56 protein-coding genes, 9 tRNA genes, 1 other RNA gene, 1 pseudogene and 2 riboswitches (2 of these 69 only partly in view) are annotated in these 57,671 nt (G+C 36.8%); of the genes and pseudogenes, 52 read left to right on the forward strand and 15 right to left on the reverse strand.

The genetic code is table 11. From position 1 onward, the window contains the following. From IGJ46_RS04020 to IGJ46_RS04060, 9 genes are all read left to right on the forward strand, one after another. Positions 1–34 (forward strand) — tRNA-Val (locus IGJ46_RS04020); it begins 39 nt to the left of the window's first position. A 10-nt stretch (positions 35–44) separates the two neighbouring features. Further along, positions 45–120 (forward strand) — tRNA-Asp (locus IGJ46_RS04025). A 45-nt stretch (positions 121–165) separates the two neighbouring features. Further along, positions 166–238, forward strand: a tRNA-Phe gene (locus IGJ46_RS04030). A gap of 5 nt (positions 239–243) precedes the next feature. Next, a tRNA-Tyr gene (locus IGJ46_RS04035) sits at positions 244–324 on the forward strand. 4 nt (positions 325–328) lie between these two features. Next, positions 329–402 (forward strand) — tRNA-Trp (locus IGJ46_RS04040). 36 nt (positions 403–438) lie between these two features. Continuing rightward, positions 439–511, forward strand: a tRNA-His gene (locus tag IGJ46_RS04045). 14 nt (positions 512–525) lie between these two features. Beyond that, positions 526–597, forward strand: a tRNA-Gln gene (locus tag IGJ46_RS04050). A 25-nt stretch (positions 598–622) separates the two neighbouring features. Then, positions 623–693, forward strand: a tRNA-Cys gene (locus IGJ46_RS04055). A 13-nt stretch (positions 694–706) separates the two neighbouring features. Beyond that, positions 707–790 (forward strand) — tRNA-Leu (locus IGJ46_RS04060). Between the two features lie 17 nt (positions 791–807). On the opposite strand, the gene IGJ46_RS04065 is transcribed toward IGJ46_RS04060, so the two are convergent. The 3 genes from IGJ46_RS04065 to IGJ46_RS04075 all read right to left on the reverse strand — a co-directional run bounded on the left by IGJ46_RS04065 (position 808) and on the right by IGJ46_RS04075 (position 4,003). Then, on the reverse strand, positions 808–1,068 hold the full coding sequence (locus IGJ46_RS04065) for a hypothetical protein (RefSeq protein WP_002363651.1): 261 nt from the start codon (positions 1,066–1,068) through the stop codon (positions 808–810). Between the two features lie 64 nt (positions 1,069–1,132). Further along, a riboswitch (M-box (ykoK) riboswitch) is annotated at positions 1,133–1,300 on the reverse strand. A gap of 62 nt (positions 1,301–1,362) precedes the next feature. Next, entirely contained in the window at positions 1,363–2,142 is a 780-nt protein-coding gene (locus tag IGJ46_RS04070; protein WP_002360638.1) for an ABC transporter ATP-binding protein, read from the reverse strand. Between the two features lie 88 nt (positions 2,143–2,230). Further along, the gene (locus IGJ46_RS04075; RefSeq protein ID WP_002384764.1) at positions 2,231–4,003 is read right to left on the reverse strand and encodes an ABC transporter permease subunit; all 1,773 of its coding nucleotides are present in this window, start codon (positions 4,001–4,003) and stop codon (positions 2,231–2,233) included. A 44-nt stretch (positions 4,004–4,047) separates the two neighbouring features. Beyond that, a riboswitch (M-box (ykoK) riboswitch) is annotated at positions 4,048–4,215 on the reverse strand. A 240-nt stretch (positions 4,216–4,455) separates the two neighbouring features. On the opposite strand from IGJ46_RS04075, the gene IGJ46_RS04080 reads away from it, so the two are divergent. From IGJ46_RS04080 to IGJ46_RS04095, 4 genes are all read left to right on the forward strand, one after another. Continuing rightward, positions 4,456–5,025 carry an adenylyl-sulfate kinase gene (locus tag IGJ46_RS04080; protein ID WP_002394772.1) on the forward strand — a complete coding sequence of 190 codons (570 nt, stop codon included), beginning with the start codon at positions 4,456–4,458 and terminating at the stop codon, positions 5,023–5,025. A 46-nt stretch (positions 5,026–5,071) separates the two neighbouring features. Next, the gene (locus IGJ46_RS04085; RefSeq protein WP_033918208.1) at positions 5,072–5,587 is read left to right on the forward strand and encodes an AAA family ATPase; all 516 of its coding nucleotides are present in this window, start codon (positions 5,072–5,074) and stop codon (positions 5,585–5,587) included. A 268-nt stretch (positions 5,588–5,855) separates the two neighbouring features. After that, on the forward strand, positions 5,856–7,454 hold the full coding sequence (locus IGJ46_RS04090; protein WP_002382010.1) for an Nramp family divalent metal transporter: 1,599 nt from the start codon (positions 5,856–5,858) through the stop codon (positions 7,452–7,454). Next, a complete protein-coding gene (locus IGJ46_RS04095; RefSeq protein ID WP_002358161.1) occupies positions 7,454–7,879 on the forward strand; it encodes a universal stress protein in 426 nt (141 codons plus the stop codon). Before IGJ46_RS04090 ends, IGJ46_RS04095 begins: the two co-directional genes overlap by 1 nt. Before the next feature lie 54 nt (positions 7,880–7,933). Here the strand turns inward: IGJ46_RS04095 and IGJ46_RS04100 are convergent, their stop codons facing one another. Further along, on the reverse strand, positions 7,934–9,604 hold the full coding sequence (locus IGJ46_RS04100) for a PucR family transcriptional regulator (protein ID WP_002358159.1): 1,671 nt from the start codon (positions 9,602–9,604) through the stop codon (positions 7,934–7,936). 380 nt (positions 9,605–9,984) lie between these two features. On the opposite strand from IGJ46_RS04100, the gene IGJ46_RS04105 reads away from it, so the two are divergent. The 5 genes from IGJ46_RS04105 (at position 9,985) to IGJ46_RS04125 (ending at position 15,323) form a co-directional block, all read left to right on the forward strand. Further along, positions 9,985–11,646, forward strand: coding sequence for a peptide ABC transporter substrate-binding protein (locus IGJ46_RS04105; protein ID WP_002406993.1), 1,662 nt, complete (start codon positions 9,985–9,987; stop codon positions 11,644–11,646). Further along, positions 11,647–12,897 carry an amidohydrolase family protein gene (locus tag IGJ46_RS04110; protein ID WP_016619086.1) on the forward strand — a complete coding sequence of 417 codons (1,251 nt, stop codon included), beginning with the start codon at positions 11,647–11,649 and terminating at the stop codon, positions 12,895–12,897. Next, the gene (locus IGJ46_RS04115; protein WP_002394769.1) at positions 12,894–14,111 is read left to right on the forward strand and encodes an amidohydrolase; all 1,218 of its coding nucleotides are present in this window, start codon (positions 12,894–12,896) and stop codon (positions 14,109–14,111) included. The genes IGJ46_RS04110 and IGJ46_RS04115 overlap by 4 nt, the downstream gene beginning before the upstream one ends. Positions 14,112–14,345: 234 nt before the next feature. Further along, entirely contained in the window at positions 14,346–14,825 is a 480-nt protein-coding gene (locus IGJ46_RS04120; protein ID WP_002365470.1) for a GAF domain-containing protein, read from the forward strand. Positions 14,826–14,891: 66 nt separating this feature from the next. Continuing rightward, a complete protein-coding gene (locus tag IGJ46_RS04125) occupies positions 14,892–15,323 on the forward strand; it encodes a VOC family protein (RefSeq protein ID WP_002382065.1) in 432 nt (143 codons plus the stop codon). Between the two features lie 45 nt (positions 15,324–15,368). Here IGJ46_RS04125 and IGJ46_RS04130 read toward each other — a convergent pair whose 3' ends face one another. The 3 genes from IGJ46_RS04130 to galM form a co-directional block, all read right to left on the reverse strand. Then, on the reverse strand, positions 15,369–16,007 hold the full coding sequence (locus IGJ46_RS04130; RefSeq protein ID WP_002365472.1) for a sugar O-acetyltransferase: 639 nt from the start codon (positions 16,005–16,007) through the stop codon (positions 15,369–15,371). A 120-nt stretch (positions 16,008–16,127) separates the two neighbouring features. Then, positions 16,128–16,274: a hypothetical protein gene (locus tag IGJ46_RS04135; RefSeq protein ID WP_002384758.1), complete on the reverse strand. Its 147-nt coding sequence runs from the start codon at positions 16,272–16,274 to the stop codon at positions 16,128–16,130. 130 nt (positions 16,275–16,404) lie between these two features. Continuing rightward, the gene (gene galM / locus IGJ46_RS04140) at positions 16,405–17,409 is read right to left on the reverse strand and encodes a galactose-1-epimerase (RefSeq protein ID WP_002386026.1); all 1,005 of its coding nucleotides are present in this window, start codon (positions 17,407–17,409) and stop codon (positions 16,405–16,407) included. A gap of 252 nt (positions 17,410–17,661) precedes the next feature. Here galM and IGJ46_RS04145 point away from each other — a divergent pair, with 252 nt between their 5' ends. The 19 genes from IGJ46_RS04145 to IGJ46_RS04235 all read left to right on the forward strand — a co-directional run bounded on the left by IGJ46_RS04145 (position 17,662) and on the right by IGJ46_RS04235 (position 31,813). Further along, a complete protein-coding gene (locus IGJ46_RS04145; RefSeq protein ID WP_002382009.1) occupies positions 17,662–18,825 on the forward strand; it encodes a galactokinase in 1,164 nt (387 codons plus the stop codon). Between the two features lie 15 nt (positions 18,826–18,840). Continuing rightward, positions 18,841–19,830 carry a UDP-glucose 4-epimerase GalE gene (gene galE / locus IGJ46_RS04150; RefSeq protein WP_002361578.1) on the forward strand — a complete coding sequence of 330 codons (990 nt, stop codon included), beginning with the start codon at positions 18,841–18,843 and terminating at the stop codon, positions 19,828–19,830. A gap of 14 nt (positions 19,831–19,844) precedes the next feature. Next, complete coding sequence (gene galT / locus IGJ46_RS04155) at positions 19,845–21,335, forward strand: UDP-glucose--hexose-1-phosphate uridylyltransferase (protein WP_375343125.1); 1,491 nt, start codon at positions 19,845–19,847, stop codon at positions 21,333–21,335. Positions 21,336–21,341: 6 nt separating this feature from the next. Beyond that, positions 21,342–22,346, forward strand: coding sequence for a LacI family DNA-binding transcriptional regulator (locus tag IGJ46_RS04160; protein WP_002358146.1), 1,005 nt, complete (start codon positions 21,342–21,344; stop codon positions 22,344–22,346). Between the two features lie 9 nt (positions 22,347–22,355). After that, the gene (locus tag IGJ46_RS04165) at positions 22,356–22,922 is read left to right on the forward strand and encodes a kinase (protein ID WP_002386021.1); all 567 of its coding nucleotides are present in this window, start codon (positions 22,356–22,358) and stop codon (positions 22,920–22,922) included. Positions 22,923–22,949: 27 nt separating this feature from the next. Further along, on the forward strand, positions 22,950–23,249 hold the full coding sequence (locus tag IGJ46_RS04170; RefSeq protein WP_002384750.1) for a hypothetical protein: 300 nt from the start codon (positions 22,950–22,952) through the stop codon (positions 23,247–23,249). Positions 23,250–23,315: 66 nt separating this feature from the next. After that, on the forward strand, positions 23,316–23,828 hold the full coding sequence (locus IGJ46_RS04175; protein WP_002393494.1) for a GNAT family N-acetyltransferase: 513 nt from the start codon (positions 23,316–23,318) through the stop codon (positions 23,826–23,828). A 30-nt stretch (positions 23,829–23,858) separates the two neighbouring features. After that, a complete protein-coding gene (locus tag IGJ46_RS04180) occupies positions 23,859–24,617 on the forward strand; it encodes an aminoglycoside adenylyltransferase domain-containing protein (RefSeq protein ID WP_002386017.1) in 759 nt (252 codons plus the stop codon). Positions 24,618–24,640: 23 nt separating this feature from the next. Further along, positions 24,641–25,081 carry a GNAT family N-acetyltransferase gene (locus IGJ46_RS04185; protein WP_002378167.1) on the forward strand — a complete coding sequence of 147 codons (441 nt, stop codon included), beginning with the start codon at positions 24,641–24,643 and terminating at the stop codon, positions 25,079–25,081. A gap of 192 nt (positions 25,082–25,273) precedes the next feature. Beyond that, entirely contained in the window at positions 25,274–26,428 is a 1,155-nt protein-coding gene (gene emeA / locus IGJ46_RS04190; RefSeq protein WP_002358140.1) for a multidrug efflux MFS transporter EmeA, read from the forward strand. Positions 26,429–26,572: 144 nt separating this feature from the next. Continuing rightward, a complete protein-coding gene (locus IGJ46_RS04195; protein ID WP_002386016.1) occupies positions 26,573–27,895 on the forward strand; it encodes a Y-family DNA polymerase in 1,323 nt (440 codons plus the stop codon). Between the two features lie 4 nt (positions 27,896–27,899). After that, complete coding sequence (locus tag IGJ46_RS04200; RefSeq protein WP_002358138.1) at positions 27,900–28,289, forward strand: hypothetical protein; 390 nt, start codon at positions 27,900–27,902, stop codon at positions 28,287–28,289. Positions 28,290–28,360: 71 nt separating this feature from the next. Continuing rightward, positions 28,361–28,558 carry a hypothetical protein gene (locus IGJ46_RS04205; RefSeq protein WP_002360617.1) on the forward strand — a complete coding sequence of 66 codons (198 nt, stop codon included), beginning with the start codon at positions 28,361–28,363 and terminating at the stop codon, positions 28,556–28,558. Between the two features lie 17 nt (positions 28,559–28,575). Next, on the forward strand, positions 28,576–28,881 hold the full coding sequence (locus tag IGJ46_RS04210) for a hypothetical protein (RefSeq protein ID WP_002358136.1): 306 nt from the start codon (positions 28,576–28,578) through the stop codon (positions 28,879–28,881). Between the two features lie 52 nt (positions 28,882–28,933). Then, entirely contained in the window at positions 28,934–29,365 is a 432-nt protein-coding gene (locus IGJ46_RS04215; RefSeq protein ID WP_010706572.1) for a universal stress protein, read from the forward strand. 70 nt (positions 29,366–29,435) lie between these two features. Next, positions 29,436–29,678, forward strand: a complete 243-nt coding sequence (locus IGJ46_RS04220) for a hypothetical protein (protein WP_002358134.1) — start codon at positions 29,436–29,438, stop codon at positions 29,676–29,678. 369 nt (positions 29,679–30,047) lie between these two features. Continuing rightward, positions 30,048–30,494 (forward strand): GNAT family N-acetyltransferase, encoded by a 447-nt coding sequence (locus IGJ46_RS04225; RefSeq protein ID WP_002396414.1) that lies wholly within the window; start codon positions 30,048–30,050, stop codon positions 30,492–30,494. A 139-nt stretch (positions 30,495–30,633) separates the two neighbouring features. Continuing rightward, positions 30,634–31,347, forward strand: a complete 714-nt coding sequence (locus IGJ46_RS04230; RefSeq protein WP_002369662.1) for a DsbA family oxidoreductase — start codon at positions 30,634–30,636, stop codon at positions 31,345–31,347. A 70-nt stretch (positions 31,348–31,417) separates the two neighbouring features. Beyond that, a complete protein-coding gene (locus IGJ46_RS04235; protein ID WP_002358131.1) occupies positions 31,418–31,813 on the forward strand; it encodes a DUF805 domain-containing protein in 396 nt (131 codons plus the stop codon). A gap of 185 nt (positions 31,814–31,998) precedes the next feature. On the opposite strand, the gene IGJ46_RS04240 is transcribed toward IGJ46_RS04235, so the two are convergent. Further along, positions 31,999–33,420: a helix-turn-helix domain-containing protein gene (locus IGJ46_RS04240; RefSeq protein WP_002382000.1), complete on the reverse strand. Its 1,422-nt coding sequence runs from the start codon at positions 33,418–33,420 to the stop codon at positions 31,999–32,001. Between the two features lie 174 nt (positions 33,421–33,594). Between IGJ46_RS04240 and ebpA the strand changes: the two genes are divergently transcribed. From ebpA to srtC, 4 genes are all read left to right on the forward strand, one after another. Further along, positions 33,595–37,059, forward strand: a complete 3,465-nt coding sequence (gene ebpA, locus IGJ46_RS04245) for an endocarditis and biofilm-associated pilus tip protein EbpA (protein ID WP_218391571.1) — start codon at positions 33,595–33,597, stop codon at positions 37,057–37,059. A gap of 3 nt (positions 37,060–37,062) precedes the next feature. Further along, a complete protein-coding gene (ebpB, locus tag IGJ46_RS04250; RefSeq protein WP_218391483.1) occupies positions 37,063–38,493 on the forward strand; it encodes an endocarditis and biofilm-associated pilus minor subunit EbpB in 1,431 nt (476 codons plus the stop codon). Beyond that, complete coding sequence (gene ebpC, locus IGJ46_RS04255; protein WP_002358127.1) at positions 38,490–40,373, forward strand: endocarditis and biofilm-associated pilus major subunit EbpC; 1,884 nt, start codon at positions 38,490–38,492, stop codon at positions 40,371–40,373. Before ebpB ends, ebpC begins: the two co-directional genes overlap by 4 nt. 93 nt (positions 40,374–40,466) lie before the next feature. Next, positions 40,467–41,321 (forward strand): Ebp pilus assembly class C sortase, encoded by an 855-nt coding sequence (gene srtC, locus IGJ46_RS04260; protein WP_002379311.1) that lies wholly within the window; start codon positions 40,467–40,469, stop codon positions 41,319–41,321. Positions 41,322–41,388: 67 nt separating this feature from the next. Here the strand turns inward: srtC and IGJ46_RS04265 are convergent. Continuing rightward, positions 41,389–41,683, reverse strand: a pseudogene (locus tag IGJ46_RS04265) (hypothetical protein). Between the two features lie 195 nt (positions 41,684–41,878). Here IGJ46_RS04265 and IGJ46_RS04270 point away from each other — a divergent pair. The 3 genes from IGJ46_RS04270 to IGJ46_RS04280 all read left to right on the forward strand — a co-directional run bounded on the left by IGJ46_RS04270 (position 41,879) and on the right by IGJ46_RS04280 (position 43,123). Then, positions 41,879–42,082 carry a DUF378 domain-containing protein gene (locus IGJ46_RS04270; RefSeq protein WP_002381996.1) on the forward strand — a complete coding sequence of 68 codons (204 nt, stop codon included), beginning with the start codon at positions 41,879–41,881 and terminating at the stop codon, positions 42,080–42,082. Positions 42,083–42,440: 358 nt separating this feature from the next. Continuing rightward, complete coding sequence (entV, locus tag IGJ46_RS04275) at positions 42,441–42,938, forward strand: enterococcin EntV (RefSeq protein WP_218391484.1); 498 nt, start codon at positions 42,441–42,443, stop codon at positions 42,936–42,938. Then, positions 42,938–43,123, forward strand: coding sequence for a hypothetical protein (locus IGJ46_RS04280; protein ID WP_002384733.1), 186 nt, complete (start codon positions 42,938–42,940; stop codon positions 43,121–43,123). Before entV ends, IGJ46_RS04280 begins: the two co-directional genes overlap by 1 nt. Before the next feature lie 134 nt (positions 43,124–43,257). Here IGJ46_RS04280 and ssrA read toward each other — a convergent pair. Next, positions 43,258–43,624, reverse strand: a transfer-messenger RNA (tmRNA) gene (ssrA, locus tag IGJ46_RS04285). 138 nt (positions 43,625–43,762) lie between these two features. After that, positions 43,763–44,068, reverse strand: coding sequence for a DUF898 family protein (locus tag IGJ46_RS04290; RefSeq protein ID WP_002360604.1), 306 nt, complete (start codon positions 44,066–44,068; stop codon positions 43,763–43,765). A 334-nt stretch (positions 44,069–44,402) separates the two neighbouring features. Between IGJ46_RS04290 and ace the strand changes: the two genes are divergently transcribed. The 3 genes from ace (at position 44,403) to IGJ46_RS04305 (ending at position 48,948) form a co-directional block, all read left to right on the forward strand. Beyond that, positions 44,403–46,424 (forward strand): collagen-binding MSCRAMM adhesin Ace, encoded by a 2,022-nt coding sequence (gene ace / locus IGJ46_RS04295; RefSeq protein WP_218391485.1) that lies wholly within the window; start codon positions 44,403–44,405, stop codon positions 46,422–46,424. 124 nt (positions 46,425–46,548) lie between these two features. Continuing rightward, positions 46,549–48,144: an ATP-binding cassette domain-containing protein gene (locus IGJ46_RS04300; RefSeq protein WP_010820744.1), complete on the forward strand. Its 1,596-nt coding sequence runs from the start codon at positions 46,549–46,551 to the stop codon at positions 48,142–48,144. 69 nt (positions 48,145–48,213) lie between these two features. Further along, complete coding sequence (locus IGJ46_RS04305; protein WP_116593048.1) at positions 48,214–48,948, forward strand: class I SAM-dependent methyltransferase; 735 nt, start codon at positions 48,214–48,216, stop codon at positions 48,946–48,948. Here the strand turns inward: IGJ46_RS04305 and IGJ46_RS04310 are convergent. The 4 genes from IGJ46_RS04310 to IGJ46_RS04325 all read right to left on the reverse strand — a co-directional run bounded on the left by IGJ46_RS04310 (position 48,945) and on the right by IGJ46_RS04325 (position 51,633). After that, on the reverse strand, positions 48,945–49,346 hold the full coding sequence (locus tag IGJ46_RS04310; protein WP_002358048.1) for a YxeA family protein: 402 nt from the start codon (positions 49,344–49,346) through the stop codon (positions 48,945–48,947). The genes IGJ46_RS04305 and IGJ46_RS04310 overlap by 4 nt on opposite strands. A 110-nt stretch (positions 49,347–49,456) precedes the next feature. Continuing rightward, positions 49,457–50,809 carry an amino acid permease gene (locus IGJ46_RS04315; RefSeq protein ID WP_002390076.1) on the reverse strand — a complete coding sequence of 451 codons (1,353 nt, stop codon included), beginning with the start codon at positions 50,807–50,809 and terminating at the stop codon, positions 49,457–49,459. A gap of 170 nt (positions 50,810–50,979) precedes the next feature. After that, a complete protein-coding gene (locus tag IGJ46_RS04320; protein WP_002358046.1) occupies positions 50,980–51,165 on the reverse strand; it encodes a hypothetical protein in 186 nt (61 codons plus the stop codon). 180 nt (positions 51,166–51,345) lie between these two features. Further along, positions 51,346–51,633, reverse strand: a complete 288-nt coding sequence (locus IGJ46_RS04325; protein ID WP_002390077.1) for a hypothetical protein — start codon at positions 51,631–51,633, stop codon at positions 51,346–51,348. A 369-nt stretch (positions 51,634–52,002) separates the two neighbouring features. Here IGJ46_RS04325 and IGJ46_RS04330 point away from each other — a divergent pair, with 369 nt between their 5' ends. The 5 genes from IGJ46_RS04330 to IGJ46_RS04350 form a co-directional block, all read left to right on the forward strand. After that, a complete protein-coding gene (locus tag IGJ46_RS04330; RefSeq protein WP_002365495.1) occupies positions 52,003–52,764 on the forward strand; it encodes a (Fe-S)-binding protein in 762 nt (253 codons plus the stop codon). Positions 52,765–52,776: 12 nt separating this feature from the next. Then, entirely contained in the window at positions 52,777–54,249 is a 1,473-nt protein-coding gene (locus IGJ46_RS04335; protein WP_002358041.1) for a LutB/LldF family L-lactate oxidation iron-sulfur protein, read from the forward strand. Next, a complete protein-coding gene (locus IGJ46_RS04340; RefSeq protein WP_010817166.1) occupies positions 54,242–54,961 on the forward strand; it encodes a LutC/YkgG family protein in 720 nt (239 codons plus the stop codon). Before IGJ46_RS04335 ends, IGJ46_RS04340 begins: the two co-directional genes overlap by 8 nt. A 220-nt stretch (positions 54,962–55,181) precedes the next feature. Next, positions 55,182–55,730, forward strand: coding sequence for a signal peptidase I (gene lepB, locus IGJ46_RS04345; RefSeq protein WP_002358039.1), 549 nt, complete (start codon positions 55,182–55,184; stop codon positions 55,728–55,730). Between the two features lie 110 nt (positions 55,731–55,840). Beyond that, positions 55,841–57,671 carry the 5' portion of a PD-(D/E)XK nuclease family protein gene (locus IGJ46_RS04350; RefSeq protein ID WP_002371333.1) on the forward strand. Its footprint extends 1,760 nt past the window's final position, so the window shows 1,831 of its 3,591 coding nt (coding positions 1–1,831); it begins with the start codon at positions 55,841–55,843; the stop codon falls past the right edge of the window.

Raw genomic sequence — 57,671 nt, forward strand, 5'->3', positions numbered from 1 at the left:
CAGGGGGTCAGCGGTTCGATCCCGTTAACCTCCATTACTCGGTTGGTTCCGTGGTGTAGGGGTTAACATGCCTGCCTGTCACGCAGGAGATCGCGGGTTCAAATCCCGTCGGAACCGCCATTTAATGTTGTTACTTGAAAATTATTTGAACAAGCTTTTGTTTTAGGCGTGGTAGCTCAGTTGGTAGAGCAACGGATTGAAGCTCCGTGTGTCGGCAGTTCGACTCTGTCTCACGCCATTTATGGAGGAATAGCGAAGTGGCTAAACGCGACGGACTGTAAATCCGTTCCTTAGGGTTCAGTGGTTCGAATCCACTTTCCTCCATTTTAGGGGCATAGTTTAAAGGTAGAACAACGGTCTCCAAAACCGTTGGTGTGGGTTCAATTCCTGCTGCCCCTGCCATTTAATTATTTAATAGATACACTTTTTAAGATTACGGCGATCGTGGTGAAGTGGTTAACACACCAGATTGTGGCTCTGGCATTCGTGGGTTCGATTCCCATCGGTCGCCCTTTGTAATTTTATTGGGGTATAGCCAAGCGGTAAGGCAACGGACTTTGACTCCGTCATGCGTTGGTTCGAATCCAGCTACCCCAGTTTTTTTGTAACAAAAATGGAATATGGCGGTATAGCCAAGTGGTAAGGCAGAGGTCTGCAAAACCTTCATCACCGGTTCAAATCCGGTTACCGCCTTCCAAAATATCTTGCCGGCGTGGCGGAATTGGCAGACGCGCTGGACTCAAAATCCAGTTCCTTCACGGGAGTGCCGGTTCGACCCCGGCCGCCGGTATACTAAAGACTGTTAAATCATTGATTTAACAGTCTTTTTTGTTTATTATTTTCTAGAATACATAAAAAAACCATCTCAAAAAAATGAGATGGAAAGTTAAGTGAGAGAGTGATAAGTATAGTGCGAATAAATACAAGGGTTACAGAAGAATGTGGGGGTTCTGCATCATCGTCATTAAATGTTCCTGCAGTAGGAATATGAATTTCTGTCATATTATATTCAATAACTTGAACTGTGATGATTGCAACAGTTCCAATGATTGCTAACATAGTAGTCATACTTTCACTCCTCTCTTAATTTTAAATAAAAGTACTTAACTGATTAACTAGAGACTAAAAAGATACATCAACATGAACGTTGAGCTTTAGCACTATACAACGTAAAGATCACTCTTAGCTATTTTGAGAAAAGCCTTCTCCTCGACCAGTCTTGTTCTACTCATTGGTGTCTCTCGACATTTCTGAGCAATAGCCTATGTTTGTATAGGAGCCTCACCTAACTTATTACAAAGAAATAATAGTCTTTTAAGTAACTCTTTGTCAAGACATCAGCAGAAGTCAAAACAGTTCTATTTACAAATGAATGCGACGAACCATTTCTTCTGTTATTTGTTCTACAATATCAATGGTTGTTTTTGGCGAACGTTGATTTCTGGGGATATCGATTGAGTAAATTTTGGCAATACGACCAGGATTTGCATCCATTAATACAACCCGATCAGAAAGTTGAACTGCTTGTTGAACATCATGCGTGATCATCACAATTGATTTAGTCGCAATTTGATTGTTTAGCCAAATTTCTAATAAATCGTTAGATAATTGGCTGGCTGTAATGATATCTAAAGCTGAAAAAGGTTCGTCTAAGAGCAATAAGCTAGGTTCGATGGCTAAAGCACGAGCAAAGCCTACACGCTGTTTCATTCCACCAGATAACTCTCTGGGATAAGCTTTTTCAAAACCAGTTAAACCAATCATTTCAATGAGATTACTGACTCTTTTATTTATTTGTTCGCGAGAAATTTCTTTACGGTTTTCTAAGCCAAAGCTGATATTTTTTTCAACTGTCAACCAAGGAAAAAGGGCAAAATGTTGAAAAACCATGCCGATATTGGCATCAGGCTCATTAATGATTTTATCTTCAAAAGTAATTTCACCTCTAGTTGTACGAAGAAGTCCAGCAATACTTCTGAGCAACGTTGATTTTCCTGTTCCTGATTGTCCGATAATACTTAAAAATTCATTCGTTTTAACTGTTAAATCAATATTTTCAAGGACTTTTAAATGTTCTGAATGTCCTTCAATTTCAAATTCTTTATATACTGATTTTATGCTTAATAATTCTTTATTTTCCATCGTCTTATTAGATAGGTCAAGGGAAATCACCTATCGTTCTCCTCTCTAGTTTATCTTAAAAATTTAGTCGAGTTGAGTCGTCCAGCTATTAATAGTGAAATTTTTGTTTTGCTGCTCGATATAAAGGTTGCCAAACAAAGGCGATACATAAACCAACAACGAAACACATCGCTAAGGTTCCTAAGGCAGATTTATCTTTTACGCCATCGTTTGCCGCAATATATTGTCCTAGGCCAGTAACATCTATTGATTTTTTGCCCCATTGAATGCTTTCTGCTGCGATATCAGCGTTCCAAGCAGCACCAGCAGCGTTAATAATTGCTGTAATGAGGTAAGGTAAAATAGAAGGGATCAAAAATTTTGTCCACCATTGCCATTTAGATAATTTAAAAAGTTTGGTTACGTCACGAATATCATCAGGGATGGCTAAGTAGCCAGCAATTACATTAAAGAAAAAATACCATTGGCAACCAACCATGATGAGTGGTAAAATCCACCATTCTAATTTGTTGAAGCCCATACTAATAATCAACACAATGAATGGAGTATAAACATTTGACGGAATGGAGCCTAAAATTTGTCCAATCGGTTGAACGATACTTAAGCGCCGATTATCATTCGCAACCCAAATTGCTAAGGGAGTAAAGATAATGCCAGCAACGACCATGGCCAAGGTAACCCGTAGTGTAGTATAAAGGGTTAATCTAGGAATCATGCTGAAATCTTGATGGGGCAAGAAATGATAGAGCTTAATAGAACAATAAACCCCAATAATGGTTAAGCTGACATACCATAATGTTTTGAAGAAATGGCGTAATTTTGCTAGTAATCGATAGAGATAGTCTAGCTTGAAAAAGTACCAAACTTTTGGTAAATCGTAAATCCAAAAATGACTGAATTTCACAAAAGCTTTTGAAAAGTATTTCGTTAAAGTTGCTTTTTTTAATAAATGATAAATGATGGATTTAGGTGGCGTCGTACTTTCGACATCTGTTTCATATTTAAAATAATAAGTGGCTCGAACTAAAGGTTGAAAAACTAAAAAGTTTAAAATCACCACATTGATTAATAAGGCAAAAACAGCCCATAAACAGGATTTAAAGTCGGCTCGATTTAATGCTACTTGGATATAAGAACCAATTCCTGGTAAATAAAGGTTGGTTTCTTTAGGAAAGGCAACAGAAGCTTGCTCGCTGGCCACCAAGGCAAACCAAGCCGCAGTTTGAGAAATAATGACGTTCCAAAGTAAGCCAGGAATTGAGTAAACAAATTCAAGCCGCCAAAATTTTTCCCAAGCATTGTACTTGAACTGATCGGTCACATTGACTAGATCTGAAGGAATAACTTCCATTATTTGATAAAGAGTCAACATGATGTTCCAAGCTTGACCTGTGAAGATGGCAAAAATAGCAACCGCTTCTGCGCCCATCACATTTCCTGGAAATAAACCAAGTAACCAAGCAGTTGTAAAGGTCAAAAAACCTAGCAATGGAACGGATTCAAGGAAATTAACTAATGGTAAAATGACTCTTCTTGCCGTTTTATATTTTACGGCTAAAATACCAAAAACAAAGGAAAACAGGAAGGACCAAGCCATACCCACAATCATTCGAAACATGGTTCGAATTGAAAAGTAAAAAAGATTTGATGGAGATAAGAAATCATCTGTTTTACTTGGTGTTGCTAGGAATTCTTCTGAGGGAAGGGTGTGGAGAGGGCGATTCATTTTTAGCCAAGAGAAGACGATGATAAAAATGAAAATGCCTAAAATGATGAGCAAGGTAAGATTCCCGATACTTTTAGCAAGTAGGGTATTTTTCTTAGATGATGCAGTGACAGCTTTCAATTTAAAAACCTCCAATTAATCATATTAAAGAGGTCGCCGAATAAAAGAAGAAGATTATAGGGTAATCACAATAATTGAGCTTTGGCTTTCTGAGACGTAAGAAAAAAATTCTAGTTATCTTAGGAAAGCCTTAATTCGACAATCCCTGCTTTACTCGTTACTGTCTCTCGACATTTCCGAGCGATAACCTGTGTTCTTCAGAGTAACCTCACCTAATATGATTCTATTTGATTTACATGCTTATCATACTCGTGACTAAAAATAAAACAATTTCTAGCTGGTTATACCTGAATTACTGTTTGTTGTTATTCTATTCAATGATTCTTAAAAAGATTGCCCACATTCTGTTTTTTTAGGGAGAAATTATCAGATGAGTATGTTATGTAACCCGAGGTTAATAGCGTAGGATGTTGTATTTTTAGTTTGTCTCGTTTACTGTTAAAGATGTAAGTAGTAACTATACGTGAATGGCTAAAATTTTGGGAGGTAGTGTATTGAAAACAAAAGTGATAGTAATTAGCGGTGTGACAGCAAGTGGAAAAACGACACTCATTAATGCTTTATCTGATACTGTTGAAAATGCTTATGTACTTTCATTCGATGATTATAGTATTGATGCTTTGCCATCGGCACCATCCCATGCTTTTTTATTAAAAAATTTCAACGTTGCAGTCAATTTATTCGATATTACCCAGTTAATGAAAGACTTTTTTTCTGTGAATGCTCAAGGCAAATTTAATTATATTTTTATAGACTTTCCATTTGGCTATTTACACGATGATTTGAAGCCTTTTATTGATATTGTGATCTACCTGAAAACGCCATTAGATGTTTGTTTTGCTCGCCAAGTGATTAGAGATTATTCTTATTCTCAAGGAGAAAGTATTATTAAGTGGGCCCATAACTATTTAAATAATGTTAGACCGCTATTTATAGAACATGAAAAAAATGTATCAGCAAGTTCAGACTATCTTTTAGATGGCACACATAGCGTAGATGAACAAATACAAAAGCTAAAAAAATTAAAAGTAATCTAGCACCTAAATTAAACAACAAAGAAATTTGTTCAGAAGAAAGGAAATTATGATGATTATTTGGTTAAACGGTGCGTTTGGAGCCGGAAAAACGACCATTGCACATGAGTTACAACAAAAACTTCCCAATGCAATCATTTATGATCCAGAAATTATTGGTAGTGCATTGATGGAGTTAGTTCCCGAAGAAATGAAAGAAAATGATTTTCAAGAGTATCAGGAATGGCGTTGCTGGAATGCTCATTTATTAAAACGAATGTCCAAAGAGTCTGGACGGCCGATTATTGTTCCAATGACCCTTTATAAAAATGAATATGAAGAAGAGCTGATTGGATATCTGAGACGAGCAGGCATTGACGTTTATCATTTTTTGTTAGCGGTCGAGAAAGAAGAAATTTTACAGAGATTATTGAAAAGAAATGATGGAACTTTTGAATGGGGGAAAAATAAGTTGCCCGAAGTACTTGAAGGTTTTCGTCAGATTAAGTTTACCGAGATTTTTAGAAATCATTCAGCTGACACGACAGAAATTGTAGCATCCATTCTTAATAGAATAACCGAATAAAAATAAAATAAGGGACCTAAGCCGAAATGACTTAGGTCCCTTATTTTCTACTTCTTAAGATAATCAACTACCAGCTACCCTGATTTCTTCAAACTTTAAGATCGCACATTTACGACAATCTATTTTTACACTGTCAAAATTTTCTTTCAAGTCTTGCATTTTGTTATTTTTAGCAGTATATTTTAGGTGTACCTAAAATATATTAGAGGTTAACCTTCTAACGGGAAGGGCCTTTTAAAATTATTGCAAAACGAAAGAAGGAATTGAATTGAAAAATTCAGAAGAACATGAACCAAAGCAAAGACATCATTTGATTGAATATGCAAATGGTCCTTCGCTTGAAGAAATTAATGGCACCATCGACGTGCCTAAAAATATGAGTTTTTGGAAAACGTTATTTGCTTACTCAGGTCCAGGAGCATTGGTAGCAGTGGGGTATATGGATCCAGGAAACTGGTCTACTTCAATTACTGGGGGACAAAATTTTCAATATTTATTGATGTCGATTATTTTAATTTCCAGTTTGATTGCAATGTTGCTCCAATATATGGCTGCTAAATTAGGCATTGTTTCACAGATGGATTTAGCACAAGCGATTCGTGCTAGAACTAGTAAGACGTTAGGTATTGTATTATGGATTTTAACAGAGTTAGCAATTATGGCTACAGATATCGCTGAAGTTATCGGGGGCGCAATTGCCTTATATTTATTATTTCATATTCCTTTAGGTCTGGCTGTCTTCATTACGGTATTTGATGTTTTACTTTTGTTGTTATTGACAAAAATTGGTTTTAGAAAAATTGAAGCTATTGTTGTTGCTTTAATTGTTGTTATTTTTGTGATTTTTGCTTATCAAGTGGCATTGTCAAATCCAGTATGGGGAGATGTAATTAAAGGGCTGGTTCCTAGCGCAGAAGCTTTTTCTACATCACATGCGGTGAATGGGCAAACGCCACTGACAGGTGCATTGGGGATTATTGGTGCAACAGTGATGCCTCATAATTTGTATTTACATTCTTCTGTTGTGCAAAGTCGTAAAATTGATCGTAAAGATAAAACCGATATTCAACGCGCTTTACGCTTTTCAACTTGGGATTCTAATATTCAATTAACGATGGCATTTTTTGTTAACTCTTTATTATTGATTATGGGTGTGGCCGTTTTTAAATCCGGCAGTGTCAAAGATCCTTCATTCTTTGGTTTGTTTGATGCTTTATCAAATCCAGCGGTTATGAGTAATTCTATTTTAGCGCATATTGCAGGTTCTGGAATTTTATCAATTTTATTTGCGGTAGCCTTATTGGCATCAGGACAAAATTCAACAATTACAGGAACCTTAACTGGTCAAATTATTATGGAAGGGTTTATTCATATGCGCGTACCAATTTGGTTACGTCGGATGGTCACACGTTTGTTATCTGTTATTCCTGTCTTAATTTGTGTTTTAATGACCAGCGGAAAAAGTACAGTGGAGGAGCATATTGCGATTAATAATTTAATGAACAATTCACAAGTTTTTCTAGCATTTGCTTTGCCATTTTCGATGTTGCCTTTACTGATGTTTACAGATAGCCGTGTTGAAATGGGTGAACATTTTAAAAACTCGTGGTTAATTAAATTGTTAGGCTGGGTTTCTGTCATTGGCTTAATTTACCTCAATATGAAAGGCTTACCTGATCAAATTGAAGGATTCTTCGGTGATAATCCGACAGCGAGTCAAATTACGTTAGCCGATAATATCGCCTATGTCATCATAGCACTCGTCATCCTCTTGTTAGTTTGGACGGTTGTGGAATTATATAAAGGCGATAAACGATATGCACAGCAGCTTGCAGCTATGGAGCAACAAGTAGAGGAGGTTAAATAATGAAATTTTCAAAAATTATGGTTGGTGTTGAAGAGTCGCCAGATGCGTTAAAAGCATTTCATTATGCTATCCAAAAAGCAAAAGAAGAACAAGCTGAATTGGTTATTGTTTCGATTTTAGAAGAGAAAGAGATTAATGTTTACCAATCGTTAGATAAAAATTATTGGCAAGAACAGTTGGCGAAATTAGAGAAACAAACGGAAAAATATCAACAAGAAGCGTTAGCGAATGGCATCGATAAAGTAAGTGTAATTGTCAATGAAGGGAACCCAGGAGAATTAATTATTAATAAGCTTATTCCTTTGAATAAACCAGATTTGTTAATTATTGGCTCCAAGTCAACTAGCAAATTAAAAAGCTTTTTTGGTAGCCAAGCAGCTTATATGGCTCGATATGCCCCAATTTCTGTAATGATTATTCGCTAACAAAATTGAAACAGTTAAAAAAGCCGCCACGATTTACTATTCGTGGTGGCCTTTTTATAGTAATTTTTGTTTATATAAATAAACAGCCAAACTTAGTTGTAGCGAACTATCAGGAAATTCTAAAGTTAAGTGAAGAATCTCTTCTATTTTTTTTAAGCGGTAAATAATTGTATTACGATGTACATACATATTTGTGGCAGTCAACGAAATATTTTTATTCGATTGAAAGTAGGTGTTGATGGTTTCTAGTAGGGAACTTTCATGTTTTTGATCTTCTTTTTCTAATGGTTCAATCAATCGTTGATATATTTTTTGTTTGGCTTGTTTGGTCAGGGTTTCGATCATTAAACGATAAAAAAAGAGGTCGTCATAATTCAAAATAGTTCGTTGTTGTAATTCTTGACTTGCTTGTGCTAAGTGGAATGTTTCTTGTGCTAATTTATAAGAATCACACAGATTGGTGATTTTTTTGACAGTTGGCCCAATCGCTAATTTAAATGATAATTTTGGATTCAGTTTCATTAGTTGCTCTAGTAAATTCTTGGCAAGATGAGTGGTTTGTGCAAGGTAGGTGGCTTCCTCTTGTGCTGGATTTTCTAGTAATAAAATAAAGCCAGTTTGTGTAGGAAACGCAGTAATTTTTTGTCGATATCCTTCTAAAATATGATTCAATTGATGGCCAATGCTATTCATTTGAATAGTCGGATTAAACAGTTGTTCCAATTGTTCAATGGCTACAAGCAAGAGACTAAATGTGTCTTTTTCATTTAATTGCAGATAATTACTAAATTCTTGCCAAGCTTGAGGATTGGTATTTTTTTCTTGGATAAGGTCTTGAAACAGCGCCCCGATCTTTTGCCTCGTTGTTAAATTTTCCGAAGATTCTAATTGAAGTTGTGGTAAAAGGTAGTGAGCACAGACCTCTACAGATAATAAATCAATCGTCTGTAATTTTTTGGTAGTTTGCCAAATCACTAAGTAAGATAAGCTGAGATTTTTCTTTTTGATGGGTAAAATTCGCAAAGATAACTGATGGTTCGCTAAGGAAAATTCAACAGTCAATGGTTCTTTATAAAATAATAGGAGCTCATTGTTCTGGGCTTTTAAAGCTGTCTCAAACTGTTTTTTGAGAGTCGCGTTGTTTAAAATACTGGTGATTCTTGTTGGCGCATCAGGTAAATCAAAATGATTCATAATCTGAAAACGCTCGTCTAAAAGCATTACAGGCGCTTGAATCGCGGCACTTAATACTTCCAGTAATTGGGTACTTTTTCCGCCAGCTTTGATAATTGTATAAAATTTATTATGCATATGAACAGAATGTTGGCTAATCGTTTCGTCAGGTTGATTGACTCGGCGATTGACCAATGAAATAATTTGAGAAAAGTTGTAATTATAAGGGATTGAGAGAATTGGTAATCCGACGTCATTCGCTAATTGGATCATCTCTTGTGGAACTTCATTGAAATAACGTTGGACTTTAAAGCCTAGAGCAGCGCAGTTCATATTTGCTAGTTCTTGAATAAGACGTTTTTGCAAGCAAGGCTGATCTTTGAAAATATAGCCGGTAGTTAATAAAATTTCTCCTGGCGTTAACCAGTCAAAAGCATCAGGATTTTCTAAAATATTAGCTTGTAGAATTGGCGCATCTAAATTGGTCTCGTGCGTCAATAAGGTTAAACCAGGTAGTTCTTCTGCATGGAGTAGATCATTGACCGTCATCATTAGCAAGGCCTCCTTTTGTATGAATTATCTAAAAATTAAGTGTATTTATTGTAAGATGTTACAAAACTATTTTAGGGAAAATAAGGTATCCTTATACTAATAGAAAAAAGTTCCAAGTCATCACGTGATTGGTAGTCACAAATGACCAAATAAGAACAATCAGCGCTTACAACCTATAGAAACGCATCGTTTAAAGATATAGCAATAGTATACTTAATTTTTAATGCTTTTACTATTGTTTCAGCTACTTTAAATTTCTCAAGTATTTCTATAATCTGTAAGTTTTTTGAGACTCTTATCAGATATGCTTCTTTTTCTATATTTTATCAGAAAATTCTGGTAACTTGGAAGGTTATAGTTTGTAAAATGGAGGGATCGGTATGAAGAAATTAAAAATGTTAGGATGCGTCGGTTTGCTTTTAGCTTTAACGGCTTGTCAGGCGGGAACGGGAAACTCGGCTGATAGTAACAAAGCAGCGGAACAAAAAATTGCAATTAGTTCTGAAGCGGCTATTTCGACAATGGAACCACACACAGCGGGGGATACGACCTCGACTTTAGTCATGAATCAAGTTTATGAAGGACTCTATGTTTTAGGTAAAGAAGACGAGTTAGAGTTGGGGGTCGCTGCCGAAGAACCAGCGATTTCTGAAGATGAAACCGTTTATACATTTAAGATTAGAGAAGATGCCAAATGGTCGAATGATGATCCAGTAACAGCAAATGACTTTGTTTATGCATGGCAACAAGTTGCTTCCCCTAAATCAGGGTCGATTCATCAAGCGTTATTTTTTGATGTCATTAAAAATGCTAAGGAAATTGCTTTAGAAGGCGCAGATGTGAATACTCTTGGGGTTAAGGCGCTAGATGATAAAACGTTAGAAATAACTTTAGAACGGCCCACCCCTTATTTGAAATCTTTGCTTTCGTTTCCTGTTTTGTTTCCGCAAAATGAAAAATATATCAAAGAACAAGGGGATAAATATGCCACTGATGCAGAACATTTGATTTATAATGGTCCTTTTAAATTGAAAGAATGGGATAATGCCTCTTCCGATGACTGGACCTACGAAAAAAATGATACGTATTGGGATGCTGAAAAAGTTAAATTAACAGAAGCGAAAGTTTCAGTAATTAAGAGCCCAACGACAGCGGTGAATTTGTTTGACTCGAATGAATTGGATGTAGTGAATAAGCTAAGTGGTGAATTTATTCCTGGTTATGTTGATAATCCAGCCTTTCTTTCAATTCCTCAATTCGTCACATACTTTTTAAAAATGAACAGTGTTCGTGATGGAAAAGAAAATCCGGCTTTAGCGAACAACAATATTCGTAAAGCGTTGGCACAAGCTTTTGATAAAGAAAGTTTTGTAAAAGAAGTCTTGCAAGATCAATCCACGGCTACAGATCAAGTAATTCCGCCGGGACAAACGATTGCGCCAGATGGAACAGATTTCACAAAACTAGCTGCTAAGAAAAATAGCTACTTAACCTACGATACAGCGAAAGCAAAAGAATTCTGGGAAAAAGGGAAAAAAGAAATTGGGCTGGATAAAATCAAATTAGAATTTTTAACAGATGATACAGACAGCGCCAAAAAAGCTGCTGAGTTTTTCCAATTTCAATTGGAAGAAAATCTAGATGGATTAGAAGTGAATGTTACTCAAGTTCCTTTTACTATTCGTGTTGATCGTGATCAAACGAGAGACTATGATTTAGAATTATCTGGTTGGGGAACCGATTATCGTGATCCATTAACAGTTATGCGCATCTTTACTTCGGATAGTACCTTGGGCGGCGTAACGTTCAAGAGTGATACGTATGATCAATTAATCCAAGAGACTAGAACAACACATGCGGCTGATCAAGAGGCTCGTTTAAATGACTTTGCTCAAGCACAAGATATTTTGGTGAATCAGGAAACGGTTTTAGCACCAATCTACAATCGAAGCATTTCTGTATTAGCTAATCAAAAAATCAAGGATCTGTATTGGCATTCATTTGGACCTACGTACAGTTTAAAATGGGCTTATGTTAACTAATTGAATGAAGGTAGGAAGGGGTTTGTCATGCTTTTAAAAAACTGTAAATTAGAAACAGGATTTTCTACTGTGAATCAGCGAATTGTTGCGACAGAGACAGCTAGCTATGATATTCGAATTGAAAACGAGATCTGTACTGCGGTCGCACCGCAGTTAAGGCCTTTAGAGAACGAAACAGTTATCGATGTGAATCAGCAACTCGTTTTACCTGCTCTAAGAGAAATGCATATTCATATTGATAAAACGTATTTTGGGGGACCTTGGAAGGCCTGTCGTCCACTAACGAAAGGAATTTTAACACGTATTGAAGAAGAAACTTGGCTGTTACCTGAACAATTACCAACTAGTTTAGAACGTGCTTGCCAAGTTATTGAGCAGTATATTCAACAAGGCCATTATCATATTCGCAGTCATTGTAATGTAGATCCATCTATTGGAACGAAACATATTGAAATCACTAAAGAAGCATTTAGTCGATATGAACAATACATTACTCATGAAATTGTGGCTTTTCCTCAACACGGATTACTCCGCTCACAAGTCGAACCTTTGATGCGCGAAGCCTTACGCATGGGGGCAACTCATGTCGGTGGCGTTGATCCAGCCCTTGTGGATCGTCATGTGGATCATTCAATCGCAAAAATATTTGAATTAGCTACCACATTTAATAAAAAAATTGATGTTCATTTACACGCCCGTGATACTTTGGGACTTTATGAATTTAATAAATTTGTTGATTATACAGAACAAGCAAAGATGTTTGGCAAAGTCACTTTAAGTCATGCTTTAGCCTTAGGGAGCTTAGAAGAAGCAGCAATTAGAGACATTGCGCAAAAATTCATCGAAACAGGTATTGATTTGACTTCGACTGTACCAATTGGAATGCCCACCATGCCGATTCCAACCTTGGTTGAACAAGGTGTTAAGATCTCCGTGGCTCATGACAGTTTGACGGATCATTGGTCGCCTTTTGGCAGTGGCAATACAATAGAAAAATTAAATACAGCCGCTCAAAGATTTAAAATTAGCGATGAGTATCGCTTGAATCGTTTATGGGGCTTAGCGAGTAATTTTGTAACGCCTCTTGATCCTAACGGGCAGCGAGTTTGGCCTAACGTCGGCGATTCTGCAGATTTCCTACTATTTAATGCTGAGAGCACTGCTCACGTGATTGCACGCCAACAGCCAATCCAACAACTGATACTAAAAGGACAACTGGTTGAAGCCGTTCAAAAGGGGGAAAAAGAATGACAGCATCCATTGTTTATTTGAATAATGTTCGTTTAGAAACTGGTTTTGCTAAAGACCACCACGAATTAACGTATACTAAAACCGCACGCTATACTTTAGCGATTCAAGAAGGCAAAATCCAAGCGATTATTCCGCAAAATCAAGTCACTGAAAAGCAACAAGGCACTGATTTAAACGGACAACTGGCTATTCCCGCTTTTCAAGAGAGCCATAATCACTTAGATAAAACCTACCTTTCATTAGGCTGGCGTGCTAGCCAACCTGTTAAGAATTTAAAAGAGCGTTTAGCAGACGAAGCCAGTGAACTTAAATTGTTAGCTCCGTCAACAGAACAACGAGCGACGGCCATGATTGAAAAATTGATTGGGTATGGAGCCTCTTATATTCGGACACATGTCAACATTGATCCTTATGTAGAACTAGAAAACTTCTGGGGCGTCAAAAGAGCCTTAGAAAAATATGCGCATGTGATTGATTATGATATTGTTGTCTTTCCACAGCATGGATTATTAAAAAATCCCCACACGGTTTTACTCATGAGAGAAGCCCTAAAAAATGGTGGAACAATGGTTGGCGGTTTAGATCCTGCAGGCATTGATTATGCAATTGAAGAATCTTTAGAAACTATTTTCGATCTGGCAGAAGAATTTCAAGTAGGAATCGATATCCACTTGCATGATACGGGGGAAGTTGGCGTTTATACAATTGATAAATTTTTAGACATTTTGGAAGAACGAAAATTTACTCAGCGAACCGCTATCAGTCACGCCTTTGCGCTGCTAGATGTACGACCAGCAGAAAAAGAAAAACTATACCAACGCTTGGCAACGCATCAAACGGCGATTATGTCTACAATTCCCTATGATCCTCGTTATTTATTGCCACCAATTGATGTGTTACGCCAAGCTGGTGTATCGGTTCATTTAGGTAGTGATGGCTTTTTTGACTCTTGGAGTTCTAATGTTTCAGGTGACTTATTTGAAAAATTACGTAATTTTTGTGAAATGACAGGAAAGATTACAGAAGAGCAACTTACTCAAGCTTACGTCCATGGCTGTGGCAAAGTAGCACCTTTTTCATTTGAAGAAGAACGCCTTTGGTTTACAGAAGGCGACGAAGCAAACTTTATCTTTACAGAAGCAGCTTCTACAGCAGAAGTGATTGCTAGAAAACCGCAGAAACGCAAGATTATGTTGAAAGGACAATGGGTTTAACTTGCTTTAAAATTAGGTAGAAATAGAATGCTAAAAAGCCAAACAGAGGAAACAGGGTTCAGCTCTGAGAAACGCATAGTGTCAGTCCAGCGGTTACTCGTCACAGTTTAATCCTTATAAAGTGCTTCTGCTCACAACGTGGATCAGCTTTTCAAGTTTGTTTGACTCACTTTAACATAGCACTTTTGCGTATCTTCCTTTATAATAAGACAAAATGAAGGAGATGAACCAAGCATGACTGAACAAACGAGAGAAAACAAAAAAGCAGCCTACGAATTGTGCTTACAACAATTGAGCGGTTTGTTAGAAATAGAAACGGATGCTATTGCAAATTTAGCAAACTCGTCTGCGTTACTTGCGCAAACGTTACCAGACACTGTTTTTGCTGGGTATTATTTATATAAAAATGAAGAATTAGTTTTGGGTCCTTTTCAAGGGAAAGTCTCTTGTACCAGAATTAAAATGGGCAAAGGTGTCTGTGGTGAGTCCGCGGAAAAACAAGCTACATTGATTGTTGATAACGTGAAGACACACGCCAATTATATTTCTTGTGACTCAGCTGCGATGTCTGAAATCGTTGTACCGATGGTAAAAAATCATCAATTGGTCGGTGTTTTAGATATTGATAGTGGTGTAACAAATAGCTATGATGCGGTTGACCAACTGTATTTGGAAAAATTTGTTACCTTGTTACTAGAAAAATCAGATTTTTAAGCAGACTATTTTTGCTTTCTGACAAATCATGAGAAAATAAAGTATAAAATTTGATCATGAAAGAAGGTGAGTCATTTGTTAGAGCTGTATATAAATTTTAAAGGTGAAGCAAAAGAAGCAATTGCGTTCTATGAAGATGTTTTTGATACAAAATGTCAAAATTTAATGACTTTTGGCGAAGCACCTGAGGATCCTGAGCATCCTATAAACGACGAGATAAAGGATTTAGTGATGAACGCAAGTATCATTATTGAAGGAACCTATGTAATGATTTCAGATGTTCCTGATATGTTTGGTTTTGAAGTTACGGAAGGAAATAACCTTTCGCTCGTGGTTAGCACAGATGATGATGAAAAAATTGATCGCTTATTTAAACGATTATCTGAAGGTGGCACTGTTACAATGCCATTATCTGAAACTTTTTGGTCCAAAAAGTATGGTTCCCTAAAAGATCAGTTTGGCATCCATTGGATGTTTAATTATTATGAAGAAGATTAAAATAAAAAATCCCCAATCCGTTATTTTCATTGGATTGGGGATTTTTTATTCATGAAAGAATTGCTTCTTAGCGATTTGATACTGCCGTTGCTTTTCTGTCCAAAATTGCTGATCGTTTTCATCAATTTTGCGAATGACTTTTGCTGGATTACCCCCAACAATCGTGTTGGCAGGAACGTCTTTTGTAACCACAGCACCAGCAGCGACAATAGCATTTTTTCCAATTGTAACGCCAGGTAAAATGGTGGCACTTCCGCCAATCCACACGTTATCTTCAACAATAATTGGCGTACCGAATTCTAATTCTGCAGTTCGAATCGTTGGATCAATTGGATGGCCGGCAGTATAAAAACTAGCACGAGGGCCAACCATGACATTATCACCGAAGATGATTTTGTTTACATCTAAAAAAATGCAATCCATATTTGCATAAAAATTTTCTCCTACCTCAATATGGCGACCGTAATCTACATAGAGGGGTGGGGTGATATATAACTCATTGCCAGTTTTTCCTAATAATTCTTTTTCTAGGGCCACAATTTCTTTCACGTTATCGATAGGAAGTTGATTGATTTTTTGAGCTAACACCTTGCCTTTTGTTGATTTATTTTCGGGTAAAATGGTGGGGGCGTAATATAATTCACCTTTTAACATTTGCATATAATCAAAGTCATTTTGTTTCATGTAAGCGCTCCTTTAGGCTTTTTCTCTATTGTATCAAATCAACACAATAAGTCGAGGAATATGTAAAATAAAAAAGGATAGATAGCAAAATAGCCTTGCTTATCTATCCTTTACCTAAGGTTATCCAATTTTTTTAACTCTCCCGCCAATTTTATCTGCTAATTTTTGTGCTTCTTTTTCAGAGTGGTAAACTAAACAACCTGATTTATCTCGCGTACGTTTACCATCTGCAGTTAAATAGCCATGAAAAAATTTGATTGCATACATAGACATCACCGCCTTTCTAATTGAAAATAGTGTAAATGGAGCGATTAAAAATGTCAAATAATAGAAGTGCTCTTAACCATTCTTATCTTTTTTAGTTCGAAGATAAGCTTGGTTAAGAGCACCATTTCACTTAATAAATTAGTTTGAAACGGGTCGTTGAGTGAAATTCCTGTTCAGGTGAGAGGGTGATAGAACCGAACAACGGAAATCTTTCAGCACCAGGACAGACTTGGGTTTCAAATGTGAGCGCTCCGTGATTGACTAATTTTTGCCCTTGAATATCGGGACCGTTATCAGCAAAATTTGCTGAAAAAATAACAACTGAAGGTTGATCAGTGAACATCTCTAAGGTGATATCTTTAGTAGGACTTTTTAAGATAACATCTGGGTTAATTAAATCATGATTGGTTAAGATGAAAGGGTGATCGAAGCCGTTCATCTTTTGAATTTGTTCATCGGTACTTGAAAAAACCTCAGCTAATTTTTTAGGTTTTTGTAAATCAAAAGCTGTCTGGTCGACGGAAGCTAATTCTCCAAGCGGTAAAACTCTTTCATCAAGCGGGACAAACTTTTGGGCATTTATTTGTAACTCATGTGCATCAATGGGGATTGTAGGATTTCCAGTTAAATTAAAGTAGACATGATTGGTTGGATTAAAAAGTGTTTGTTCATCTGTAGTTGCCTGATACTCAATTTGCCATTCATTTTCTTCAGTCAATGTATACGTGACTGAAACAGTGAGATTTCCAGGAAAACCATTTTCACCAGCAGGACTCTCTAGCCAAAATTTCACAGAAGGATTCGCTTGTGCCTCTTGGATTTCGCTGTGCCATTTTTTACTTTCAAACCCAGGTGTGCCACCGTGAAGTGTTGTTTGAGTAGGAGTATTAATCATCGTTTGATACTTTTTACCCGCTAGTTCAAAGGAGCCATCGGCAATTCGGCCAGCTGTTCGACCAATTGTTGCACCAAAATATAAGTCTTTAGACAAATATTCATCTGCTGAGGGAAAGCCTAGCACGAGTGATCGGGATTCATTTTTTGTAAGAGGAACGTCGAGCGCAACAATTCGCGCACCAAAATCTGTTGCTTTTAAAGTCACACCATTTTTATTCGTCAGTGTGTAAAGAAGCATTCCTTGTCCAAATGATTCAGTTGAAATAGTCAAAATAATCAATCCTTCCTTTAAGTAAATATTTAGTAAATTTAATTTTGTTTTTTAGATTATTTAAATAGTCGAAAAGAAACACTAAGAAAATAAATCTTTATTTAATTGTATTGTACACGTTTTCAACCGAAATGACAATTAAGGAAATGTTAAGTAAATATTTGCAAAAGTTTAGTAAATATTATACAATTTGTTTACTAGTGAAAGGAGCGATTAGTGATGGAAGAACTGTTAATGAATCGATTTGTAGAAATATTTGGTGAGAAAGGGACAGCCTGTTATTTTGCCCCTGGAAGAATTAATTTGATTGGTGAACATACAGATTACAATGGCGGTCATGTTTTCCCAGCGGCTATTACGTTAGGGACATTTGGTGTGGCAAGAAAAAGAGACGACCAAAAAATTCGGATGTTTTCTGATAATTTTAAAGAGGTTGGTCTCATCGAATTTTCATTAGAAGATTTAACCTATTCAGATTCAGATGATTGGGCAAATTATCCTAAAGGCGTTTTAAATTACTTGATTGAAAGCGGACACAATATTGATTCTGGCATAGATGTGCTCTTCTACGGTACGATTCCTAATGGTGCTGGCTTGTCTTCTTCTGCTTCTATTGAACTTTTAATGGGAACGATCTGTAATGATTTATATGCTTTACACTGTCCAATGCTTGAATTGGTGCAAATCGGTAAAAAAGTGGAGAATGAATTTATTGGCGTTAATTCAGGAATTATGGACCAATTTGCCGTAGGGATGGGAGAAAAAGATCAAGCTATTCTACTAGATACCAATAATATGCACTATGAAATGGTTCCCGCCAAATTAGGTGAGTATACGATTGTTATTATGAATACTAACAAACGTCGCGAATTAGCAGATTCAAAATATAATGAACGCCGTGCAGAATGCGAAGAAGCCGTTCGTTTGCTTCAAAAAGAGTTATCTATTGAATTTTTAGGTGAATTAGACAGCGAGACATTTGAACAATATCAAGCATTGATTGGAGATCCAACGTTGATTAAACGAGCGCGTCATGCCGTCACAGAAAATGAACGAACTTTATTGGCAAAACAAGCGCTAACTGAAGGGGATTTGGAAGAATTTGGCTTATTATTAAATGCCTCACATCGTTCGCTAAAAGAAGATTACGAAGTAACTGGCATTGAGTTAGATACCTTAGTGGCTTGTGCGCAAGAACAACCAGGCGTTTTGGGCGCACGGATGACTGGTGCAGGGTTTGGCGGTTGTAGTATTGCTTTGGTACCAAAGCAAAATATAGATGCATTTATTGAAGCTGTTGGCCAGAGTTATCAAGATAAAATTGGCTATGCTGCTGATTTTTATCCTGCATCAATTGATGATGGTGCCAGAAAGTTATTTTAGAAAGGAAGGCTTTAAATGTCTATTTTAGTATTAGGTGGCGCAGGCTACATTGGCTCACATGCCGTCGATCAATTAATTTCAAAAGGCTATGCCGTTGTGGTTGTTGATAATTTATTAACGGGGCATCGTTCAGCAGTTCATGAACAAGCGACTTTCTATGAAGGCGATATTCGTGATAAAGCTTTTTTACGTAGCGTCTTTGAAAAAGAATCAATTGAAGGGGTGTTGCACTTTGCGGCCAATTCTTTAGTAGGAGAATCCGTGGAGAAACCGTTAATGTATTTCAATAACAATGTTCACGGCACTCAAATTGCCTTGGAAGTCATGCAAGAATTCGGAGTGAAACATATTGTTTTTTCTTCCACAGCGGCCACTTATGGCGAACCAAAAGCAATGCCTATTACAGAAGAAACCCCAACGAATCCTAAAAATCCGTATGGGGAAAGTAAATTAATGATGGAAAAAATCATGAAATGGTGCGACAACGCTTATGGAATGAAATATGTTGCTTTGCGTTATTTTAATGTTGCAGGAGCAAAAAAAGATGCCTCAATTGGTGAGGATCACACGCCAGAAACGCATATTGTGCCAATTATTTTACAAGTGGCATTGGGCCAACGAGCAGAGCTAAGTATTTTTGGGGATGATTATGATACACCAGATGGCACGTGCATTCGAGATTATGTTTATATTGAAGACTTGATTGCAGCACATATTTTGGCTTTAGAATATTTGAAAAATGGCGGCGAAAGTGACGTCTTTAACCTGGGTAGCAACAACGGCTATTCTGTTAAAGAAATGTTAGATGCTGCTCGCGAAGTGACAGGTCAAGAAATTCCTGCGACAATCGCGCCACGCCGAGCAGGGGATCCTAGTACGTTAATTGCTTCTAGTGAAAAAGCCAAACGAGTTTTAGGCTGGCAACCAGAAGTAACTGAGGTCAAGGATATTATCGCCACCGCTTGGCAATGGCATGTGAAACATCCTCAAGGCTATAATGAATAGGAGAACATCAGATGATGAAAGAAAGTAGTAAATGGATTGCTGCATTTGTAGAGATAATCATAGAAAATGGCGATTGGACGGAAACAGACCGTTATTATTTGACGAATCGGATTGCCAAACTAGTTGGCTGTGATTTTTTTGAACAACCAGAAGCGGTTGCTTGTGAGCAAGAACCGTTGCGTGTGGTGGAACATCTTTTAAACATTGCACAAGCCAATCACCAAATCGATGACTCAATTACGAAAGCAGAACAACTAGAAGCGGAGTTAATGGATTTTATTACGCCGACCCCAACCACTATTAATCAGAAGTTTATGGACTATTATCAAGAGTCTCCACGAAAAGCAACGGATTATTTTTATCAGTTATGTAAAACGAATAACTACATTAAAACGAAAGCAATCGCCAAAAATATTATTTTCCCAATGGACTCACCCTATGGTAAACTAGAAATTACCATTAACTTATCGAAGCCAGAAAAGGATGCTCGAAAAATTTTGGCTGAAAAGAAAATGAGTCAAAAAAAATATCCAGCGTGTATGTTATGTATGGAGAATGAAGGCTATTATGGCCGTGTAAATTATCCAGCACGGACAAACCATCGGATTATCCGACTAAATTTAGAGGACGAAGCTTGGGGCTTTCAATATTCGCCATATGCTTACTATAATGAGCATGCGATTTTCTTGGACCAACAACATCGAGAAATGAAAATCGAGAAAAAAACGTTCCAGCGGCTCCTTAAAATTACGGAGTTATTCCCTGAATATTTTGTGGGCTCTAATGCAGATTTGCCAATTGTTGGTGGTTCTATTTTATCTCATGATCATTACCAAGCAGGACGTCATACATTTCCAATGGATTTAGCACCAATGGAAAAAAGATTTTCTTTGAAAAAATATCCTGAGATAACTGCGGGTATTTTAAAATGGCCGATGTCTGTGATTCGTCTTCAAAGTGATCGTCAAGAGGAACTAGTTGAGGCGGCCGAATTAATTTTGACCAAATGGCGCAATTATTCTGATGAACGTGTCTCAGTTCGGGCCTATTCAGAAGATGGCACACCGCATCATACGATTACGCCAATTGCCCGACGCAAAGGGTCATTATTTGAATTGGATTTAGTTTTACGAGATAATAATGTTTCGGAGGAATTTCCAGATGGCATTTTTCATCCACATCCAGAAGTACAACATATTAAGCAAGAAAATATTGGCTTAATTGAAGTAATGGGACTAGCTATTTTGCCACCAAGGCTGGCACAAGAATTAAGAGAAGTCGAAAAGTATTTATTAAAGCAACCCAATCAAATTGCTGAAAGTCATCGAGCTTGGGCGGATGAACTCAGTCAGCAAACCATCACTGAAGCCAATGTCAAAGAAGTGATCCAACAAGGAATTGGGACAATTTTTGTTCAAATTTTAACAGATGCCGGCGTCTTTAAACGTGATGAAGAAGGCCGTCGTGCTTTTGAACGATTTATTCAATGTATTGAAAATGATTAATTTGAGGTGAGGAACATCGTAACCATTAAAGATATAGCAGAGCAAGTCGGTGTTTCTTCAGCGACAGTTTCGAGAGTTTTGAACTATGATGAAACATTATCAGTTAGTGATGAAACGAAGAAGAAAATATTTGAAACAGCAGAAACGTTAAATTATAAAAAGCGAGCCAGAAAAAAACAAGCAGGCAAAAAGAAAATTCGGTTTGTCCAATGGTTCAGCGATCCAGAAGAACTGGATGATATTTACTATTTATCGATTCGTTTAGGTGTTGAAAAGCGGGCAGAGGAATTGGGTTTTCTTTTAGTCAAAGAATCTCTGACAAACCTGTCTCAAAAAAGATTTGATGGGACAATTGCCCTAGGAAAATTTGATGAAAAGCAAGTGGCGGCCTTAGCCGCCTTAGGCGCACCTCTTCTATTTGTAGACTTTGATGCAATGGCTTTTGGCCAAAACTCCATTGTTGTTGATTTTGCTGGAAGTGTTAAAACAATTGTGCAAGAATTTTTGGCGCAAGGGCATCAGAAAATCGGTATGCTTTCTGGGCAAGAATATACGAAAGAGTCCCACGTGGCATTGGTTGATCCACGTTTTGTCGCTTTTAAAGAAACCTTAAAAGATCTGGACCTTTATCATCAAGAATGGGTTGTCGAAGCAGCTTTTTCTGTTGAAGAAGGCTATCAAGCGATGAAAGACTTTATTGAAGAAGCGGACACTCGTCCAACCGCTTTTTTCGCTGCAAGTGATACATTGGCGATTGGTGCAATGCGGGCGTTACAAGAAGCAGCCATTCGTGTGCCAGAAGATATTTCTATCATTGGTTTTAATGATATTAGTGTCGCAAAATATGTTTCACCAACATTAACAACAGTTAAAGTTCATACTGAATGGATGGGTGAGCTAGCCGTTGAGACAATGAAAGAGTTATGCTTGAATACCCCCCCAGTTCCTAGAAAAATTATTGTCGGAACGGAATTCATTCAGCGAGATTCAACGAAACATTCATCAAAATAACAGCAAAACTTGGAGAGTTTTTTCCAAGTTTTTTGCTCTTTTCTGCTGGTTTTCAACAATCAAGAAAATGGAGGGAAACAGATGCAACCGAAATTAATTATTTTACGTGGTAATTCTGGTAGTGGTAAAACAACGATAGCTAACGCGCTTCATCAGTGTCTTAAAGAACAATCGTTATTGATTTCTCAAGATGTGGTGCGCAGAGAAATGCTTCGTGTTAAAGATGAAACAGGTAATCTAAGTATTGCTTTGTTAAAACAGTTGGTAGCTTTTGGGTATCAAGAATGCCAGTATGTGATTGTTGAAGGGATTTTTCAAAAAGCCATTTATCATTCCTTTTTTCAGGAAATAATTCATCTCTTTGAAGGAAACGTTCAGGTTTATTATTTTGATATTTCTTTTGAAGAAACGCTGAAAAGACATAGCCAGAGAAACAAGAATCAAGAATTTGGTGTCGTGGAAATGAAACGTTGGTGGCTACCAGAAGATTATTTAGGGCTTGCGGGAGAACAGCGGTTATCTGAACAACTGTCTGAAAAGCAGATTATCAGGCAAATTTTAGCAGATATTCAGTAGTAAGTGCTGCGCTTTTTAGAGAAATGGATGTTGTGGTATGATAAAAAAGAAGGAGTGGTTTCAATGGATTACCAAGAACGATTAAAAAATTTACCACCTGAAGTCATGACAGCTTTTTCAGAATCATTTATTTTTTTAATCAGTAACGATAAAGTTCAACATTTTCCTGCACGAGACTTAACGCAAGCTGAAATGATTCAACGAGTGAAAGAGAAATTAGGTGAAGCGGTGACGTGGTCCTTATGGCAAGGGTTCGTTATTGCTGTTAATTCAGAAAAAACATGTGTTGCTGTTTTGCCCAAATATCATCAACTCGATGGTTTTTGAAAATGAATAAGGGAGCGAAGAAGTATTCGCTTCGTTTTATAAAATGAAAACGCTTTTCGGGAGGGAATGCTAATGTCTGAGCTAGTGGTTATTAGAGAAATGCAAGAGAAAGATATCTTAGCGCTGGATACTCAATTTGTCCAACAAGGTTGGCCAAGTCGCCAAGAGATTGTAATGAACTATTTAGAAGAACAATTAGTCAAGCAACGAACGGTTTTTGTAGCGGAGAAAAAGGCAACGCTGTTAGGTTATGTGACGTTACTGCCATTAGCTAAGGAAGGACCTTTTAAAAATTTATATCCTGAAATAGCTGATTTCAATGTATTCTTGCCATTTCAAAAACAAGGAGTGGGGCGGTTATTATTAAATCGTGCAGAAAATGTTGCCAAAAGTTATGCAGATACTGTTTCCTTGGGAGTAGGCCTGCATCCTGGTTATGGTGCAGCGCAAAGATTATATATCAAACAAGGATATGTGCCAGATGGTTCAGGAGTTTGGTTTCAAAATAAGCAGCTGAAACCAAACGATCGGTGTGTTAATGATGATGCGTTAGTTCTTTATTTATCGAAAAAACTATAGCAATTGTCAATCAATAATGGAGGAATAATCGTGGTTCATCAATTATTAGCTCAAATGGAAAATGGATATATGAAAATAATAAAAGAAAATTTAGTTGGAATATATCTTCATGGTTCTTATGCTTTTGGAACCTATTGTCATTCAGTAAGTGATTTGGATGTACTGATTGTGGTTTATGAAAAGCTTACTATTGATGAGAAGAAACAATTATTAGATTATACAATTAATATTTTAGATAAGTGGGCACCAAAAAAAGGGATAGAATTCCATGTGCTACAATTAAAAGATACAATAAATTTGAGTTATCCGATTCCCTTCGATTTACATTTTTCTCCGATACATCGTTCCAGATATCTGACTAATAAAAATAAATATATTGAAGATATGATGGGATACGATGAGGATCTAGTGGCACATCTTATGATTACAAAATTATATGGAAAAGTACTCGTAGGAAAACCGATTGATTCCGTTTTTGGCTGGATAGATCAAAAGAAATATTTTGAAAGCATTGTAGCTGATGTGAAAGAGGCAAAAAAAGAAATTGTTCAACAACCTATGTACGTTATTTTAAATCTGTGTAGAGTAATGGCGTTTAAGCAAGAGAATAAAATTTTATCAAAAAGGGCTGGCGGGGAATGGGGCCTAGTACATTTTCCTACTAATTATCATTCGCTGATACAACTAGCTTTAAAAGAGTATCGAGGCGAAACAGTTTTGTTAGAGCAATACAATGATTCAGAATTAAATGATTTTGCGGATATTACGCTTTCGTTATTATTTAAGTAAGAATGTAAAGGAGGGTGTTACCCTTGATTAGAAAAATGAAGCCAACAGATGCAGCGGCGTTAACTATCATTAATAAAGAACAATTGGGCTATGAAGTTCCCGTTGACGTGACCTGTAAACAGATTGAGAAATTACTACTAGCCAGTGACAGAGAGTTTTTATATGTTTATGAAGAAACGAAGACAGGCAAGATTTTAGGCTATGTGCATGCGCAACTGTATGAAACAATTTATTCCCAAACGTTATTGAACGTTCTGGGGTTAGCAGTGGCAAAAGAAGCAGAAGGCCGTGGAATTGGCAAACAATTAATGACGAAACTAGAAACGGAAGCTAAAAAGTATAACTTGTCTGCGATTCGCTTAAATTCAGGGGAACAGCGTACAGCAGCACATCAATTTTATGAACACATTGGCTATGTTTCTGATAAAAAACAAAAGCGATTCATTAAATACTTGGATACTTAAGTTATGTCTTTAAAAAATAACAATTTCCTTTAAAAAAATAAGTAAAAACTAGTGAAATTTTCAGTGAATTAGTGTAAAATGTATCTCAATGACTCAACGAGTGTTTCAGCCGAAACACTGTCAAAGAAAGTACATACAAAGAAACAGAAATAGCCATTTTTGATGGCTGTTTTTTTATGGAGGAGGCAAATTATGACGAAAAAAAATAGTATGATGTACTTAGCAATTTCTAACTTATTTCTTGTTTTTCTAGGCGTAGGCCTAGTCATTCCCGTAATTCCCCAATTAAAAGAAGAAATGCATTTTTCTGGTACCACAATGGGAATGATGATTTCTATTTTTGCGATTGCCCAATTAATCACATCGCCAATCGCAGGTGTCCTTTCGGATAAAATTGGTCGGAAAAAAATGATTGCGACGGGCATGTTGGTGTTTTCAATTTCTGAGTTATTATTTGGTTTAGCCCAAGCGAAAAGCGGTTTTTATATTTCTCGTGGTTTAGGTGGGATTGCCGCCGCGTTATTAATGCCGTCAGTGACAGCCTTTGTGGCAGATATGACCACGATTTCTGAACGTCCGAAAGCGATGGGGCTTGTGTCAGCTGCAATTAGTGGTGGTTTTATTATCGGACCAGGAGTTGGTGGTTTTATTGCTTATTTAGGCATTCGCGCTCCATTTTTTGCGGCCGCATTTTTAGCGTTTATTGGTTTTATTTTGACATTAACTGTTTTGAAGGAGCCAGAGAAACGAATTTTAGCCGCTGTTGAAGCGAAAAAAGGTTCATTTATGGATATTTTAAGAAATCCAATGTTTACCTCATTATTTGTGATTATCTTAATTTCCTCTTTTGGCCTGCAAGCGTTCGAATCTATTTATAGTATTATGGCGACCATTAATTTTGGCTTTACCACAAGTGAAATAGCAATCGTGATTACGGTTAGTGGTATTTTAGCGTTGATTTGTCAGCTGTTTTTCTTTGATGCAATCGTCCAAAAAATAGGTGAAATGGGTTTAATCCAATTAACCTTTTTTGCAAGTGCCATTTTTATTGCCGTGATTGCCTTTACAAAAAATAATTTAGTTGTTGTATTTTCAACGTTTATTGTCTTTTTAGCGTTTGACTTGTTTAGACCAGCAGTAACTACTTATTTATCCAAACATGCTGGAGATCAACAAGGAACCATCAACGGACTAAATTCGACATTTACAAGTTTTGGTAATATTTTAGGACCAATGGCAGCAGGAGCTTTATTTGATATCAATCACTTTTTCCCTTATTATGTTTCAGCAGTAATTCTGTTAGGAACGGGCTTTTTATCGTTATTTTTAAATCGAAATAAGATGTAAAATAAAAAATAAGTATTTGGAATATAATAATTCCGAATACTTATTTTTTTGATCACCGACCGTTCTTGAAAAAAACAAAAAAATAAACAGTGTTCGCTTGATTAATCGAACGTTTGTTCGTATAATGATTTTGCAAGTGAGGTGATGTTTGTGAAATTTGATTATGAAAAAGAACCTAGTCGCGATATTCTTTGTATTGATTGCAAAAGTTTTTACGCTAGTGTAGAATGCGCAGAACGTGGGTTAGATCCGTTGAAAACGATGTTGGTAGTGATGAGTAATGCCGAAAATGCGGGGGGATTAGTTTTATCAGCATCGCCAATGGCAAAAAAAGTTTTAGGTGTTTCAAATGTTACGCGTAAAAATCAAGTGCCCGCTCATCCTGATTTATATGTGGTTCCGCCACGAATGAATTTGTACATGAAAAAAAATCAAGAAATCAATAATTTATATAAAAAGTTTGTCGCAGATGAAGATCACTCTGTGTTTAGTGTAGATGAATCATTTCTTGATGTAACGGCTTCTTTAAGTTATTTTCATTGTGAAACCGCCTATAAGATGGCTCGGATTATCCAAAGAGTCGTTTATAATCATGTGGGTATTTATGTGACCGTTGGGATAGGGGACAATCCGTTACTGGCTAAATTGGCGTTGGACAATGGTGCCAAACATTCGCCAGATTTTATTGCAGAATGGCGGTATGATCGTGTACCAGATACTGTCTGGCAGTTGCCTTCTTTGACAGATTTTTGTGGGATTGGTCGCAGAATGGCTAAACGACTGAATCGTTTAGGAATTGATTCTGTATATGAGTTAGCGCAAGCGAATCCGCATCTTTTACAAGAAACATTTGGCGTGATGGGGCTTCAATTGTATGCTCATTCATGGGGGATTGATCGTACTTTTTTAGGGAAAAAAGCACCACATAAAGCTGAAAAATCATTTGGAAATAGTCAGATTTTGCCGAGAGATTATGCGCGAAGAGATCAGATTGAACTAGTCTTAAAGGAACTGACAGAACAAGTGGCTGCTCGTTTAAGAAAAGCGCATTGTCAAACGGAATGTATCACAGTCTACGTTGGTTATTCCAAAGGTCAAATTGACCGTGAAGGACGAACTGGTTGGCGAAAACAACAAACGATTCCTGCAACAAACAATACAAAAGTTTTGATTACCTATGTATTAGCCCTTTTTAGAGAACATTATCTAGCGGGAACCGATGTCCGGCAATTAGGGCTTTCTTATGGGAAATTAGTTTGGAATGAATCTTTACAATTAGATTTATTTTCGGAACCAGAAGAGCAAATTAGTGAAATGGAGTTAAACTATCTGATTGATAAAATCCGACAAAAATTTGGCTTTCAAGCTTTAATCCACGCCTCTTCTTTGTTGGAAGGCGCGACGGCAATTCATCGTTCGGGATTAGTCGGTGGACATGCTGGAGGAAATGTCGGTTTAGGAGGATAACATCATGAAACGAACAAAAAAAGAATTTACACCTTATAATGAGTACCATGATCGGCCCTTTGAACTGAAATGGGCGACCGCTTTTGCATTGGGGGAGTTACAAGAAGGAATCGAAGCTTCTGACGAATATTCTAAGAGAGCGTTTGAACGCTTACCGCAACAGACAACAGAAGAAATTGAAGAATACTTAGAGCAGTCTTTAAAAAATAACCAGGTTTTAGAAATTCAATTGAATACATTGGATGATTTTGGCCGTGTTCAACCGCCAATTGTTGGTGTTTTTGAAGGGATGAGTTCAATGGAGTATGCAAAAGTTGGACATACACATATTTTATTTGAAGAGATTCGGCATATTAAAAGTCATGAGTTTACAAAGTGGTCGAGCCTTGATTAAAAAACTATTGTTATACGTGCGTTTTGTGAAAACACATGAGATAATGTTCATAGGTAATAGAAATAAAAATTATGGAGGTGGCTAGGATGGGACATCATTTAAAAGGACACCATGGCAAAAAAACAAACGCAAATGGCGGCTTTTTAACAAAGTTATTGGCAGGCGGCGCCTTAGTGGGCGTAGGAAAAAAGTTATACGACAATCGTGAAAAAATTAAAGAGCTGTTAAGTGACGACAAAGAAAAAAGCAACGACACTGAAAACAAATAAAGGACTGGATTGACGGAATGGTAAAAGATGCAGCGTATATTATTGAAGAGATTACCACGATTTTAGAGGGAACCTATTTTGTGATAACCAAGAAAGCGAATAAGCGCCGCATGTGTTTACATGTTTCAGATACCGCGAAAGAATTTTTACGTTGTCGACTGGAGTATGAAACATTCTTAGAGCAACAGTTTGATTATGCCACAATGTTTTTAGAAACATGTACGGAAGATGTTTCTGTTGAAATTCAAACGGGACTACTTGAAGAAACAAATTATCAAGCATTAACCGTGGAAAAATTACAACAGATAGCCACTAAAATGTAACACAGCTGTTGTGTTAGTTTTGATTCTTAATTTGGTTAAGGAGGCGGATAAAATGTCAGTATATCAACATATTTTGGTTGCTCTTGATGGCTCAGATCAATCTGAAAAAGCTTTTCATGAAGCTGTCAGGATTGCCAAAGAGGAACAAGCCACTCTTTATTTAGCTACAATTATTAATGATGCTGAATTTACGACGAGTCCATTTTCTTTTGAAGAATTGTATGATTTAGAAAAACACAAGTCAGAAGAGATGCTCACTGGAAAGGCAAAACAAGCGAGTGAAATTGGTGTAAAAACAGTCAAAAAAATTGTTGAACTTGGGAGCCCAAAACGTTATCTTGCCAATACGATTTCTGAAAATTATGCCATAGATTTAATTGTGCTAGGTGCCACGGGAAGAGGTGCTATTCAACGAACCTTGATTGGTTCTACTACAGATTATGTGGTTAACCATGCTTTGTGCAATGTCTTAGTCGTTCGCTAATTGTGAGTAAATAATCAAGGGAACAATGTTTTATCGGGACGTTTTTTTTAATTAAACGAGAGGTGAGTTTATGAAAACAAAAATCGGAAAAACAGTTATCTTGTCAGCGTTTTTATTCACAAGTTTCCTTTTACTGAGTGGTTGTACCTCGGCTGGCGAAGAGATGGAAAAAACAATTGATCGACAGAAAGAAAAAGTCGATAAAACGGTCGATAAGCAGAAACATAAAAATGAAAATTCCATGGAAAGTTACGACGAAAAAGTTGACCGTTCTTTAGATAGTCAAGAAGACAAAATCGATACTACTGAGTAACGGGAAAGCTTTCAACTATCGGCTAGTAAATAAATAATATACAAAAGGGAGCATCCACTGCAGTTATTTCTCACAGCGGATCCTCTCTTTTGTGGTTAAAAAGAAAAAGTTAACTGCTCCCCAACAGTTAACTTTTAATCATGTTGCACATAGTTAAAACACTCTATATATCATTTATATCATTTGAAACGGGTAGTGTAAAAAGAAATCTCTTGAAAAGAGTCTCCATTTATAGGGAAGATTTCCCATAAAAAAGAGAAACGTATAATCACAGAGAGTTAGAGAAAGCAAAGGGAAATAAGTATGTTAAAATAAGAAGCAAGAAAGAAGACAAGTATGCAGAAAATAACAACTAATTAGGTGAAAACAATGGAAATACATTTTGAAAAAGTAACAAGCGATAATCGTAAAGCAGTGGAAAACCTACAAGTTTTCGCTGAACAACAAACCTTCATTGAATCAATGGCAGAAAATCTAAAAGAATCAGACCAATTTCCAGAATGGGAATCGGCAGGTATTTATGACGGCAATCAATTAATCGGCTATGCTATGTATGGACGTTGGCAAGATGGGCGCGTTTGGCTAGACCGCTTTTTAATTGATCAACGGTTCCAAGGACAAGGTTATGGGAAAGCAGCCTGTCGACTTTTAATGTTAATGCTAATAGAAAAATACCAAACAAACAAGCTATACTTGAGTGTTTATGATACGAACAGCTCAGCAATTCGGTTGTATCAACAACTCGGTTTTGTATTTAATGGTGAATTAGATACGAATGGTGAGCGGGTAATGGAATGGACACATCAGAATAAGTAGATAGAACAGGTGAGACAAAAGCCATAGCGCATTTTGTTTCATCTTTTTCTTTTAATTGGCTTCATTTGTTTACTTTTAGTAAGTAAAATGGTAAATTTAGTTCAATCTGTTTTGAAAAAAGAGTTACTGGAGGGTAAGGATGAAAATAGAATTTTTCCATGATGTTATTTGTAGTTTTTGTTTTCCAATGTCTGACCGCATGCATGAGATTCAACAAGAATTTCCTGAAATTGAATTGATTCATCGGTCGTTTGCGTTGGGGTGGTCAGCAAACGATTTTGAAACAATGTTTGGCTCACGAGCAGCAGTAAAAGAAGAAGTTTTGACGCATTGGGTGCATGCCAATCAAAACGATTCAAAGCATCGTTTTAATATTGAAGGGATGAGGAAGCAACGATTTGATTTTCCAACATCAAAGAATGCATTATTAGCAGCAAAAGCAGCTGGATACATTGGCAATCAAGACACCTATTGGTTACTGTTTGATAAGTTACAAGAAGGTTTATTTATGAGAAGTTTAAATATTGAAGAGCCAGAAGTAATTGAGGAGCTAGTAAAAGAGACAACGATTGATTTTGCTTTATGGAAAGAAGCTGTTGCTTCCGAGGCTGTTTGGACGGCGGTTCAAGAAGATTTCGCGCTAGCTTCTGCTTATGGTCTACAAGGAGTTCCCGCACTAATCATTAATCAAAAATATTTAATTAATGGTGCAGTACCGAAACAGCAAATCAGCCAAACTATTCAAAAAATTCTCGCAGAAGAAAAACAACAGCAACCGTTAGTTTCATTAACTCCTTCTTCTGAAGAGTCAGCTTCGTGTGAGTTTAAGGAAGGCACATGGACGTGTCATTAAGCGGCATAAAATAACGTTATTCTTTGACAAAACGAAAGACTTCTGTAATAGTTAATGCGGGGGTGATAATATGTTTAACGCGTATAGAGAATACTGGAATAATATTACAACAATGAATGCGTCAGCAACACGAGCACAATATTGGTGGCCACAATTAATTAATTATTTGGTGTTAGGGATTTATTCAGCAATTACGGGCGTTTACAGATATATTGAAGTAACACCCAATGATGGAACAATCATTAAAGAATGGAATACTGTGACCATTATCTTTTTCTTGCTGACTGCTTTAATTTGGTTGGCAAACTTTACTGTTCGAGCAAGAAGATTGCATGATCGCGACCACAGTAACTGGTGGATTTTATTCTATTTACTTCCTTTTATCGGTACTTTAGTGATCTTCATTACATTAATTTTGCCAAGTAAAAGTCACACAAGATGGCCAGTGAATCAATCAGAAATTTAATTTGCTGATTTCGTTTAGCTGATTATCTTAAGAGTGAAAATAGGACATAAGTCGGAATGACTTATGTCCTATTTTCTTTTTTATTTCAGAAAAATAAAAATATCTTCTGTATGATGGCACCTCACATTACGCGGTTCTTGATAAAAGGGCTATCTTTTTGGTAGATAGGGAAAACCATTAAGACGTTAAAAGTTTAATAAATCGAGCAATTCTCTTTTGTTAGAAAATAAGATAGCATCATTAATTAAAATACTTGGAACACTGGTTTCAATAATTGGTTGATTGGTAATAATCAAGTCAAATTCTTCGAGTCGATGGTCACCTAATTGTTCTTCCGTAATTGCTAACGTATTTGAACGAATCCGATGCAAAGCTAAAATATCGTGGACATAGTTTCCAATATATTGACTATGATTCAGGCCCATGTCGCTAATAATCAAAATCTTTTTTGAGTCGAAACTCTGGTTAATTTCTGGAAAAGTATTAAGCAACCAAAAAATATAAGAAGATGAATAGTTTAATAGATTTGTTTCTAAAAGAGCGGAAAAGAAATGCAATTCTGCTTTTAATCGTGCATATAAGTGAAGCTGAGTAAAATGAATTTGTCGAGTGAAAAAGGTGGCCCTTTGTGTCAATTCGGAGGTGTCAAAAGGCACTAATTGAGAAAACAAATAAAGACAGGTTAACAAGTGAACAGCGAAGTCGACGACTTCTTCTGTTAATTGTTCAATCTGTGAAAAAGCATTAAATTTTAAATTTTCACGTATTCTTTGACTGATGACTTCTTGGTCTTCGGAGTAGTATTGCTGAAAAGCGCCTCTTTGAAAATACCGGAGAACTTCCCGATAGGTTTCACGGCTGAGCCCAGTAAAATGACGACTGAGTAAAAGATAATCTTCCATTTTAATCGGACTCTTTTTATCTGTTTTTTTCTGGAAACGTTGTTGAAATCCTTGATGCTCTCTTAATAAATCAACAATAAAATACATAATAAAGAAATCGTGTTCATAACTGTTATCCATACTAATAATATTTAATTGGCATTGATTACGACGCATTAATTGTTTGATTTCCTGCTTATCTAATTGATAAGGCAATTCATAATGACCATAATACATTAAAAAGAAAAAGGTTGTAAAAATACGTAAAGGCAATTCTTCTGTTTGGCTAGTTAATTGATAGCCTTGATCAACGATAACGCGAAGAGAGTAAGTTTCCAAGACCTGATTACACTGCTTCAATTTTCGAGCAAAAGAAGAGCGACTAATATTGATGGTATCGCAATAATATTCGATGGTTTTGCCAGGATTTTGGATAAACTCATGGAGCAATTGGGTGGTCGTTGACGTTTTTGCCATATCCGTCAGCACGTTTAAATATAAGGACACATTAAAGTTTTCTAAACGATAGCCTAATTTATGCGATGTTTTAATGGTTAAACTTTCGCCCCAACGCTGTTTAATCTCCTCAATATAACGAATAAAAGTAGACTCAGAACTACCAATATATTTTGCAAGTTCTTTTTTAGTCATCCATTTATCAGAAATGGATAAGACACGAATGATTTCTTCCATTTTCCGATAATTTTTTTCTAAAAACCTAATCATATTGTTTCCTCCCAAGTCCTTTACTTTAATGAAACAATCATCGAAACAATAACGCAATTTCAGAAATGAAACCGCTTGGTATGAAAGCTGGTGTGATTTAATGAGCTCCTTCTCTGTATAATAATTATCAGATTAGAATAATGAAATTTTACGTGCTAGGCAATTCTAATTTAACTGTTAATTCATAAAAGAAAGGAGAGAACAGACATTAAATTACTAAAGAAATTTGGGGTTTTCGGCGTAGTCTTTTTACTTGTCTCATCCTATTTCATACCGCTCATTGGCTATGCAGAAACAGCCAAAGAAGTTGAAATTACATCCGCTCAAATGATAACAGATGAGAATGATAAAACGAATATTAATATCGAGTTAAATCTTCTCAACCAAACAGAGCAGCCATTACAACGAGAAATTCAATTGAAAAATGCACAGTTCATGGATACTGCTGTAATTGAAAAAGACGGATATTCTTACCAAGTGACTAATGGTACGCTTTATCTGACTTTGGACGCACAAGTAAAAAAGCCGGTACAGCTTTCGTTAGCTGTTGAGCAAAGTTCGCTTCAAACAGCTCAGCCACCTAAGTTATTGTATGAAAACAACGAATATGATGTTTCAGTTACTTCTGAAAAAATAACAGTAGAGGATTCTGCTAAAGAATCAACTGAACCAGAAAAAATAACTGTACCAGAAAATACGAAAGAAACTAACAAAAATGATTCGGCTCCAGAAAAAACAGAACAGCCGACCGCAACAGAAGAGGTAACCAATCCATTTGCAGAAGCAAGAATGGCGCCAGCTACTTTGAGAGCGAATCTGGCACTGCCTTTAATTGCACCACAATACACGACGGATAATTCTGGGACTTATCCGACAGCTAATTGGCAGCCCACAGGCAATCAAAATGTGTTAAACCATCAAGGGAATAAAGACGGTAGTGCACAATGGGACGGCCAAACGAGTTGGAATGGGGACCCTACTAATCGCACAAATTCTTATATTGAGTATGGCGGTACAGGAGACCAAGCCGATTATGCCATCCGAAAATATGCTAGAGAAACAACAACACCAGGGCTTTTTGATGTATATCTTAATGTGCGTGGGAATGTTCAGAAAGAAATCACGCCATTGGATTTGGTCTTAGTCGTTGACTGGTCCGGTAGTATGAATGAAAACAATCGGATTGGTGAAGTTCAAAAAGGAGTGAACCGTTTTGTTGATACATTGGCAGATAGCGGTATTACCAATAACATCAACATGGGCTATGTTGGCTACTCAAGTGACGGTTATAATAACAACGCCATTCAAATGGGGCCGTTTGATACAGTCAAAAATCCAATTAAAAATATTACGCCAAGTAGCACTAGAGGAGGAACTTTCACTCAAAAAGCATTAAGAGATGCTGGTGATATGTTAGCAACGCCAAATGGACATAAGAAAGTCATTGTACTTTTAACGGATGGCGTCCCAACCTTCTCTTATAAAGTGAGTCGAGTTCAAACAGAGGCGGATGGTCGCTTTTACGGGACACAATTTACGAATCGACAAGATCAACCAGGTAGCACTTCTTATATCTCTGGTAGCTATAATGCGCCAGATCAAAACAATATCAATAAACGGATTAACAGTACGTTTATCGCCACGATAGGTGAGGCAATGGCCTTAAAACAACGTGGGATTGAAATACATGGATTGGGCATTCAATTGCAAAGCGATCCACGAGCTAATTTATCTAAACAACAAGTTGAAGATAAAATGCGTGAGATGGTGTCAGCCGATGAAAATGGAGACCTTTATTATGAATCCGCGGATTATGCACCAGACATTTCTGATTATTTAGCGAAAAAAGCCGTTCAGATTTCAGGAACGGTTGTAAACGGAAAAGTAGTTGATCCAATTGCTGAACCTTTTAAATACGAGCCAAATACATTATCAATGAAAAGTGTGGGTCCTGTTCAGGTTCAAACATTACCAGAAGTGTCGCTAACAGGCACTACAATTAATAGTAATGAGATTTATTTGGGTAAAGGGCAAGAAATTCAAATTCATTATCAAGTACGTATTCAAACAGAGTCAGAAAACTTCAAACCTGATTTTTGGTATCAAATGAATGGTCGGACAACGTTTCAGCCATTAGCCACGGCCCCTGAAAAAGTTGATTTTGGGGTTCCTTCGGGAAAAGCACCTGGCGTGAAGTTAAACGTGAAAAAAATCTGGGAAGAGTATGATCAAGACCCGACAAGTCGGCCAGATAATGTGATTTATGAAATTAGTAGAAAGCAAGTAACTGACACAGCCAACTGGCAAACTGGGTATATTAAATTATCAAAACCAGAAAATGATACCAGCAATAGTTGGGAGCGCAAAAATGTAACCCAACTTTCCAAAACCGCGGATGAAAGCTATCAAGAAGTTCTTGGGCTTCCCCAATACAACAATCAAGGACAAGCTTTCAATTATCAAACAACCCGTGAATTAGCAGTTCCTGGTTACAGTCAAGAAAAAATCGACGATACTACTTGGAAAAACACGAAGCAGTTCAAGCCATTAGATTTAAAAGTAATCAAAAATTCTTCCTCAGGTGAGAAAAACTTAGTGGGAGCCGTCTTTGAATTGAGTGGTAAAAATGTTCAAACAACATTAGTGGACAATAAAGATGGTAGCTATTCCTTGCCAAAAGATGTGCGCCTACAAAAAGGGGAACGCTATACATTAACTGAAGTAAAAGCACCTGCAGGACATGAGTTAGGCAAGAAAACGACTTGGCAAATTGAGGTGAGTGAGCAAGGCAAAGTAAGCATCGATGGACAAGAAGTGACCACCACAAATCAAGTTATTCCATTGGAAATTGAAAATAAATTTTCTTCTTTGCCAATCAGAATTAGAAAATACACCATGCAAAATGGCAAACAAGTGAACTTAGCAGAGGCGACTTTTGCGTTGCAAAGAAAAAATGCTCAAGGAAGTTACCAAACTGTGGCAACTCAAAAAACAGATACTACAGGATTGAGCTATTTTAAAATTAGTGAACCTGGTGAGTATCGAATGGTGGAACAATCAGGACCATTAGGCTACGACACTCTTGCTGGAAATTATGAATTTACTGTTGATAAATATGGGAAAATTCACTATGCAGGCAAAAATATTGAAGAAAATGCGCCAGAATGGACACTGACACATCAAAATCATTTGAAACCTTTTGACTTAATGGTTCATAAAAAAGCCGATAATCAGACGCCACTTAAAGGAGCGAAATTCCGTTTAACAGGACCAGATACGGATATTGAATTACCAAAAGATGGCAAAGAAACGGATACTTTTGTTTTTGAAAACTTAAAACCAGGGAAATATGTCCTAACAGAAACCTTTACGCCAGAAGGATATCAGGGGTTAAAAGAACCAATCGAATTAATAATTCGCGAAGATGGTTCAGTCACGATAGATGGGGAAAAAGTAGCAGATGTTTTAATTTCTGGAGAGAAGAATAATCAAATTACTTTAGATGTTACTAACCAAGCAAAGGTTCCTTTACCTGAAACTGGTGGCATAGGACGCTTGTGGTTTTACTTGATAGCGATTAGTACATTCGTGATAGCGGGTGTTTATCTCTTTATTAGACGACCAGAAGGGAGTGTGTAATCGATGAAAAACGCACGTTGGTTAAGTATTTGCGTCATGCTACTCGCTCTTTTCGGGTTTTCACAGCAAGCATTAGCAGAAGCATCGCAAGCAAGCGTTCAAGTTACGTTGCACAAATTATTGTTCCCTGATGGTCAATTACCAGAACAGCAGCAAAACACAGGGGAAGAGGGAACGCTGCTTCAAAATTATCGGGGCTTAAATGACGTCATTTATCAAGTCTATGATGTGACGGATCCGTTTTATCAGCTTCGTTCTGAAGGAAAAACGGTCCAAGAGGCACAGCGTCAATTAGCAGAAACCGGTGCAATGAATAGAAAACCGATCGCAGAAGATAAAACACAGACAATAAATGGAGAAGATGGAGTGGTTTCTTTTTCATTAGCTAGCAAAGATTCGCAGCAACGAGATAAAGCCTATTTATTTGTTGAAGCGGAAGCACCGGAAGTGGTAAAGGAAAAAGCTAGTAACCTAGTAGTGATTTTGCCTGTTCAAGATCCACAAGGGCAATCGTTAACGCATATTCATTTATATCCAAAAAATGAAGAAAATGCCTATGACTTACCACCACTTGAAAAAACGGTACTCGATAAGCAACAAGGCTTTAATCAAGGAGAGCACATTAACTATCAGTTAACGACTCAGATTCCAGCGAATATTTTAGGATATCAGGAATTCCGTTTGTCAGATAAGGCGGATACAACGTTGACACTTTTACCAGAATCAATTGAGGTAAAAGTGGCTGGAAAAACAGTTACTACAGGTTACACACTGACGACGCAAAAGCATGGATTTACGCTTGATTTTTCAATTAAAGACTTACAAAACTTTGCAAATCAAACAATGACTGTGTCGTATCAAATGCGTTTAGAAAAGACCGCTGAACCAGACACTGCGATTAACAACGAAGGACAATTAGTCACGGACAAGCATACCTTGACTAAAAGAGCCGCAGTTCGTACAGGCGGCAAGTCTTTTGTCAAAGTTGATAGTGAAAATGCGAAAATCACCTTGCCAGAGGCTGCTTTTATCGTCAAAAATCAAGCGGGGGAATACCTCAATGAAACAGCAAACGGGTATCGTTGGCAAAAAGAAAAAGCATTAGCTAAAAAATTCACGTCTAATCAAGCCGGTGAATTTTCAGTTAAAGGCTTAAAAGATGGCCAGTACTTCTTAGAAGAAATCTCTGCACCAAAAGGTTATCTTCTGAATCAAACAGAAATTCCTTTTACGGTGGAAAAAAATTCTTATGCAACGAACGGACAACGAACAGCACCGTTACATGTAATCAATAAAAAAGTAAAAGAGTCAGGCTTCTTACCAAAAACAAATGAAGAACGTTCTATTTGGTTGACGATTGCAGGCCTGCTAATCATTGGGATGGTAGTCATTTGGCTATTTTATCAAAAACAAAAAAGAGGAGAGAGAAAATGAAGCAATTAAAAAAAGTTTGGTACACCGTTAGTACCTTGTTACTAATTTTGCCACTTTTCACGAGTGTATTAGGGACAACAACTGCATTTGCAGAAGAAAATGGGGAGAGCGCACAGCTCGTGATTCACAAAAAGAAAATGACGGATTTACCAGATCCGCTTATTCAAAATAGCGGGAAAGAAATGAGCGAGTTTGATAAATATCAAGGACTGGCAGATGTGACGTTTAGTATTTATAACGTGACGAGCGAATTTTACGAGCAACGAGCGGCAGGCGCAAGCGTCGATGCAGCTAAACAAGCTGTCCAAAGTTTAACTCCTGGGAAACCTGTTGCTCAAGGAACCACCGATGCAAATGGGAATGTCACTGTTCAGTTACCTAAAAAACAAAATGGTAAAGATGCAGTGTATACCATTAAAGAAGAACCAAAAGAGGGTGTAGTTGCTGCTACGAATATGGTGGTGGCGTTCCCAGTTTACGAAATGATCAAGCAAGCAGATGGTTCCTATAAATATGGAACAGAAGAATTAGCGATTGTTCATATTTATCCTAAAAATGTGGTAGCCAATGATGGTAGTTTACATGTGAAAAAAGTAGGAACTGCTGAAAATGAAGGATTAAATGGTGCAGAATTTGTTATTTCCAAAAGCGAAGGCTCACCAGGCACAGTAAAATATATCCAAGGAGTCAAAGATGGATTATATACATGGACAACGGATAAAGAACAAGCAAAACGCTTTATTACTGGGAAAAGTTATGAAATTGGCGAAAATGATTTCACAGAAGCAGAGAATGGAACGGGAGAATTAACAGTTAAAAATCTTGAGGTTGGTTCGTATATTTTAGAAGAAGTAAAAGCTCCAAATAATGCAGAATTAATTGAAAATCAAACAAAAACACCATTTACAATTGAAGCAAACAATCAAACACCTGTTGAAAAAACAGTCAAAAATGATACCTCTAAAGTTGATAAAACAACACCAAACTTAGATGGTAAAGATGTGGCAATTGGCGAAAAAATTAAATATCAAATTTCTGTAAATATTCCATTGGGGATTGCAGACAAAGAAGGCGACGCTAATAAATACGTCAAATTCAATTTAGTTGATAAACATGATGCAGCCTTAACTTTTGATAACGTGACTTCTGGAGAGTATGCCTATGCGTTATATGATGGGGATACAATGATCGCTCCTGAAAATTACCAAGTGACTGAACAAGCAAATGGCTTCACTGTCGCCGTTAATCCAGCGTATATTCCTACGCTAACACCAGGCGGCACACTAAAATTCGTTTACTTTATGCATTTAAATGAAAAAGCAGATCCTACGAAAGGCTTTAAAAATGAGGCGAATGTTGATAACGGTCATACCGACGACCAAACACCACCAACTGTTGAAGTTGTGACAGGTGGGAAACGTTTCATTAAAGTCGATGGCGATGTGACAGCGACACAAGCCTTGGCGGGAGCTTCCTTTGTCGTTCGTGATCAAAATAGTGACACAGCAAATTATTTGAAAATCGATGAAACAACGAAAGCAGCAACTTGGGTGAAAACAAAAGCTGAAGCAACTACTTTTACAACAACGGCTGATGGATTAGTTGATATCACAGGGCTTAAATACGGTACCTATTATTTAGAAGAAACTGTAGCTCCTGATGATTATGTCTTGTTAACAAATCGGATTGAATTTGTGGTCAATGAACAATCATATGGCACAACAGAAAACCTAGTTTCACCAGAAAAAGTACCAAACAAACACAAAGGTACCTTACCTTCAACAGGTGGCAAAGGAATCTACGTTTACTTAGGAAGTGGCGCAGTCTTGCTACTTATTGCAGGAGTCTACTTTGCTAGACGTAGAAAAGAAAATGCTTAATTTCTAGCATCACCGAAGAAATTTTTAGAAAAACAAAGAGCCTGGGCCAATCACTGTCCCAGGCTTTCATGCTTTATTTTTAAGGAGGAAGCAATGAAGTCAAAAAAGAAACGTCGTATCATTGATGGTTTTATGATTCTTTTACTGATTATTGGAATAGGTGCATTTGCGTATCCTTTTGTTAGCGATGCATTAAATAACTATCTGGATCAACAAATTATCGCTCATTATCAAGCAAAAGCAAGCCAAGAAAACACCAAAGAAATGGCTGAACTTCAAGAAAAAATGGAAAAGAAAAACCAAGAATTAGCGAAAAAAGGCAGCAATCCTGGATTAGATCCTTTTTCTGAAACGCAAAAAACAACGAAAAAACCAGACAAATCCTATTTTGAAAGTCATACGATTGGTGTTTTAACCATTCCAAAAATAAATGTCCGTTTACCAATTTTTGATAAAACGAATGCATTGCTATTGGAAAAAGGAAGCTCCTTGTTAGAAGGAACCTCCTATCCTACAGGTGGTACGAATACACATGCGGTCATTTCAGGCCATCGTGGTCTCCCTCAAGCCAAATTATTTACAGATTTGCCAGAATTAAAAAAAGGCGATGAATTTTATATCGAAGTCAATGGGAAGACGCTTGCTTATCAAGTAGATCAAATAAAAACCGTTGAACCAACTGATACAAAAGATTTACACATTGAGTCTGGCCAAGATCTCGTCACTTTATTAACTTGCACACCGTATATGATAAACAGTCATCGGTTATTAGTTCGAGGACATCGTATCCCATATCAACCAGAAAAAGCAGCAGCGGGGATGAAAAAAGTGGCACAACAACAAAATTTACTATTATGGACATTACTTTTAATTGCCTGTGCGTTAATTATTAGCGGCTTCATTATCTGGTACAAGCGACGGAAAAAGACGACCAGAAAACCAAAGTAGTATGACGAAAAGGCTAAACATACTAAAAAAAAGAGTAAAAAAATAGCTTTTCAATTTTTAATCCTCCTTATCGTGCATAATTGAACCAGAGAAACAGAAGTATTAATGAAATAACTAAAAGAGCAAGCCCTGAATAAAAAGCGACAAAGGGCCAATCAATCGACTGTTTAAATTCCTGCCAAGTTTGGATTTTTCTGTTTTTTTTCGCGCTTATCCTCAATCGTTAGTAAATAATTCAATAGTAAGAGGAGCAGCAACACCGTGAAATCATTTGTGGTAAAAAGCACATGTAAAAATAGAATGACAAAGACAACACGGGATAACACTCGATTCCGCAAAATTAAAAATAACTTAGCACGCATAATAAACCACCATTTCTTATCAGAGATAATGAATCTGTTTTTGTCTACTCTTTAGTTATATCATAAAATTCTTAATAATGAAAAAATGATTCGATAAAATAATTGAAAAAAAGTTTTTTTCCTGAATCATTATTTTCGTAAATAAAGAATAAACGTGTTACTCTTGGCTTATCAAATTTGGAAGGAGTGTTAAAAATGAAATATCTGGATATTATTGCTTTAATTTTATTGATTGTCGGAGGTTTAAACTGGTTATTAGTTGGTGCATTTAATTTTGATTTAGTTGCAACAATTAGTGGCGGTGCAACCACACCATTAGCAAAAATTATCTATATTATTGTCGGAATTTGTGCGATTTATTCTATTAAGTTTTTAGCTCCTTTGTTCCGCGAACCATAGGATTGATTTAAAAGATTTAGATAACGTGAAGTTATTTTGACTTAGCAATTGAGAGTTTCCTTGAGAAAGGGGACTCTTTTTTTATTTTCTATATTCGTTTCAGAAGGTTTAGACAAGCTCAAAAAATATTTCAAGAGAGCTGCGTTGTTTTCAAAATAGAACCTAGCATTACCTCGAACGTACCTCAAATAACCTGTGTCTTTTTTTGAATCATTAGTTCAAATTGATGTGATCACTAGTGAGAAAAATCAGCTCTAGGATATATAGGAAAATATAAGCATCAAATAGGGATTTTGATGATAAATTATCTTTTTCCTTGTTATGATCATAACAAGGAAAAGAAAGTAGGGATTTATTTATGGAATTACAGGTGACAAAAAAGGCTAAATTTTTTTGTTTGGCGATGGCATTACTAATGACATTAGGTATTTTTATCAGCGCTGGTACAAGTGTTTATGCATCTGACCAGCTAGAGGATTCAGAAGTTGAGGCTGTAGCAAAAGGACTGGAAGAAATGTATGCGAATGGAGTGACGGAAGATAACTTTAAAAACTATGTCAAAAATAATTTTGCTCAGCAAGAGATTTCTTCAGTTGAGGAAGAATTAAATGTAAATATTTCTGATGCTTCAACAGTAGTTCAAGCACGTTTTAATTGGAATGCATTAGGAAGTTGCGTTGCTAACAAAATCAAAGATGAGTTTTTTGCAATGATTAGTATCAGCGCAATTGTAAAAGCTGCACAAAAGAAAGCCTGGAAAGAATTAGCAGTGACTGTATTACGCTTCGCTAAAGCCAATGGGTTAAAGACGAATGCTATTATTGTGGCTGGACAACTAGCTTTATGGGCAGTTTAATGTGGGCTAAGCTAATGAATTTAAAAGATCATGTTACGGAAATAGTAATTACTTTTATCATCGCTTTTGTGTATACTTGGATAGATTCAGGAGAAATTGAAATCTTAAAAACTCTTTTGATAACAATAATATTTTTAGCCATGTTCTATGCAATACCCAAAATCACCAATAGAAAAAGAAAATGAAGTGGTTTTAGAAAGATAATGTGATAGGAAGTGTAAGAGGAGGTAACGAGCCTTCTCTTGCTTATAGAAAAAAAGAGCTAAAACCTTTATTTTATAAGGTTTTAGCTCTTTTTTGTTTTTCTCTACTTTTCTAAAAATGGAGACGGCGGGAGTCGAACCCGCGTCCAAACATATTGCCACTTAAATCTCTACGTTCATAGACACTCATTTAAAGGTTCGCTTTACAGCGTGCCGAGTGACAGGCATTCTGTATTGCTAGTCTGGTAAGCTCCTCTAAATTTTACAGACGGAAAAATTTAGCGTATCCCACTTCGATTAGGACCCTGACCCGAGCACATGGGCGATGCCGGGAGGATCTTCGCTAGCTGGTTTTTAGGCAGCTAAAGCGAAAGAATTGTTTTCGTTTTTAGCAGTTATATTTAACTGTAACGTTTTAACGTAGCCGTAACCTACGAAACGCAATTCAAGCTCAACTATGCCTGTCGAATCCGTAACGCCCCCGAAATAACATAAGTATCCCTTGATACTTATCAAAGTATAGCATAAATTCCTTGTTTTTTCAAAGAGTAGGATAACACTCTGTTAGATATTCATAAAAAGAGGAAGGATGGACCGTAACTCAGTTCATCCTTCCTCTTTTTATGAAAGTGTGTGGGTATGTTTTGTAATCCATTGTTGCAAACGGATATTCAACCAAAAACCATAAATTCCTAAAGTAATTATAGTTAATAAAAGCCATTTAATCCAATGACCGAATAATTGCATAGCTGTACCGTCAAAATAAAGGCGTTTACCATCAATAACGGTATGCTTGATTTTCCAGTTGTACATCATACAAATTCCCCAAGGTGCGCAAATGCCTAATGTAAAGACAGTAATCAAGGTTGCTAAAATTGAAGTCCCGATATACGTTGCTAAACCACCGTCAAAATATGAATTTTTCATTCTTTTCCTCCTTATCTCATAAACTTTATTATAACAAGAATAAATGGCCTGGGAAACAAAATGAGGATGAAATAAGTATTTTTATTCATTATTGATGTGAAATATGTTATTTATGCAACTCAAACTTAGCAGCATTAGATATTTTGTAACAAATGTTATCTAATGTAACTACCATAATAAAACGTTTTCCTTAGGAAGTGAATTAGAAATTTAAAAAAAAGGCTACTTAAATGAGCATTAATATTGTACGAGACATATCTTTTTGCTATTGTCAACTTCTGAAAAAGACCACTAAGTGGAAAAAATAAGAGAAAAGAAGGGTGAATAATTTTTTATGACAAAAAGTGTAAAATTTTTAGTGTTACTGTTGGTAATGATTCTACCAATTGCGGGGGCGTTATTGATAGGTCCAATTTCGTTTGGCGCCGAATTGAGCAAAAGTCCAATCGTTGACAAAGTAGAATTAGATCACACTACTTTATATCAAGGGGAGATGACCTCCATTAAAGTATCTTTTAGTGACAAAGAAAATCAGAAAATAAAACCTGGCGATACTATTACTTTAACTTTACCAGACGAACTAGTTGGAATGACCGAGAACGATGGCTCACCACGAAAAATCAATTTAAATGGTTTAGGGGAAGTTTTTATCTATAAAGATAATGTTGTAGCAACATTTAATGAAAAAGTTGAATCTTTACATAATGTGAATGGGCATTTTTCTTTCGGGATTAAAACGCTTATCACCAATAGTTCGCAACCGAATGTGATAGAAACGGATTTCGGAACAGCAACGGCGACTCAACGTTTGACGATTGAAGGAGTGACTAACACAGAGACTGGCCAAATTGAGCGAGACTATCCGTTTTTTTATAAAGTAGGCGATTTGGCTGGAGAGTCAAATCAAGTACGTTGGTTTTTAAATGTGAACCTCAATAAATCCGATGTCACTGAAGATATTTCAATTGCGGATCGACAAGGAAGTGGTCAACAATTAAATAAAGAGAGTTTTACATTTGATATTGTGAATGACAAAGAAACTAAATATATTTCACTTGCCGAGTTTGAGCAACAAGGTTATGGCAAAATTGACTTCGTGACAGATAATGACTTTAATTTACGTTTTTATCGGGATAAAGCACGCTTTACTTCCTTTATCGTCCGTTACACTTCGACAATCACAGAAGCAGGCCAACATCAAGCAACATTTGAAAATAGTTATGACATCAATTATCAACTAAACAATCAAGACGCAACGAATGAAAAAAATACATCACAGGTTAAAAATGTTTTTGTAGACGGTGAGGCAAGCGGCAATCAAAATGTGGAAATGCCAACAGAAGAAAGTCTAGACATTCCTTTAGAGACAATAGAAGAATGGGAACCAAAGACACCTACTTCGGAACAGGCAACAGAAACAAGTGAAAAGACAGACACAACAGAAACCGCAGAAAGCAGCCAACCAGAAGTTCATGTCTCACCAACAGAAGAAGAAAATCCAGATGAAAGTGAAACGTTAGGTACAATTGCACCAATCATACCTGAAAAACCAAGTGTGACAACTGAAGAGAATGGCGCAACAGAAACGGCAGAAAGCAGCCAACCAGAAGTTCATGTCTCACCAACAGAAGAAAATCCAGATGAAAGTGAAGCACTAGGCACGATTGAGCCAATCATACCTGAAAAACCAAGTGTGACAACTGAAGAGAATGGCGCAACGGAAACGGCAGAAAGCAGTCAACCAGAAGTTCATGTGTCGCCAACGGAAGAAGAAAATCCAGATGAAAGTGAAACACTAGGCACGATTGCACCAATCATACCTGAAAAACCAAGCGTAACAACTGAAGATAATGGCACAACAGAAACCGCAGAAAGCAGCCAACCAGAAGTTCATGTGTCGCCAACAGAAGAAGAAAATCCAGATGAAAGTGAAACGTTAGGTACAATTGCACCAATCATACCTGAAAAACCAAGCGTAACAACTGAAGAGAATGGCGCAACAGAAACTGCAGAAAGCAGCCAGCCAGAAGTTCATGTCTCACCAACAAAAGAAATTACTACAACTGAGAAAAAACAGCCATCCACAGAAACAACTGTGGAGACAAATAAAACTATTACATCAAAAAATCAACCACAAATACTAAACGCTCCATTAAACACATTGAAAAATGAAGGAAGCCCACAGTTGGCTCCCCAACTGCTTAGTGAACCAATTCAAAAATTAAATGAAGAAAACGGGAAACGAGAACTTCCCAAAACAGGCACAACAAAAACACCGTTTATGCTAATAGCAGGAACACTGGTAAGTACATTTGCCGTTTTAGGTGTAAGTTATCTACAAATCAGAAAGAATTAACAATAGAAAAGCCATCCAGCTTTCGCTGGGGGGCTTTTCTATTATCTGGAGATAAATTGCTGATAGGCGCCAATCAAAAACTATGCTACAGTAAGGTATGTACTGCTCGAAAAGGAGGGAGTAAATGACTAAAAAAATATGGTCGCACTTTCAGAAAAGCTTCACTTGGTACATTTTGATTGGTGTGATTGTTTCATTATGTAGTGCTTTAGCAATTTATTTTTTTCAACAGTTGTTAGATCATTATCAAAAAAGTTTCCAACTAGGGTTGTTAGTAGCGTATGGAACGACAATTATTTTAATTCCGCTATTGTCTTACTGTGAACAGAAACCGAAAGCTTACTTAACTAATGGCATCTATTTCTATTTGAAGAAATTAAGTTTAATAAAAATGAGCAAGATTTCCTATGAAGAATATCTAAAACTGGGAGCGGGAGCTTTACTACAAAAAGTAGAAGTTGGTGCAGCAGCTGGGAGAAATATCCACTTGAATTTTTATGGGCGCTTATTTCGAGAGTTAATTCCAGAGACGTTATTTAATTTATTTTTCATAGCATTGATTGATAAAAAATTATTACCAGCAATTCTAATTGGTTATGTGATTGTATTTATTTTAACCAAAATACTTTTGAAAACGCTACAAAAAATGAAAGAAAAAACACTTATTTCTGAAGAAGCAATGAATGCTACTTTGATACGAGGGATGACAGAACTAGTAACTTTTAGAATTAATCGAAAATATAAAAAAGAGATTGAAAATTACGCGTTAATGGCAGAGGAAAATAGTCAAAATATAACAAAAATGACTATGATCCATGAATTTTTCTTTGGCTTTTTTGCCTTGTTAGTTGCACTTATCAAAGTAAGTATTGTCGTACTTAGTTTTACTAACGTCGTGACGCTAAGTTTAGGTGGACTTGTAGCGATAGTGATGTATATCGATCGAATTTATACGCCGATAGCCATATTTAATGTTTTATTTGTTCAATATAATTTGGATAAAGTAGCCTATCAGCGCTTGGAAGATTTTTATAAAAAAGAAGATGATCCTGACTTAGCGGTTCCAGGCAAAGCGTTACCTGAAATTCAAACAATTTCATTAAAAGAGGTGTGTTTTAGCGTAGATAGTCAAACGATTATGTCCCAACAAAATCGACAATTTTCAATGAACAAAACCTATGGCTTGATTGGAAAAAGTGGGACAGGCAAATCTACCCTGATTAAATTGATTTTAGGATTATTGAAGCCGACAGAGGGGACAGTTTATGTGAATCAATTTCCTCTAACACAATTCAATTTGGAAGATTATTATGAAAAAGTTTTTTATTTATCTCAAGATGTGCCAATATTTCAAGGAACGTTGAAAGAAAATATTGTATTTAATCAAGAAATTTCTGATGAACAAGTAATTGAAGCTATGTATCGTTTTCAGTTGGGGGAACTTTATGAACGGTTACCGGAAGGCTTAAACACTATTGTGAGTGAAAAAGGAATGAATTTTTCTGGTGGTGAAAAACAACGGATTGCTTTCACACGCTTAGCATTTACACAAGCAGAGATCCTTATTTTAGATGAGGCGACTTCTGCATTGGACGAAAAGACCGAAGAAAAAGTGTTACAAGAAGTACAAAAATTTACCCATAATAAGTTGACTATTTTGGTTACTCATCGACCTAAAACCCTGCGATTTGTAGATGAAATTATTGATTTAAATGAGTGAACTTGTTAGCTCTTTGGCGCTTCTTTTGCTACACTTTTTATAAGAATTGAGAGAAAGGGGCAACTGTTGATGAATAATAATGAGCAAGAATTAGCGGAATTTTGGGATGAATTTGCAGAAGAATATGAAGAAATTCAACAAGAATCGCCATTTCCAATTGCTCGAGAATTACGTGATTTCTTGGTCCAAGAAGGCATTTTTCCGTGTCAGACATTTCTGGATATCGCAGGTGGGACGGGACGATATTTACCTTTTTTTCAAGAGCAAGTCACGGAGTATACGCTAGCCGATATTTCTCAGAGAATGTTGGAGATTGCGGAAGCAAAAGCACAAAGCAACGTTGTTTTTCTTCACCAAAGCCAAGAAAGACTGATTGAGACTGGGAAAAAATTTCAAGTCGTTTTTTCAGCGATGAACCCTGCTTTGGATACGCCGGAAAAAGTTAATGCATTGTGCCAATTAAGTGAAGAATGGTGTCTTATATTTCGGCTAGTGGAAGAGCAAGATTCGTTGTTTTCTCCTTTTGAGCAAGAGAGCAACCCGCAGTTAAATTGGATGGCACAATACAAAGCATTTCTAAAAAAAGAACAGCGACCTTTTTTCACAAAAAAATTTTTCTTTGAAGCATCAGAAGCTATTTCAAAAGACTTTTTCCGCAGCTATTTTGAAGAACAATGGTCAGTTCCAATTTTAGAACAACGCGTACAAGAAATTTTTGGTTCTCATGAAATTAAGCAAAATCAGCGTACCATTATTTATGAATTAATTGCGATTCCATGTAAAAAAACAACCAGCGATGACTAATTATCGCTGGTTGTTTTTCGGTTATTTAATTGTGCGAAAGCTTTTTCTGGAATCTCTTTTTTATCAATTTTGACAGGAGATTGGATGATTCTTTTTTTACTAATGGTTGCTTCTATGTAAGCATTTGGTTCCAAAGGTTGAGGATTTTTGTCTGTCCGTTCGTAGTCCATAACTTGCGTTTTTCCATTACTTTTAACAAAAGTTAGTCGATAGTGTAAAGAATATTGGCCATCTATGCTTTTTTGATTGTCATCTACTGTTTGTTTTCGTTCAGGAATTTCTAGAGGAACTTGTGCATAGGCTTTTTCACCCTTATATGTATCTGCATAATAACGATAGCCTGTATAACCACCAACAATGAATAAGCCAATAAATAAAATAGCGCCGATTTTTTTCATTTTTTCTCCTCCTAACAATTTACAAAAATAGCATAGCAAAAGAAGAAGGAGATGGAACATCGAAAAAACGAACAGTTATCTTACAAAACTGTTCGTTTTTTTTGGTCTATTTAGCTTTCATCAGAGAGTAGAAAGGAATCATTTTTCTTACGATAACTAAAGAAAATAACAAAGTACAGTAGGCCTGTTAAAAGAGTGACGCCTAACGAATTTGTAAATAAGATGCCAATAAAGATGAGACCTAAAATGATTAACGCAAGGAGATTAATACTTTTTTCAAAGAGAGACCCTCGTTTTAAAGACAGAACAAACGCCGCAGCGCTAATTAAAATCCAAATTAGCAAGACAGTGTAAGAGAGAGAACCGGCTAAGTAACCAAATAATTCATCGCCAACAAAATAAGAAAGAATAACGCCCAGATATAAAACACTGGCGCAGAAGAAAACTGAACGTTGAGGTACTTGGTGCTTGTTTAAAACCGCTAGTTTACTCATGGGTCCTTTTTTATCTTTTAAGCGAAAATATAAAAGGCGAGAAGAGGCGTATACCCCAGAATTAATAGAAGAAAACAAGGCTAAAATAATCACAAAATTTACGATGTCAGCAGCAAAAGGAATATTCATTTTTTCAAAAACCATAACAAATGGACTCACCGTTGTGCCTGCTAATGTATTCCAAGGGAAAATAATCAAAAGTAAGAATAATGGAATGATATAGAAGGAAATAATCCGTCCCATCACACCACGAATCGCTTTAGGAATGGCTTTTTTAGGATCATCTGCTTCACTGACAGTAATCGCGATTAATTCTGAACCGCCATAAGAATAAATAACTACTAATAAAGAATTAACAATACCTTTCATGCCATGTGGGGCGAAGCCACCATGCTTGGTGATACTTTGTAAAGTAGGGAAGACACCACTGCCTAGCATTTGTTGTCCCACCAGATAAACACCAAAAATAATTAACAAAATGATGACACTAATTTTAGCAAACGCCAACCAATATTCTGTTTCTGCAAATAAACGAACCGAGTAAAGATTAATGAGCGTCGTTAAAATAGCTAAAATGAAAACAAAAAACCAAGCAGGAATATTAGGAAACCAAAGTTGTAAAAAGGAAGCTGCGGCAACCGCTTCTGCGATAATATTAATTGTCCACATGGAATAATAAACCCAATCAATAAAATCAGCAGAATGTGCACCTAAAAATGGTCGAACTAAGCCAGACAAACCATGATGTGTGTCTCCGCCATCTAAAACAAGTTTTCCTAAACCACTCATGACGATGAAGAGAACAGCACCGCCAATTAGAAAGGCGATTAAAACAGAAGGACCAGCAATACCAATTGCTTCGCCACTTCCTTTAAAAAGACCTGCGCCAATCGCTCCCCCTAAGGCTAACATCGTAATGTGGCGCGAGCTTAATTGTTTTTTTAAGGTTGTTTGTTGTGTTTCACTCATAGGATTCTCCTTTAATTGAAAAAAATAATATGAAAATAACTTTCTTTATTATATACAATTTTCTGACAATTACAACTATTCTGTCAATGAAAATGAAAAAATAAGTGAAAAATATTATGAAAATAAAAAAATCGAGCAATTTAAGTGATTAAAATCGCTCAATTTTTTTATTAATTTTTATTTTTTAATAGAGTCATAATTGTTAATGGAACAGTAATGACTACATAGCCGATGATACTAGCCACTACTAAATAAGCTATAGGACTCGAGAAATTAAATAAGTCCGTTAAAAGTATTGCGACAATCATTGAAATAGCATAACAAATGAATAATTGAATAAACCGCTTTGCAGACAAAAAATCACCTCTTCCTAATTAGTTAAAGTCTCTTTTCAATCATTTAGTATACACCTGAAAAGAAGAATAAACTATCATTAATTAAAAGAAAAAGTGAAACAACTAGCGGATTTTTTGTTCAGCTGATTATCTTAAGAATTAGAAAATGGGACATAAGTCATCTCGACTTATGTCCCATTTTCATTTATGACGTTGGCTTCGTGTAAATTGAGAAGTCTCGTCCTCTCTAGTGGTTGGTTTCTGTGTTCGTTGTACGGCTTGCTTTTCCGGCTCGCTCTTTTTTGCAACATCAGTCACAACATTTGGCTTCTGAGAAGGGGGAACAGTTGTTTTTTTGTTTAAAGTTGGCGTAGTTCTTTTTGTTTCTTTCTTTTGTTTCTTTTTATTATTTTTATCATTTCCAGTGACTGTCAAATAGATAATCAGAAAAATCATTAGGATCGTTGCAACAATTAATAGAATAAACATGTTAAATGAAATGAACATGCATGGCCCTCGTTTCTCGTTTTTTCTTAGTTTACCAAAATTTCAAAATTTCGTCACTCTTTTCTTCAGAAAAAACGAATTTCAAAGGGGTTAAAAGAAACTTTTATAAAAAAGCCTCCTTTTTTGTGTGAAAATGCACAAAATTTCTGGAATCGTTTGCTGTTAAAACCAGATACTGGTAAAATAATTATTGTATAAGAATCATTTTAAAAAACGATTTTTGTTACAAATAACGTATTTGTTGAAAAGGCACTGTGAAGTAGTTAGAGACGACAGCCAAGTGACTTTTAATGACAGCCGCCCAATTAATTTCATGGAGCCTTTTCGTAGAAAACGAGGAGGTTATTTTGCGTGAAAGTGAGTATATTTTCGACATGCGTGGTGGATTTACTTTTTCCAAATGTAGGGCAAGCAATGGTAGAGGTTTTGGAACGGTATGGCTGTGAAACGGTTTTACCAACAAGCCAAACGTGTTGTGGTCAGCCAACGTACAATAGTGGCTATGTGACAGAGAGCACGACAACGCTTAAGAATCAAATTGATAGTTTTGACGGTGCCGATTATGTGGTGGGACCTGCGGGGTCTTGTGTCGGCATGATGAAAGAATACCACAAATTTTTAGCAGATGATCCTATTTATGGACCAAAAGCACAACGTTTAGCTGAGCGAACTTACGAGTTTAGTCAGTTTCTTTATCGTGTCTTAGGGGTCAAAGATGTTGGCGCAACGTTACATGGGAAAGCCACTTATCATCGTTCTTGTCATATGACGCGAATTTTAAATGAACGAGAATCACCCTTTGTTTTGTTGGATCATGTGAAAGGATTAGAAATGATTCCTTTAGGACATCTTGAAAATTGTTGCGGATTTGGCGGAACGTTTTCAGTGAAAATGCCAGCTATTTCTGAACAAATGGTGACGGAAAAAATGAACGATGTGATTGATACAGGCGCAGAAATTTTAATTAGTGCGGATATGGGTTGCCTGATGAATATCGGGGGTAAATTCAATCGTGATGGGAAAAAGATTAAGATTATGCATATTGCAGAAGTCCTTAATCACGAAGTGGATGAAGCACGCATGGACCAACCACAAATCATATCGGTAGGGTAAGGGGGAAGAACTGTGGGATTATCAACGAGCAATAAGCCGTTAAGTGAACGAATTGAAGAAAGTAAAAAAGATGTGTTTATGCAAAAGGCTGTCGCCAAAGCACAAGATGCCCAATGGGAGAAACGAGAAGGTGCGCGGGAAGCTTTAGGCAATTGGCCACAATGGCGTGAACTGGGAGAACAAATTCGCCAACATACAATTCAATATCTGCCTGACTATTTAGAAGAGTTCAGTGATAACGTCGCCAAACGAGGTGGCAAAGTCTTTTTTGCTCAAACCGCCGAAGAGGCCAATGAATATGTGAAACAAGTGGTTCTAGAAAAAAAGGCGAAAAAAATTGTGAAATCTAAATCAATGGTGACGACCGAAGTCGATATTGATCCAATGTTATTGGGATTAGACGATGTCAGTGTGATGGAAACAGACTTGGCGGAATTCATTTTACAAATGGATGACTGGGATGAGCCGTCACATATTGTTTTCCCAAGTATTCATAAAAATCGCGAACAGATTCGTCAGGTTTTTGCGAAAAAATTAGGGTATCAAGGAGATAATGACCCGGTAAATTTGGCACGCTGTGCACGAGAAGTGATGCGCAAATTCTTTTTGGAAGCGGAGATTGGCATTACAGGTTGTAATTTCGCTATTGCGGATAGCGGCTTAATTAACTTAAATACAAATGAAGGAAATGCTGATTTGACCATCAGTATTCCTAAGACACAAATCGTGTTAATGGGAATGGAAAGAATCGTACCAACAATGCGTGAAGCAGAGGTTTTAGATAACCTTTTAGCCAGAAGTGCCGTTGGTCAAAATTTAACAACGTATGTGACGTTTGCTGGGCAAAAAAATGCGGATGAATCCGATGGACCAGAAGAATTTCACGTGGTCATTTTGGATAACGGGCGTTCAAAAGCGTTAGGAACAGCCTTTCAGCCAGTCTTACAGTGTATTCGTTGTGGGTCTTGTCTGAACGTTTGTCCGGTCTATCGCCATATTGGTGGGCACGGTTATGGCTCTATTTATCCAGGCCCAATTGGTGCTGTGCTTTCTCCAATTTTAGGTGGATATAAACAGTTTGGGGAATTGCCTTATGCGTCTAGTCTTTGTGGGGCATGTACGGAAACGTGTCCTGTGAAAATTCCATTGCACGAATTATTAATTGAACATCGTAAAGTGATGACCGATGATCTGAAAATGAAACACGGATTTGAAGATTTCCAAATGCGTATGGTAGGTAAAGCCACTGGTTCACCAGCAATGTTTAAAGCAGCCATGAAAGTCGATCATGCTGCAGCGGGCATTTTAAGTAAACAAAAAGAAATTACTGTTGAAAACATGTATAATCATGGGGGCTACCTTGATAAAGGACCAGGGTTAGTAAAAGGTTGGACCGATGTTCGTGATTTGCCAAGACCACCAAAATCTTCAGAAAACTTCAGAAGTTGGTTCAAAAAACATCAAGAAGGTGAAAAAAATGACTAACGAAGCGATTCAAAATCGAGAACCTTTTTTACAAAATCTACGAGAAAAATTAGGCGTAGAAAAACAGCCTGTTTCGGCCCATCCATTTGAGCCAATTAATCATTTACCAGAAGAACAGTTGGCAGATAAAACACCAGCAGAGCTATTAACAATTGTGAAAGAGCGTGTGGAAACGATTCACACGAACTTAGTGGAAACCACACAAGAAAATTTACTGACGACGATTCAGCAAATTGTTGCTGAGTTTGGTGGGGGCAATCTTTTATTGCCAACAGATGCACGTTTTGAAGCCTATGGATTAGCTGATTTAGCTAAGTCATTAGAGGCTGTTTCTGTTAAGCAATGGCAACCTGGAAGTGAGCAACGAGAAGCGAATATTCAAACAGCCGCTCAGGCAAATATCGCGATTGCCTTTGCTGAGTTTTTACTAGCTGAATCAGGAACGATTGTGGTGGAGTCCAATGCGGGGCAAGGCAGAGCTTTACACTTTTTACCGAAGCATTACATTTCAATTATACCGTTTAGCAAACTCGTTCCACGTTCGACTCAGCCAGCAGCTTTTTATACAGAAAAAATAGAAAAAGGTGAAAAAATCGGCTCAGCGATTCACTTTATTTCAGGGCCTTCTAATTCAGGAGATATTGAAATGCAACTGGTTGTCGGGTTGCATGGTCCTTTAGAAGTTTGTTACGTGGTTGTGATGGATCGCTAAAACGCTAGAAGCATAATCAATTCAGCCCTTTTTAGAATTGATTATGCTTTTTTTATGAGCAGGATCAAAAAAGTAAGAATCAAATTTGAAAGAAATACGTTTTTTTTCTGACCATTTTGTAAAAAAAGCGTACATAAAAATTAATTGGGTGTTAAGCACTATAGGATTGATTTACTTTGTGGTAGAATATGAGACATAAGATAATAAGGTTTTTGGAGGAATGAGTTTGAAATCAAAAGAATTAATTAAAACAGTCGTCTTTTTTGCCTGTTTAGCTTTGGGTCTGTTTTTACTGAGACAATTTGTATTTACGCCTGTCGTAGTGAGAGGTCATTCAATGGATCCAACGTTAGCAGATGGTGAACGGGTAATTACGTTAAAAAACACAGAAATTAATCGTTTCGATATTATTACTTTCCCAGCGCCAGATGAACCAGATAAAAATTATATTAAACGTGTGATTGGTTTACCTGGAGATACAATTGCGTACAAGGATGATACGTTGTACATCAATGGAAAAGAAGTTGACGAACCCTATTTAGATGAATTTAAAAAAGCCTTAACAGATGGTCAACCTTTGACAGGCGATTTTTCATTAAAAGAAAAAGTACCAGCAGATAGCTACTTTGTTTTAGGTGATAATCGACGGAATTCAAAAGACGGTCGTGTCATTGGTTTTATTCATAAAAAAGATATTTTGGGTGAAGTGAAATTTGTGATGTGGCCATTCTCACGGTTTGGTCCAATACCAGAAGTGTCAAAACAATAAAAGAGACAATGAGTAAAAGAGAAGGACGGAAATGTGTAAAAACAAACACATGTTTCCGTCCTTCTTTTGTGGTAAAATAAAGGCAGTGCAAAGGAAAAGGATGTGAAACCATGAGTGTGCAGTTTATTAGAGGAACCGCCGTGGCAGACTTAGAAGCGCCACTTATACAGGCGACAAAACAATGGCTAGAGGAAGACGCACAGCATGAAGTATTCTATTTAGTCCCGAACCATATTAAGTTTGAGCAAGAAATTCAAGTCTTGCAAAAGTTACGTCAATTACAGACAACTACGTCTGATTCAATAACCAGTACCCGTCTGCAGGTTTTTAGTTTTTATCGTTTGGCTTGGTACTATTTACAACATACACCTTTTTACTCGGCAGATGTTTTATCTGATGCAGGCGCTGCGATGATTTTCCGCAAAATTTTAGTAGAAGCAGAAGAAGAGTTACAAATTTTTAGAGGTGAAATTAACAAGCCTGGCTTTATTCAGCAACTATTTCAGCTTTATCAAGAAATGCGCGAAGGCAATATTGAAATTGCGGAGCTTTATCCATTTTTAGAAAAACAAACGGAGAACCCTAAAGGACAAGATTTACAACTTAAGTTTCAAGATTTAACGTTAATTTTTACGCGATTCCAATTGCAAATGAGTCAGTATGGCTATGAATCAGCGGAGATTATTCAACATTTAAGCGAGTATTTACAAACGGTTGATTTGTCGAATGTTCAATTCGTTATTTCAGGCTATCAGCAGTTTACTGCCAGAGAATTAAAGTTGATTGAAGTGCTAATGGCGCAAGCAGGTTCTGTGAAAGTAGCCCTTTTATTGGACAAACAATATCCGCATGACTTACCTGATCCGCGGTCGTTATTTTATGAAGCGGGACAAACCTATCATCAGCTTTATCAACTAGCAAGACAGAAGCAAATCCCGATTCTTTCAGATTATGTGGAAAAGAAAGAGGTATTAATTACAAACCCAGACTTGCAAGGATTAAATGATTATTGGATTCAATCGCAAGAACACCTGCCTCCATTAAGCACAACTGACTGGAGTGGCGATGGCTTATTTCTGTGGCGTGCTGAAAACGTTAAAGAAGAATTAACACATGTTGCAACCGAAATTCGCCGTTTAGTGGTGGAAGAAGGGTATCGGTACAAAGAAATTCAGGTGTTGACTCGTGATTTAGATTGTTATGAAAATTTATTAGAACCGATTTTTGCGGAACACGAGATTCCTGTTTATGTCGACCGAGATATGGCTATGGATCGGCATCCTTTAGTCGAATGGATTGAATCTTTATTTGCTATTCATTCGTACAATTATCGTTATCGCGATGTGCTCCGTTTTTTGAGAACGGAATTATTTATGCCAATGAATCAACTCGCTACTTCTGAAGAAAGCTTGACTGATTGGTTAAACCAACGGAACGCTTGGCGCAGAAAAGTTGATATTACCGAAAATGTAGTCCTGGCATACGGCTATGAAGGTTATTATTGGTCGCAAGAAAAAGATTGGGAATTTATTCGGTATGATTTTGAAGCGGAAGAGCAAGAAGATGTCGCTACGATGGAAGAAGAGTCAAATGCGATTCGTCAATCGCTTCAACGGCTGTTACCTAGTTACTTTCAAGCAATGATAAGTGCCAAAACTGGTTTGGAAGCAGCGACCGTCTTCTATCACTTTTTACTGCAAAGTGGTGTGGCAACACAATTAAAAATGTGGCGCTTACAAGCTATCGAAGCAGGTCAACTAGAAACAGCTCGTAACCATGAACAGACTTGGGATGCATTGATGTCATTACTAGATGAATACGTCACTGTTTACGGAGAAAGTTCGTTTGATTTTACAACGTTTCAAGAAATATTTGTTAGTGGCTTGGAAGGTTTGCACTATAGTAAAGTGCCGACAGCGATTGACCAAGTACAAGTTCGCG

The sequence above is a fragment of the Enterococcus sp. AZ120 genome (assembly GCF_050546165.1).
GTDB classification, from domain to species: domain Bacteria; phylum Bacillota; class Bacilli; order Lactobacillales; family Enterococcaceae; genus Enterococcus; species Enterococcus faecalis.

Excerpts from the sequence above, each read along its gene's own strand:
- IGJ46_RS04065 (WP_002363651.1), bottom strand. The coding sequence starts at position 1,068 with ATGACTACTATGTTAGCAATCATTGGAACTGTTGCAATCATCACAGTT.
- IGJ46_RS04070 (WP_002360638.1), bottom strand. The coding sequence starts at position 2,142 with ATGGAAAATAAAGAATTATTAAGCATAAAATCAGTATATAAAGAATTT.
- IGJ46_RS04080 (WP_002394772.1), top strand. The coding sequence starts at position 4,456 with ATGGCTAAAATTTTGGGAGGTAGTGTATTGAAAACAAAAGTGATAGTA.
- IGJ46_RS04085 (WP_033918208.1), top strand. The coding sequence starts at position 5,072 with ATGATGATTATTTGGTTAAACGGTGCGTTTGGAGCCGGAAAAACGACC.
- IGJ46_RS04095 (WP_002358161.1), top strand. The coding sequence starts at position 7,454 with ATGAAATTTTCAAAAATTATGGTTGGTGTTGAAGAGTCGCCAGATGCG.
- IGJ46_RS04100 (WP_002358159.1), bottom strand. The coding sequence starts at position 9,604 with ATGATGACGGTCAATGATCTACTCCATGCAGAAGAACTACCTGGTTTA.
- IGJ46_RS04105 (WP_002406993.1), top strand. The coding sequence starts at position 9,985 with ATGAAGAAATTAAAAATGTTAGGATGCGTCGGTTTGCTTTTAGCTTTA.
- IGJ46_RS04115 (WP_002394769.1), top strand. The coding sequence starts at position 12,894 with ATGACAGCATCCATTGTTTATTTGAATAATGTTCGTTTAGAAACTGGT.
- IGJ46_RS04120 (WP_002365470.1), top strand. The coding sequence starts at position 14,346 with ATGACTGAACAAACGAGAGAAAACAAAAAAGCAGCCTACGAATTGTGC.
- IGJ46_RS04130 (WP_002365472.1), bottom strand. The coding sequence starts at position 16,007 with ATGAAACAAAATGACTTTGATTATATGCAAATGTTAAAAGGTGAATTA.
- IGJ46_RS04135 (WP_002384758.1), bottom strand. The coding sequence starts at position 16,274 with ATGTATGCAATCAAATTTTTTCATGGCTATTTAACTGCAGATGGTAAA.
- galM (WP_002386026.1), bottom strand. The coding sequence starts at position 17,409 with ATGCTTCTTTACACACTGACGAATAAAAATGGTGTGACTTTAAAAGCA.
- IGJ46_RS04145 (WP_002382009.1), top strand. The coding sequence starts at position 17,662 with ATGGAAGAACTGTTAATGAATCGATTTGTAGAAATATTTGGTGAGAAA.
- galE (WP_002361578.1), top strand. The coding sequence starts at position 18,841 with ATGTCTATTTTAGTATTAGGTGGCGCAGGCTACATTGGCTCACATGCC.
- galT (WP_375343125.1), top strand. The coding sequence starts at position 19,845 with ATGAAAGAAAGTAGTAAATGGATTGCTGCATTTGTAGAGATAATCATA.
- IGJ46_RS04170 (WP_002384750.1), top strand. The coding sequence starts at position 22,950 with ATGTTGTGGTATGATAAAAAAGAAGGAGTGGTTTCAATGGATTACCAA.
- IGJ46_RS04175 (WP_002393494.1), top strand. The coding sequence starts at position 23,316 with ATGCTAATGTCTGAGCTAGTGGTTATTAGAGAAATGCAAGAGAAAGAT.
- emeA (WP_002358140.1), top strand. The coding sequence starts at position 25,274 with ATGACGAAAAAAAATAGTATGATGTACTTAGCAATTTCTAACTTATTT.
- IGJ46_RS04195 (WP_002386016.1), top strand. The coding sequence starts at position 26,573 with ATGTTTGTGAAATTTGATTATGAAAAAGAACCTAGTCGCGATATTCTT.
- IGJ46_RS04200 (WP_002358138.1), top strand. The coding sequence starts at position 27,900 with ATGAAACGAACAAAAAAAGAATTTACACCTTATAATGAGTACCATGAT.
- IGJ46_RS04205 (WP_002360617.1), top strand. The coding sequence starts at position 28,361 with ATGGAGGTGGCTAGGATGGGACATCATTTAAAAGGACACCATGGCAAA.
- IGJ46_RS04210 (WP_002358136.1), top strand. The coding sequence starts at position 28,576 with ATGGTAAAAGATGCAGCGTATATTATTGAAGAGATTACCACGATTTTA.
- IGJ46_RS04215 (WP_010706572.1), top strand. The coding sequence starts at position 28,934 with ATGTCAGTATATCAACATATTTTGGTTGCTCTTGATGGCTCAGATCAA.
- IGJ46_RS04220 (WP_002358134.1), top strand. The coding sequence starts at position 29,436 with ATGAAAACAAAAATCGGAAAAACAGTTATCTTGTCAGCGTTTTTATTC.
- IGJ46_RS04225 (WP_002396414.1), top strand. The coding sequence starts at position 30,048 with ATGGAAATACATTTTGAAAAAGTAACAAGCGATAATCGTAAAGCAGTG.
- IGJ46_RS04230 (WP_002369662.1), top strand. The coding sequence starts at position 30,634 with ATGAAAATAGAATTTTTCCATGATGTTATTTGTAGTTTTTGTTTTCCA.
- IGJ46_RS04235 (WP_002358131.1), top strand. The coding sequence starts at position 31,418 with ATGTTTAACGCGTATAGAGAATACTGGAATAATATTACAACAATGAAT.
- IGJ46_RS04240 (WP_002382000.1), bottom strand. The coding sequence starts at position 33,420 with ATGATTAGGTTTTTAGAAAAAAATTATCGGAAAATGGAAGAAATCATT.
- ebpB (WP_218391483.1), top strand. The coding sequence starts at position 37,063 with ATGAAAAACGCACGTTGGTTAAGTATTTGCGTCATGCTACTCGCTCTT.
- ebpC (WP_002358127.1), top strand. The coding sequence starts at position 38,490 with ATGAAGCAATTAAAAAAAGTTTGGTACACCGTTAGTACCTTGTTACTA.
- srtC (WP_002379311.1), top strand. The coding sequence starts at position 40,467 with ATGAAGTCAAAAAAGAAACGTCGTATCATTGATGGTTTTATGATTCTT.
- IGJ46_RS04270 (WP_002381996.1), top strand. The coding sequence starts at position 41,879 with ATGAAATATCTGGATATTATTGCTTTAATTTTATTGATTGTCGGAGGT.
- entV (WP_218391484.1), top strand. The coding sequence starts at position 42,441 with ATGGAATTACAGGTGACAAAAAAGGCTAAATTTTTTTGTTTGGCGATG.
- IGJ46_RS04280 (WP_002384733.1), top strand. The coding sequence starts at position 42,938 with ATGTGGGCTAAGCTAATGAATTTAAAAGATCATGTTACGGAAATAGTA.
- IGJ46_RS04290 (WP_002360604.1), bottom strand. The coding sequence starts at position 44,068 with ATGAAAAATTCATATTTTGACGGTGGTTTAGCAACGTATATCGGGACT.
- ace (WP_218391485.1), top strand. The coding sequence starts at position 44,403 with ATGACAAAAAGTGTAAAATTTTTAGTGTTACTGTTGGTAATGATTCTA.
- IGJ46_RS04300 (WP_010820744.1), top strand. The coding sequence starts at position 46,549 with ATGACTAAAAAAATATGGTCGCACTTTCAGAAAAGCTTCACTTGGTAC.
- IGJ46_RS04305 (WP_116593048.1), top strand. The coding sequence starts at position 48,214 with ATGAATAATAATGAGCAAGAATTAGCGGAATTTTGGGATGAATTTGCA.
- IGJ46_RS04310 (WP_002358048.1), bottom strand. The coding sequence starts at position 49,346 with ATGAAAAAAATCGGCGCTATTTTATTTATTGGCTTATTCATTGTTGGT.
- IGJ46_RS04315 (WP_002390076.1), bottom strand. The coding sequence starts at position 50,809 with ATGAGTGAAACACAACAAACAACCTTAAAAAAACAATTAAGCTCGCGC.
- IGJ46_RS04325 (WP_002390077.1), bottom strand. The coding sequence starts at position 51,633 with ATGTTTATTCTATTAATTGTTGCAACGATCCTAATGATTTTTCTGATT.
- IGJ46_RS04340 (WP_010817166.1), top strand. The coding sequence starts at position 54,242 with ATGACTAACGAAGCGATTCAAAATCGAGAACCTTTTTTACAAAATCTA.
- lepB (WP_002358039.1), top strand. The coding sequence starts at position 55,182 with ATGAGTTTGAAATCAAAAGAATTAATTAAAACAGTCGTCTTTTTTGCC.